General features: G+C 41.6%; 35 protein-coding genes, 1 tRNA gene and 2 pseudogenes. 29 read left to right on the plus strand and 9 right to left on the minus strand.

Going from position 1 to position 44090, the window contains the following annotated elements; translation table 11 throughout:
- Positions 1-662: 662 nt before the first annotated feature.
- A complete protein-coding gene (locus tag H9625_RS09855) occupies positions 663-1418 on the plus strand; it encodes an EFR1 family ferrodoxin (protein ID WP_191764133.1) in 756 nt (251 codons plus the stop codon).
- On the opposite strand, the gene H9625_RS09860 is transcribed toward H9625_RS09855, so the two are convergent.
- Both H9625_RS09860 and H9625_RS09865 read right to left on the minus strand, forming a co-directional pair.
- Positions 1402-2670 (minus strand): sensor histidine kinase, encoded by a 1269-nt coding sequence (locus H9625_RS09860; protein ID WP_087251605.1) that lies wholly within the window; start codon positions 2668-2670, stop codon positions 1402-1404. The two genes, H9625_RS09855 and H9625_RS09860, sit on opposite strands and share 17 nt — an antisense overlap.
- Positions 2667-4034: a sigma-54-dependent transcriptional regulator gene (locus tag H9625_RS09865; RefSeq protein WP_191764135.1), complete on the minus strand. Its 1368-nt coding sequence runs from the start codon at positions 4032-4034 to the stop codon at positions 2667-2669. Before H9625_RS09865 ends, H9625_RS09860 begins: the two co-directional genes overlap by 4 nt.
- Positions 4035-4260: 226 nt before the next feature.
- Between H9625_RS09865 and H9625_RS09870 the strand changes: the two genes are divergently transcribed.
- The 8 genes from H9625_RS09870 (at position 4261) to H9625_RS09905 (ending at position 18732) form a co-directional block, all read left to right on the plus strand.
- The gene (locus H9625_RS09870; protein ID WP_225226397.1) at positions 4261-5679 is read left to right on the plus strand and encodes a TolC family protein; all 1419 of its coding nucleotides are present in this window, start codon (positions 4261-4263) and stop codon (positions 5677-5679) included.
- A gap of 53 nt (positions 5680-5732) precedes the next feature.
- Positions 5733-6983, plus strand: coding sequence for an efflux RND transporter periplasmic adaptor subunit (locus H9625_RS09875; protein ID WP_191764139.1), 1251 nt, complete (start codon positions 5733-5735; stop codon positions 6981-6983).
- A gap of 114 nt (positions 6984-7097) precedes the next feature.
- A complete protein-coding gene (locus H9625_RS09880) occupies positions 7098-9455 on the plus strand; it encodes an ABC transporter permease (protein WP_191764141.1) in 2358 nt (785 codons plus the stop codon).
- Between the two features lie 18 nt (positions 9456-9473).
- Positions 9474-11900, plus strand: a complete 2427-nt coding sequence (locus H9625_RS09885; RefSeq protein ID WP_191764143.1) for an ABC transporter permease — start codon at positions 9474-9476, stop codon at positions 11898-11900.
- A gap of 113 nt (positions 11901-12013) precedes the next feature.
- Positions 12014-13564, plus strand: coding sequence for a TlpA disulfide reductase family protein (locus tag H9625_RS09890; RefSeq protein ID WP_191764145.1), 1551 nt, complete (start codon positions 12014-12016; stop codon positions 13562-13564).
- A 116-nt stretch (positions 13565-13680) separates the two neighbouring features.
- On the plus strand, positions 13681-14355 hold the full coding sequence (locus H9625_RS09895) for an ABC transporter ATP-binding protein (RefSeq protein WP_087210077.1): 675 nt from the start codon (positions 13681-13683) through the stop codon (positions 14353-14355).
- Between the two features lie 113 nt (positions 14356-14468).
- Complete coding sequence (locus tag H9625_RS09900) at positions 14469-16808, plus strand: ABC transporter permease (protein WP_191764147.1); 2340 nt, start codon at positions 14469-14471, stop codon at positions 16806-16808.
- A 46-nt stretch (positions 16809-16854) separates the two neighbouring features.
- Positions 16855-18732 carry a TlpA family protein disulfide reductase gene (locus tag H9625_RS09905; protein ID WP_191764149.1) on the plus strand — a complete coding sequence of 626 codons (1878 nt, stop codon included), beginning with the start codon at positions 16855-16857 and terminating at the stop codon, positions 18730-18732.
- 243 nt (positions 18733-18975) lie between these two features.
- On the opposite strand, the gene H9625_RS09910 is transcribed toward H9625_RS09905, so the two are convergent.
- The 5 genes from H9625_RS09910 to H9625_RS09930 form a co-directional block, all read right to left on the minus strand.
- Positions 18976-19854, minus strand: coding sequence for a DNA/RNA non-specific endonuclease (locus H9625_RS09910; RefSeq protein WP_191764151.1), 879 nt, complete (start codon positions 19852-19854; stop codon positions 18976-18978).
- A 1-nt stretch (position 19855) separates the two neighbouring features.
- Entirely contained in the window at positions 19856-20314 is a 459-nt protein-coding gene (locus H9625_RS09915) for an alanyl-tRNA editing protein (RefSeq protein ID WP_191764153.1), read from the minus strand.
- Between the two features lie 120 nt (positions 20315-20434).
- Complete coding sequence (locus tag H9625_RS09920; protein WP_191764154.1) at positions 20435-21832, minus strand: cytochrome c peroxidase; 1398 nt, start codon at positions 21830-21832, stop codon at positions 20435-20437.
- Positions 21833-21935: 103 nt separating this feature from the next.
- Entirely contained in the window at positions 21936-22715 is a 780-nt protein-coding gene (gene ccsA, locus H9625_RS09925; protein ID WP_087210062.1) for a cytochrome c biogenesis protein CcsA, read from the minus strand.
- On the minus strand, positions 22709-23560 hold the full coding sequence (locus H9625_RS09930) for a cytochrome c biogenesis protein ResB (RefSeq protein ID WP_191764156.1): 852 nt from the start codon (positions 23558-23560) through the stop codon (positions 22709-22711). The genes ccsA and H9625_RS09930 overlap by 7 nt, the downstream gene beginning before the upstream one ends.
- Positions 23561-23885: 325 nt before the next feature.
- Between H9625_RS09930 and H9625_RS09935 the strand changes: the two genes are divergently transcribed.
- The 19 genes and pseudogenes from H9625_RS09935 (at position 23886) to H9625_RS10020 (ending at position 41567) form a co-directional block, all read left to right on the plus strand.
- Positions 23886-23958: transfer RNA gene (locus H9625_RS09935), tRNA-Phe, on the plus strand.
- Positions 23959-24403: 445 nt separating this feature from the next.
- Positions 24404-25639: a site-specific integrase gene (locus H9625_RS09940; protein ID WP_191764158.1), complete on the plus strand. Its 1236-nt coding sequence runs from the start codon at positions 24404-24406 to the stop codon at positions 25637-25639.
- Positions 25640-25939: 300 nt separating this feature from the next.
- The gene (locus H9625_RS09945) at positions 25940-26494 is read left to right on the plus strand and encodes a sigma-70 family RNA polymerase sigma factor (RefSeq protein WP_191764160.1); all 555 of its coding nucleotides are present in this window, start codon (positions 25940-25942) and stop codon (positions 26492-26494) included.
- Between the two features lie 38 nt (positions 26495-26532).
- Entirely contained in the window at positions 26533-26925 is a 393-nt protein-coding gene (locus tag H9625_RS09950; RefSeq protein WP_021929898.1) for a hypothetical protein, read from the plus strand.
- Positions 26926-28348: 1423 nt separating this feature from the next.
- A pseudogene (locus H9625_RS09955) lies at positions 28349-28777 on the plus strand (hypothetical protein); the annotation flags it as partial.
- A 49-nt stretch (positions 28778-28826) separates the two neighbouring features.
- A complete protein-coding gene (locus H9625_RS09960) occupies positions 28827-29144 on the plus strand; it encodes a hypothetical protein (RefSeq protein ID WP_191764164.1) in 318 nt (105 codons plus the stop codon).
- 19 nt (positions 29145-29163) lie between these two features.
- Positions 29164-29364 (plus strand): hypothetical protein, encoded by a 201-nt coding sequence (locus H9625_RS17725; RefSeq protein ID WP_225226394.1) that lies wholly within the window; start codon positions 29164-29166, stop codon positions 29362-29364.
- Entirely contained in the window at positions 29361-29531 is a 171-nt protein-coding gene (locus H9625_RS17730) for a hypothetical protein (RefSeq protein WP_225226395.1), read from the plus strand. Before H9625_RS17725 ends, H9625_RS17730 begins: the two co-directional genes overlap by 4 nt.
- Positions 29532-29681: 150 nt before the next feature.
- A complete protein-coding gene (locus H9625_RS09970; RefSeq protein WP_191764166.1) occupies positions 29682-29819 on the plus strand; it encodes a hypothetical protein in 138 nt (45 codons plus the stop codon).
- Between the two features lie 688 nt (positions 29820-30507).
- On the plus strand, positions 30508-31806 hold the full coding sequence (locus H9625_RS09975; RefSeq protein ID WP_191764168.1) for a protein kinase domain-containing protein: 1299 nt from the start codon (positions 30508-30510) through the stop codon (positions 31804-31806).
- Between the two features lie 255 nt (positions 31807-32061).
- Positions 32062-32433: a hypothetical protein gene (locus H9625_RS09980; protein WP_191764170.1), complete on the plus strand. Its 372-nt coding sequence runs from the start codon at positions 32062-32064 to the stop codon at positions 32431-32433.
- 12 nt (positions 32434-32445) lie between these two features.
- Entirely contained in the window at positions 32446-33741 is a 1296-nt protein-coding gene (locus H9625_RS09985; protein WP_191764171.1) for a serine/threonine protein kinase, read from the plus strand.
- A gap of 9 nt (positions 33742-33750) precedes the next feature.
- Entirely contained in the window at positions 33751-34689 is a 939-nt protein-coding gene (locus tag H9625_RS09990; protein WP_191764173.1) for a hypothetical protein, read from the plus strand.
- 16 nt (positions 34690-34705) lie between these two features.
- Positions 34706-35500 carry a vWA domain-containing protein gene (locus H9625_RS09995; RefSeq protein ID WP_191764175.1) on the plus strand — a complete coding sequence of 265 codons (795 nt, stop codon included), beginning with the start codon at positions 34706-34708 and terminating at the stop codon, positions 35498-35500.
- A gap of 14 nt (positions 35501-35514) precedes the next feature.
- Positions 35515-36114 carry a hypothetical protein gene (locus H9625_RS10000; RefSeq protein ID WP_191764177.1) on the plus strand — a complete coding sequence of 200 codons (600 nt, stop codon included), beginning with the start codon at positions 35515-35517 and terminating at the stop codon, positions 36112-36114.
- Positions 36114-37445 carry a protein phosphatase 2C domain-containing protein gene (locus H9625_RS10005; protein ID WP_191764179.1) on the plus strand — a complete coding sequence of 444 codons (1332 nt, stop codon included), beginning with the start codon at positions 36114-36116 and terminating at the stop codon, positions 37443-37445. The genes H9625_RS10000 and H9625_RS10005 overlap by 1 nt, the downstream gene beginning before the upstream one ends.
- 4 nt (positions 37446-37449) lie before the next feature.
- Positions 37450-38664 (plus strand): hypothetical protein, encoded by a 1215-nt coding sequence (locus tag H9625_RS10010; protein ID WP_191764181.1) that lies wholly within the window; start codon positions 37450-37452, stop codon positions 38662-38664.
- A 12-nt stretch (positions 38665-38676) separates the two neighbouring features.
- Complete coding sequence (locus H9625_RS10015) at positions 38677-39396, plus strand: hypothetical protein (protein WP_191764183.1); 720 nt, start codon at positions 38677-38679, stop codon at positions 39394-39396.
- Positions 39397-40070: 674 nt separating this feature from the next.
- Complete coding sequence (locus H9625_RS10020; protein ID WP_191764185.1) at positions 40071-41567, plus strand: DUF4407 domain-containing protein; 1497 nt, start codon at positions 40071-40073, stop codon at positions 41565-41567.
- A 443-nt stretch (positions 41568-42010) separates the two neighbouring features.
- Here H9625_RS10020 and H9625_RS10025 read toward each other — a convergent pair whose 3' ends face one another.
- Entirely contained in the window at positions 42011-42214 is a 204-nt protein-coding gene (locus tag H9625_RS10025) for a hypothetical protein (RefSeq protein ID WP_191764187.1), read from the minus strand.
- 266 nt (positions 42215-42480) lie between these two features.
- Here H9625_RS10025 and istA point away from each other — a divergent pair, with 266 nt between their 5' ends.
- Positions 42481-43626: an IS21 family transposase gene (istA, locus tag H9625_RS10030; protein ID WP_225226396.1), complete on the plus strand. Its 1146-nt coding sequence runs from the start codon at positions 42481-42483 to the stop codon at positions 43624-43626.
- A gap of 163 nt (positions 43627-43789) precedes the next feature.
- Here istA and H9625_RS10035 read toward each other — a convergent pair.
- Positions 43790-44002: pseudogene (locus H9625_RS10035) on the minus strand (IS66 family transposase); the annotation flags it as partial.
- Positions 44003-44090 lie beyond the last annotated feature (88 nt).

Consider the following 44090-nt stretch of genomic DNA (forward strand, 5'->3'; position numbering starts at 1 on the left):
GATATCCTACCTTAATGGGCTCGTATCTCGAATGGTACCCAAAATAGGAACCGCCGTATGCCGAACGGCACGTACGGGGGTGTGAGAGGTCGGTAAACATGAAAATAGGAGATAAACACCTATGATTAGTGTTTACCTCCTACTCGATTGGACATAGAGGCACAGAGACGCTGAGAAATAAATAGAGACGAAGTTCAGGATGTATTAATATGTAGTAGAGGTGTCATAATGTGACGTTTTTACTGGAATAGATTAAATCGTACCTCGTAAATCGAATAATAGTAAATAAATAATGGATTTATTTGGCAGACTCAGATAAAAGCATTATATTTGTCATACAAAAATGGAGCCGTACTTGCAGAATCGGGAAACTCATCAAATAATATGAAATACCGAGACTACGCTTCATCCTCCAATGGCGGGCCACGCCTTCGGGTAGCATTTATGCCGGTGGATTACAAAGGAGGTGGGCACTCAAATCCTGTCTATCGGAGTTTCGTCACGCCTCGGGTACGGCTCTTCTTTTTTAGGAAAACGAAGAATCTTGTTAGTCACTGTAAACAAACAGGCAAGGTTCTTCGTTTTTTTGTTTATATCATGCCGCTCGCTGTATGGATTGTGTGGCATTTCGCAAGAAGTATAATTGTCAATTATTAATTGTTATGTTGCTTTATTTTTCAGGAACGGGCAATTCCCGTTGGGTTGCAAACTTATTAGGAAAGTTATTGGATGAACGTGTTTATGCTCTGTTGGATATATGGGGTGACGAACTGTTATTGGATTTAGAGGAAGAGGAGGCATTAGGATTTGTTTTTCCTGTGTATGCATGGGGACCTCCCGCACTGGTAAGTGGTTTCCTTTCGAAGGTGCGCGCCAATAAAATTCCTTCTTATGTGTATTTTGTCTGTACTTGTGGCGATGATACGGGTAAGACTGCCGATATTTTCGCACGTGCCGTGCAGGAGAAAGGTTGGATCAGCCCTGCTGGTTTTTCGGTGATTATGCCTGAAACGTATGTCTGTTTGCCGGGATTTGACGTAGACCCTAAAGATAAAGAACAGAAGAAACTTCGTGAGGCAGTGGGCAGGATAGAAGATATAGCCCGCTATGTTGCCGCGCGTACGGATAAGGTAGATTGTAAGGAAGGCAGGTTTCCATGGATCAAGTCTTATTTGATTCGTCCTTTGTTCAATCGGTTCATGACTTCTGCCAAAAGTTTTCATGTGACAGATGCTTGCATATCATGTGGAAAATGTGTTACAGCCTGCCCCTTACACAATGTTCGGTTAGAAAAAAAACATCCGGTGTGGGGACAGAATTGTGCGATGTGTCTTTCCTGTTATCACCATTGTCCCAAGCATGCCATCGAGTACGGCCGTATGACAAAACATAAAGGGCAGTTTACATTGGAAAGGTAAGTGTAAATTCACTGCCTTTGTCAGGTTCCGAAGTAACGGCTATCTGGCCCCGATGTAATACGATGATTTGTTTGCACAATGCCAGCCCGATGCCAGAACCTCCCGGTTTGGTGGTAAAGAAAGGGACGAAGATGCGTTCTGTTACTTCGGGAAGCATACCTTCTCCATTGTCGGAAATGATGAACTTCCATTTTTCATCGTCTATGTGTGCATATATGTTGATGTGTGCTGACGGGTTGTCGCAGCAAGCCTCCTGCGCATTTTTGATAAGGTTGATGAATACTTGTTCCATTTGTCCGCGGTCGGCTTTCCAAGGTGTTTCGCAATCAGGGCAATGGAATGTGATGCGCGTGTCGGCAAACAGTTGTTTCAAGTCTTCAAAGAAATCATTTACCCGGATATTGTTTTTTACCGGCGGAGCGATTTTTGTCAGTTTCCGGTAGTTTTCTACAAATTCCAGTAAGCCTTTACTTCTTCGTTGGATAATTTGCAGTCCTTGTTGCATCAGGGTGTCTGTCGAGGTGGGTGAGTATGTCTGGCAGCGTTCGTTCAAGGTGTCAGCCAGTGAGATTATGGGAGTGATGGAGTTCATGATTTCATGGGTCAATACCCGGATAAGTTTTTGCCAGGCTTCCATTTCGGTATGTTCCAGTGCTGTATGTATATTCTTCAGGCTTACCAGCCAGTAGGCTTTTCCTTTCAGTTGGATGTGAGTGGCAGATACCGAAAGCTCTGTCGGTACAACAGAATGGGGCAGTTGGACCACGGCTTGTCTGCTACGGATAGCCGAAAGTATTTCTTGGGGTAGTTTGTTACGGTTGCCCAACAGTTGCTGTGCCGGTTTATTCATCCATTCAATTCTTCCGTCCGAATGGCAGACGATGACCGCTGTATCTACCTGGTTCAACAGATTTTCGTAGTACAGATGTTTGGTCTCTTCTTCGTTCAGGTGTGTGCGGATATTCTTAAGGGCGGTCGACATATCGGTTGCCAGTTGTTGCATCGTAGGATTGTTGAACGGTGCACACATCAGTTGAGACAAGTCATTGTTTTTCATACATTCTACAATCCGTTGCATCATGCGGATTTGTCGGTTTTGTGTTCGGTAGAGACTGATGCATATACCGGTGAGCAGAACTATACAGGCTGTGGCGCAGAACCACAGGTGCTGTGTTACAGCAAATGCGCCAGCTATGGCAAATAGGGTAATGCTGCCTACGTGTACGGCTAAAGAATAAGTATAGTTTTTCATAATCCGAGTTTTTCCAGTTTCCGGTAAAGGGTGAAGCGGGTAATGCCCAACAGTTCTGCCGCACGGCTCATATTTCCGCAGCTGGTTTTCAATGCTTGTTCGATGGCTTTGCGCTCCAGCTTTTCCAGATTCAGTTCCTGTATGTTTTCGTTATCGTTTCCTGCCGTAGTATGTGGAAAGAAGAAGTCATTGGGGCGTAACAGGTTGTTTTCGCTGAGGATGACAGCCCGTTCCAGTGTATGTTGCAGTTCGCGTACATTGCCGGGCCAATTGTATTTCAATAACTTGTTCTTGGCTTCCCGGGTCAGTCCTTTGGCTTCTTTGTGATATTTCCGGTTGAATTTGGTCAGGAAGTGTTCTGCCAGCAGCAAGATGTCTTCGCCTCTTTCCCGCAGTGGGGGAATGCGCAGCTCGATGGTATTGATGCGATACAACAGGTCTTGGCGGAAACTGCCTTCTGTTACCCTTTTGTGCAGATCGGCATTGGTGGCGCAAATCAACCGTACATCTATCTGAATGGGTTCGATGGCACCCAGCCGTGTGATGCGTTTCTTTTCGATGGCGGTCAACAGCCGTGCCTGCATGGGGAGTGACAGATTACCGATTTCGTCCAAAAAGAGTGTGCCTCCCGAAGCTATCTCCATCCGCCCGGGTTTAGATTTCCGTGCATCGGTAAATGCACCTTTTTCGTAACCGAAGAGTTCGCTTTCGAACAGTTGTTCGGGGATGCTTCCTAAGTCAATAGTGACGAATGCTGCCTCTTGCCGGGGGGAAAAGTGTTTCAGCATTCGTGCTACCAGGTCTTTGCCCGTACCGTTTTCACCCAATATCAGGATGTTGGCATCGGTATCCGAGAGCTTGAAAATGGTTTCTTTTACCTTTTGCATGGCTGGTGAATTTCCGATTAGTTCCGGCAAATCATCATTTCCTTTCAGGGCAAGCACCTGTTCTTGCAACCTGCCTACTTCTTTGCGTGACTGGCTGAGCTTGAGAGCGGAAGAAAGCGTGGCAAGCAGCTTTTCCTTTTCCCATGGCTTTGAAATGAAATCGGTGGCTCCTGCCTTGATGGCTCTTACTGCTTTGTCGGTATCGGCATAGGCTGTCATAAAGACTACCACCGCTTGCGGGTCTATGCGCAAAATCTGTTCCAGGCAGTCGAATCCTTCTTGTCCGCTGATGGCATCGCGGCGGAAGTTCATATCCAGCAAGATAACATCCGGTTGGAAAGTGGTCATGAAATGCCCGATGCGTGCTGGCTGGGTGGTTACCTTTATTTTTTCTGTATAAGGTTCCAGGAGCAGGTTCAGTGCGAACAGCACGTCTTCGTTGTCATCGATAATCAGTATTTTACCTTTGGGTTCCATAGTCTTTAGTTTGCTTCTCTGCAAAGATACGCATTTTCAGCTTGTGCTGTATGTGCGCTTTCGCACAAAATATGTGTGCTTCCGCACAGGGTTTGCCGAGGTGATGATTGGTAAAATTGTTGATAGATAGATGCTTATGTTTGTGGCATGGATTTTGATTGTTATTTTCAGAATCATTTTGTGCAGTAATATGAAACGATTGATAGGAATATTTTGCTTATTGGTTATGGGATGGACAGGAGCAGAAGCCGAGCGTTTAAGTCTGGACGATGCTATCCGGATGGCGCAGGCACATTCGCCGGAAGCGCAGGCGGCGCAGCATACTTATCGTGCTGCCTATTGGAGCTACCGTTCTTTCCGTGCCAATTATTTGCCGGAAGTCAGTCTTACTTCTACACCTTACCTCAACCGGCAAATCAACCGTGTGACCCAACCTGATGGTACGGAACAGTTTCTTCGGCAAAATCAGTTGAGCACAGATGTAAGCCTGTCGGTCAGTCAGAATATATGGTTTACGGGAGGTAATTTGTTTTTGCAGACGTCGGCACAGCGTATGGATGAATTCAGTGACCATACCGAAGCATACAATACTCAGCCGGTCACGATTGGTTATCAGCAGTCGCTTTTCGGATACAATTCACTGAAGTGGGACCGTCGTATCGAACCGGTACGTTTCCGTGAAGCCAGAAAGTCGTACGCCGAAACGCTGGAGCTGATAGCTTCGAGGGCTTGCGAATTGTTTTTCGACCTTGCCACGGCACAGGCCAATCTGGATATCGCCCGTGCCAATTATGCTTCGGCAGACACACTTTACCGTTATGCACGCGGACGGTATAATATAGGTAATATTACCGAAAACGAGATGTTACAGCTGGAAGTGAACAAGTTGACCGAAGAGACTAATATGATGCAGGCTAGTATTGAAGTGGAAGATGCGATGTTGACTTTTCGCTCTTTTTTAGGTATCCGGGAAGACGAGCCGATAGAAGTATTCCCGGCAGATAGCGTGACGGCTTTCGAAGTACCACTTGACCAAGCCTTGGAAAAAGCTTTTGCCCATAGTCCCGACATCGAAATGTATCAGCGGCTGAAGTTGGAAAGCCGTAGCCGGTTGGCTTCTGCCCGTGCCAACCGCGGATTGAAAGCCGACCTGTATGTGCAATTCGGGCTTTCGCAGACAGCAGATAATTTGCGGGCGTCTTATCGTAATCCACTTGACCAGCAATACGTCAGTCTGTCGGTAGTGATTCCTATTCTTGACTGGGGACGTGGCAAAGGTCAGGTACGGGTAGCGAAATCGAATATCGAGCTGGTTGATACGCAAGTAGAGCAGGGATTGACCGATTTTGAACTGAACGTGCGGAAAATGGTGAGGCAGTTCAACCTGCAGGCGCGGCAGGTACAAGTGGCGGCACGTACCGATGAAACGGCACGCAGGCGTTACGAAGTGGCTCTTCGCTTGTATCTGATGGGAAAGTCTACCATCCTCGACCTGAATGCAGCGACCACCGAAAAAGATACGGCACGCCGCAATCACATTGAGGCATTGAAAACCTATTGGACGCTTTATTATGGTTTGCGCAGCATGACGCAATACGATTTCGAACACAATTGTCCGCTTGCGGATAATTTGCCTGAAATATAGAAAATCTGTGGTAAGACCCCGACTATCTTAACTGTTAATTATTAACTAAAGAAATGGATATAAAACTGGAAAAGAAACCTTGGTACGTGCGCTACCGTTACCGCATAGCGGCTGGTATCGCTTTGACGGCAGGATTGGTTTATGTAGCGGTGCTTGCCTCCGGTCCGCGCAAGTTGCGGATAGATACCGAATCGGTGCAACTGGCGGAAGTGAAAGATGATGAGTTCTTGGAGTACGTTGATGTGGAAGGTGTGGTGCATCCCATCCTTACCCTGATGGTCAATACCCGCGAGGCGGGTAATGTAGACCGTATCGTAGCGGAAGAAGGAAGTCTGCTGAGGCGCGGAGATACCATCCTGACACTGGTCAACCCCGATCTGATACGTGATATCGAAGACCAACGGGATGAATGGGAAAAGCAACGCATCTCTTACGAAGAGAAGGCGTTGGAGATGGAGCAGAAGACCTTGACACTGAAGCAACAGGCATTGGAGGCAAGTTATGAGTTGAACAAAATCAGTAAAAGCTATGCCTTGGAAGAAGAAGAGTACAAGATGGGTATCCGCAGCAAGGCGCAACTGGAGGTGTCGGCAGATGAATACCGGTATAAGACCGAGTCGACCCGCTTGAAGCTGCAAAGTCTGCAAAGCGATTCGGCGATGACGGTTATCCGCAAGGAACTGCTCCGCAACGACCGTGAGCGGGAGCGGAAGGAATGGGAGCGTTCGTTACAGCGGAGGGATAACCTTGTAGTATGTGCGCCTGCCGATGGGCAGTTGAGTTTTGTGAAGGTCACACCCGGACAGCAGGTGAGTTCGGGTGAGAATATCGCCGAAGTGAAGGTAATGGATCAGTTCAAGATACGCACGGCATTAAGCGAGTATTACATCGACCGTGTCACCACCGGTTTGCCCGCTTCGGTCACTTATCAAGGTAAACGTTATCCGCTCCGGGTAACCAAGGTGGTGCCCGAGGTGAAAGAGCGTACCTTCGATGTGGATTTGGTATTTACCGGGGAGATGCCCGACAATGTGCGCCTTGGGAAGAGTTACCGGGTGCAAATCGAGCTGGGGCAACCCGAAAAGGCAATCGTGATTCCGCGTGGCAATTTCTACCAGCAGACGGGAGGCAACTGGATATTCAAGCTGAACGCCGACCGCACCAAGGCGGTGAAGGTGCCCATCACTATCAGTAGGCAGAATCCTCGCCAATATGAAATAACTGAAGGTTTGCAGCCCGGAGATTGGGTTATTACCACAGGATATGATAACTTTGGCGATGCGGAAGAATTAATACTGAGATGATGGTTTCACCACAGATAACACAGATTAAAAAATTAATTATTCATCATGAACTATACAGATAATAATTTATCTAATCTGTGTAATCTGTGGTGAAAAAACCAAACGAAATAGCTTATGATAACACTTTATTATTTGAAAATGTCGGTACGCTTTTTGACGCGTGCCCGTTCGTACACGATAATTAACTTGCTGGGGCTGGCATTCAGCCTGGCTTGCAGCATCATCCTGATTCGTTACATCCACCGCGAACTGACGGTGGACGCTAATTGTATTCATCCCGAGACGGTGGTGCTGCCGATGAGAGAGATTTATGGGAAATGTATCCCGAGCAGTATGATGTATATGGATTCGGTTTATATAGCTGACGGACATATAACGGAACGGTGCCGGATAGTTCCAGAAGAAAATGCGAGCATCGATTACGGAAATCGGACCTATACCGTTGATATGCTGGCTGTGGATTCGGCATTTTTCCGGTTCTTTAGCTATCCGGTAACGGCGGGAATGGTTGAGATGCCCGGAGATGACACGGCTATTCTTACCCGTGACTTTGCGGAACGTTTGTTTGGGAAAGAGAATCCTATCGGGAAGGTATTGGTTTATGGTGAGAAGACAGTGGTTGTGCGAGGGGTGATTGATGTTCCTTCTTGTAAGACGACTTGGCGTTTCGGTTTGCTGGTTTCTCATGGCTTGCAAAGGTGGAGCCGGATGGGTATTGAATTGTTGCGTGTATTGCCGGGCATCGATCTGGATGCTATCAATCAAGTGAGCAACGTGTATCGTGAAACGGAGTATTCGGGATTGACGCGGTATAAGTTCATTCCTTGGAAACAGTTTTATTGGGATTCTTCAGCCTTTGTGGAAAAATCATTGATGAATCACGGCAACAGTTCTTATTTGTTTATTTTGTCTGGAGTTGTAGCTTTACTGTTGGCAGTAGGCATTCTGAACTTTGTCAATCTTTATATGGTGATGTTGATGAAGCGTTCACGCGAGTATGGCATTAAGAAGGTATTGGGACTAAGCCGTTTGTCGCTTTTAGGAGAGATTTGGTTGGAAAACTTTGTGTTGGTTTTGGCTTCGCTTTTCGTGGCATGGCTGCTGATAGAAATAACCGTTGTTCCGGTTGAGTGTCTGTTAGGAGAACAGATTAGTTATACGGTTTTTGATGTTTGGTTATCATTGGGCATTTTGTTGTTATTGCCGTTGCTTACCTCTGTTTATCCATACGTAAAATACGGTTATCGTTTGCCCATTCAGTCGATGCGGAATATCGGTATGCGTTATTCGATAACTTCGCGTGTGCTTTTCTTGGGCATTCAGTATGTCTTTACGGTGTTGTTATTGATATTATCTGTTTATTTCGATTGTCATTTCCGTTTTCTGACGGATACCCCTCCCGGATTCCGGACTGCGGGAATCTTGGAAGCCAATTTGTATAAAGATAACTGGTATTCCGATAGAAATAAGCGCAATGAACGCCTCAAAGAACTTAAAAAGTCGTTGGACGAGTGCCCTTATATAAATTTGTGGTTGAGTTGTTCGTATGGTGAAATCAATAGTGGAGTCCAAGTGAAGATTATTAATGATAAAGATACGGTACTATCTATGCGGACAATATTTGTTCCGCCGAAATTCTTCAGTTTTTATGGATTGAAAACGGTTGACGGGAAACTTCCCAGCGAAATAGATGATATTACTCGTTCTGAGATTGTATTAAATCAGAAAGCAATGAAAGCGTTCGGTTACATTCGTTGTGATGAAGCTTTTGTTAGGGCTGAAGCTCCTTTATGGACATTTCTTGACGCGGACGGGAATATTGTAAGCGGTGGTATGGAGTTGATGCCGGTAAGTGCGGTGGTCGGAGATTGTTATTTCGGCAAACTGACTGATGGGATAGAACCTATAGTTTTTGTAGTTAGTCGGGAATTTGTTAATGATAAGCTTTCCATCGCCGTGCAGCCGGGCAAGGAAAAGGAATTGTTGGACTACCTCCGTAAGACGGTGAAAGAAATTTACGGCACCGAAGAGTTCGAATACGATTGGCTCTCGGATGTGGTGAAAGCCCAATACGCCCACGACCGCAAGATAGCTACGGTCTATTCGGTATTCGCCTTTATCGCCATCGTGGTGTCGTGCATGGGGCTGTTCGGTATTTCGCTTTTTGATATCCGCAGGCGATATCGAGAAATTGCCATCCGCAAGGTGAACGGTGCAACGCTGCGCGACCTTTATTGGCTGCTGGGTGGCAGATACTTGAAAGTTTTGCTGGTATCGTTTGTTGTGGCTGTTCCATTAGCTTGGGTGATACTTTACAAATATACCGAAGATTTTGTATTGAAGGCTCCGCTAAGTCCGTGGATATTCATCGTTGCCTTGCTGTTGGTTGCAGTGATTTCTTTGGGCACCCTTTGGTGGCAGGTGAACAAGGCAGCCCGCATCAATCCGGCGGATGTGATGAAGGCGGAGTGATTAAATTAAGAATTAAGAATGATGATTATACATTACTTGAAAATTGCTTGGCGTAACCTGTGGAAGTATAAGACGCAGAGCGCGATTGGCATCGTGGGGCTGGCGGTATGTTTGTTGTGCTTCAGCATTTGCCTGTATGTATGTCGGCTGATGTGGGCAACCGACCAATGCTTCCCTCAGAAAGAGCGTATTGGCGAGATTGCGATGAAGGAACCCCAAGGAGCGAAAGATTTGGCTGGAGTGCCTCCGGAACTGATAGATAAGTTGCGTATCCTGAACGGGATGGAAGCAGAAGCCTTTACATACCTGGGGAATCCAGGCTATCGTTCGTTTGAGATAGAAGTGAAGCCCGACGAGATGTTGCCGTTCGACCCGATGCTATGTATGGAAGTAGATACGTGTTTCCGTCAAGTATTCGGTGTGGATGTGCTGGCGGGTTCGTGGCAAGCTGCCGTGCATACGCCCAATGCGGTCATCTTGTCGGAAACCTTGGCGCGGCGTATCTATGGAAACCGCTTGCAGGATGCCATCGGAAAGCGTTTGTGCACCACGTCGAGGTTCGCCTTTGCGGGTGCGAACAGTGGCATCGGCTATACCGTGCAGGCGGTGATGGCAGACATTCCTTCCAATAATAGTTTTACGTATATGCAGCCTCTCGCCATGCTGGTGTTGAATGATAGCGATGGGAGGCTGCAATGGAAGGGAAAGGACGTGACGGGAGGTATGGGTTATGTATTGCTGAAAGGAGGGAAAGATAGCCGGAAGAAACTGGAAGCAGACCTTCGCACCAAGGGATTGGGTTTGCAGATGTTCGGCAGGGAGTTCGATGTGCATGTCCGTCCTTTAGGTTATGCCTATTGGAAGTACGGTGGTACGATGTATATCGTGTGGATTGCCGGCATTATCGGGAGTCTGGTGCTTTTGGTGGGGTTGCTCAATTTCTTTTATTTCCAAGTGGGGACTTTTCTGGCGCGTAGCGGCGAGTACAGTCTCCGGCGCGTATTCGGGGGAGGCAGTGCACATCTGTTGGGGCAATTATTTGTTCAGGCGGCACTGACGGTGCTGATAGCTTTCCTGTTGGTCTTTGTCTTGATAGAGTTGTTGGCACCCGTATTGCACATCGACATGATGGAGTTCGAACTTAGCATTGATGGTCCGGTATTGCAATACCAGTGTGCCCAATATCTGTTGTTGGTGCTGGCAGGCAGCTTGGGCGTATGCCTGTTTACTGTGGCACGTACACGTCGGATAAATATCCAGACAGGCATCCGCGGCATAAGTATCGGACGGGGCAAGCATCGGGTGCGCAACATCATGCTTGCCATCCAGTATTTCATTTGCTGGATATTTGTCACCTTGTCTTTCGCACTCTATCTGCAGGCAGATAAAACCACATCGGCACTCTTCGGTACGTTGACCCGTCAGGAGAAAAGCAGGATATTGAGCATCCCCTTGGATTACCCGTTTATGAAGCAGGCGGAAAAGCTTGCCTTGATAGAGCGCATGAAACAATGTGCGGGGGTGGAAGATTGCCTGTTGTCAGACGTTGATTATACACAGGGTGCCTCCGGCAATGTGTTCTATATCCAGCCGGATTCCCGGCGCGATAAGGAGGAAACTCCGGTCAATATTCTTAGTGTGCCTCATAACTTTTTCCGGTTCATGCACATTCCTGTCTTGCAAGGCAAGGTTCCCAATACAGAGAATGAACTGGTAATCGATCAGGTTTTCGGGCAGGAATTGCGCACGAAGCACCGGATGGAGCCTTTGGGTGCTACACTTTATGGATATTACGACGAGGGATATAAAGTAGCAGGGATAAGCAGTCCTTTTGTGACCAATGCCTACGGAGGAACGTTTGCTGAGAAAGGGTATGTTTTCCAGCTGGTGGATTTCCGTCAGTATGTGGGGCATTGTTACCTGAAGTGCTATGCCGGAAAGGCAGATGAAGTGCGCACGCAGGTTGACGGATTGTTGCATCAAGCCTTACCCTATACGGTAGAGCCGCGTATCTCTACTTTTCAGGATGACATCGAGGCGAAACAGGGGATAGAAAATGCACTGAAAGGCATCATCTTCTTTCTCGCAGTGGTATGCGTGACCCTTACGCTTTTAGGTGTTTACGCAGCTATTACCATTGATACGGAAAGCCGCAGTAAAGAGGTCGCCATCCGCAAGGTGCATGGGGCAAGCGTGGGGCAGATTATGTGGCTTTTTGCCCGTATTTACATCGGGATAGGTGGGGCGACGGCTTTGTTGGCTTTTCCGCTGCTTTATGGATTTATGGAGTATTGGGAACAGATGTATCGCATTTTTTTCCGCTACGGAGTTTGGTTTTGGGTAACTGTGTTTCTGTTTGTGGCTGCGGTCACAGCCTTTACGGTTGTGTCTCGCATTGTGCGCATTGCCCGCATTAATCCGGCAGAAATGATAAAGAAGGAATGAAACTAGGTGACAAGGAAACTAGGTTTAGAGTACCAAAGCTATCTAAAAACCTTGTCACCTTGTCAACTCGTCACCTTGTCAACTGAAAATATTTAATTAAAAAAATAACGAACATGAGAAAACTGTTTTTAGCCTGTATGCTTGCCGGAACATTGGCGGCACAGGCGCAAGGAAGATTTACAATTGAAGGTACTTTGTCGGGGGTAGACGAAGGAACTGTGTTGGGCTTGTATAAAGACGAAGGAGGAGTAGGTACGGAAGTAGCGGTAGATACATTGCGGAACGGTCGCTTTTTCTTCGAAGGCATGACTGCAAGCAATGAAGTGGAAGAGTACGACGTGATGGCAAAAGACTATGGGAAACTGCCTCCTGTCTGGCTTAGCTTGTGGATAGGGCCGGATACGCATTTGAAAGTGAAAGGCGAGAATAAGTTGCTTAAGACATGGCGTGTGGAAGGCGGGTCGGAATGCCAGCGGTTCCAACAGCAATTGGTTGATGCTTCCCGAAAGGAACTGGATGCTTTTCAGCAATTGACAATGGAGGGTATGGCTTTGGGTCAGGCTTTGCAAAGCGCTTCGGGAGAGCAACGGGAGTCGATAATCGCTAAGTTAAAACAGATGCAAGATGAGCAAGACAGCTTGCAACGGTGTGTCATGGCGAACAATATCCGTCTGATGAAGCAGACGGTGGTAAATAAGGTATGGATGAACAGCTTGAACGGATTAGGGATGTCGCTGAAGTATGATAAAAAGTTCTTGCATCGGGATGAGGTGAAAGCACTTTACGAAAGTTTGCCGGATGAATGGAAGAATACCGATGAAGGAAAGTCTGTCTATACGGCACTCTATCCGCCGGTAGTGGTGAAAGACGGGGAAATGGCGGTTGATGGAGATTTGTATGACCTGCAAGGCAAGGTGCATCATTTGAGTGAGTTCCGTGGGAAATATATCCTGCTCGATTTCTGGAGCAGGGGATGCGGTCCCTGCATCCAGTCGCAACCGGAATTGAAAGAAATCAGCGAGCTGCATAAAGATAGCTTGGAAGTGGTCAGCTTGAGTATAGAGACTGAAAAAGGATGGAGAGCTTCGGTAAAAGACCATCCGTTGGCATGGAATAACTGGAACGACCTGCAAGGGCGGAACGGTATTTCTGCCCGTTATGGAGTGAACGGTATTCCGCATTTCGTGCTGATAGCTCCCGACGGACACATCTTGAAGAGTTGGACAGGATATGGTCCGGGTTTGTTGAAGGTGCAGCTCCGCCGGTGGATGCATCCGCGGCCTCAAACGGTCTACGGCACACACGAAGGCAATCCGACGGTAGACTACCCTGTGTATGGAAGTTCGAATACCGATGCCTTGCAGATAACGCAAGTGGAACGGACTGATACCGCAACCATTGTCCGCATACATGCTTATTATATCCCCAAGTATTGGATTCGGTTGAGCAAGGAAACCCATTTGGTGGCAGATGACGGGACATCGTGTCCGGTACTCCGTTCGGAAGGTTTTCCCTTGGGTGAGCGGTTCTTTATGCCCGAAAGCGGAGAGGTAACGTTTACGCTATATTTCGCCCCACTTCCGGCAGGCACCCGTACCTTCGATTTTACGGAAGGCGATGGGGCCGATTCGTGGCAAATCAAAGGGATCAGGTTGAGAAAATAATTATAGGTAATAAGGGAAAAAGTTGACAAGGTAACAAGGAAACAAGTTGACAAGGTTTAGAATACCAAAGCTATCTAAAAACCTTGTCACTTTGTCAACAAAAAAATAGAAAGAATATGATAAAGACAAACAATTTACAAAAGGTTTTCCGCACCGACGAGGTGGAGACCTGGGCATTGAACAATGTGAGTATTGAAGTGAAAGAAGGCGAGTTTGTAGCCATTATGGGTCCTTCGGGATGCGGCAAGTCTACGTTGCTGAACATCTTGGGGTTGCTCGACAATCCTACGGGAGGTGAGTATTACTTGAACGGGAAGGAAGTGTCGAAGTACACCGAAGCGCAGCGCACGTCCATTCGCAAGGGAATCATCGGTTTTGTATTTCAGAGTTTCAACTTGATAGATGAACTGAATGTGTACGAGAACATCGAATTGCCTTTGCTTTACATGGGTGTTCCGGCTTCCGAACGTAAGCGGAAGGTGGAGGAAGCTATGGAAAGGATGGCGATAGCCCACCGTTCGAAACATTTCCCGCAACAGCTTTCAGGAGGGCAGCAGCAGCGTGTGGCGATAGCCCGTGCGGTAGTTTCCAATCCGAAGATGATACTTGCCGACGAACCGACCGGTAACCTAGATTCGAAGAACGGAAAGGAAGTGATGAGCCTGTTGACCGACTTGAACAAGGAAGGCACCACCATCGTGATGGTGACCCACTCGCAACACGATGCCGGTTATGCCGGACGTATTATCCGTCTGTTCGACGGTCAGGTGGTGACGGAAGTGGCGTTATGATGGTATATGTTGGTTAAAAACGCAGATTAACGCAGATTTTCGCAGAATTTGAATATGGGTGAAAGTTTGTGTTAATCTGCAGGAATTTGAGTTCAATTGATTAGTTGATTCTTATGTCTTATTATCAGTTATTACGGTTGATTATACGAGGCTGGTGGCGCAACAAGTTGTTTACTGTGGTAGCATGGGGCAGTTTGGTCATTGGCATCTTGTGCGTTTCTTTGTTGGGAGCTTTTGTATTGCATGAGTATCGTGCCGATAAAGTGATTCCTGACGGAGAACGTATCTTACGCCTGACTCAACAGGTGTCAATGGGAGAGCAGGCAGCGACTACTTTTATATATGGACCGGATGTGCCGCAAATCGTGTCTGCTTTTCCCGAAATAGAAACTTCTACCCGTGTGTCGAAACGTAGTAAAGTTTCGGTTGTATATCGGGATGAGACGTTTTCAATAGAACGGTTTATGCTGGCAGATTCAACGTTTCTTGACTTCTTTCCTTTGGAGGCGGTGCAAGGCAGTTGGCAAGAAGTACAAGTACAACCGGATGCGATTGCTTTGGAAGAAAAGACGGCGTTGCGGATATTTGGCTCATCGGATTGCTTGGGAGAATCCCTTGCCATGACTGTTGACGGAGATGTTCGTCCGATGGTTGTGAAGGTGGTGTTCCGCAATCCGGCGCAGGCTTTATTGTCTGTAGGTGCTTTGAGTCTGTCGGCAGGTTCTGATGACGGAGAAGCTTGTTTCATCAAGTTGCGTGAAGGGACGGACTTGGATAAATTCCGGCAGAAGTTTGCGGAAACTCTTCTTCCTACGGTATTGGGTAAAGGTCATTTGGATACACAAACTTTACACGAGTCTTATTTTGATACCAGTGTGCAGGACCTTGTTTTGCGGCATCGTTCGCTTGTCATTCTGGTTATTGGAGGAGTCGTGGCATTGCTTGTATTGTTAGTCGCTTGTTTCAATTACCTCAATTTAGGGCTTACCCGTTTGTTGGACCGGATGCGTATGTTGCATATTGAGGTTTTTGCCGGTGCGTCGCGGAAAGACATTTATCGCCAGTTGTTTTTAGATACGTGCCTGATGATTGGGCTGGCGTTCATTTGTTCTTTTTTGCTGATGAATGACCTGTTGCCTTTGTTCAACCGGTTGATGGATGTCGAGTTGACGATGGGGTACATACTGTCTTATCAAGTATTGCCTTGGTTGTTGTTGGGAGGTATTGTCCTTGCGGGGATTCCTGCCTTTTTCATCAGCCGGAAGTTGCAGTCGCTTACCGAAAGCGAGTATCGTTGGTTCTATCAGGGTAAGATAAGACGTTTGCTGGTGTCTTGCTTTCAGGGAGGACAGTTTGTCGTGACCTTGGTTTTATTCAGTGTGTTTTTGATTATCCATAGCCAGTTGGAACTGATAAAGAAAGACAACCTGCGGTTTGAGGGAGTAATTGATGTGTATGTAGAAAAGGATTGGGGACCTCCTGTTTCTGCGTGGATGGAAGAAGCAAGGCATTGGCAAGGAGTAAAGGAGGTGACCTTGTCCGAAACAGGGCTTTTTGAAGAATCAATGGCCATTATCGGAAAATCGGGAAATCCGGAAGACATTGTTTGGATAGATATGGTTTCGTGCCGGAAAGACTTTTTGGACTTTTATCGGCTGGAACTGATAGACTCGGAACAGACCGCTCGTTTGCTTCCTGCTACCGCCTATCCCGTTGTGGTGAACGAAACATTTGTGAAGAAGTTTGTTCCTGATGGCATCAATCCGATTGGTGAACAGGTGTCCAAATACCTTCCCGATGAACCGTTGTTCGATAACCGGACTATCGTAGGGGTAGTGCGTGATTTCAGGAAAAGGTCGTTATCCGAATCGGTTTGGCCGTTGTTTATCAGCCTGAACGATGTATCGTCTGCCGATGTGCAAACACTTTCGGTAAGGGTAGAGGAGGGCAGGAAAGCGGAAGTCTTGAAACAGTTGAGACGGAAATGGGAAGAGGTTTATCCCGACCGGACGTTTGTATATCAGGATATAGGAGGTATATTGGAAGAAGCCAATCGGGATGTCGTGATGTTGACGGATATCCTGTCTTTGTATGCGGCAATCAGTTTGTTGCTGACTTTTTCTGGTTTGTTCAGTTTGGTGCGTTATACCGTCCGTCTGCGTCAACGTGAAATTGCCTTGCGGAAGATACATGGAGCTTCTTTGGGACAAATACAATGGATATTATCTTGCTCGTATGTAGCGGGGGTGGCAATTGCCTTCCTGATAGCCGTGCCTTTGGTGTATGCTTGCATGCTACCGTGGCTGGAGCATTTCCGTTATTATGCTCCCATCTCCGTTTCACATTTCATGATACCGTTGGTGATTACGGCTGGAGTCATTTTCCTTACCGTGTGGCTAATCGGTTATAAGGTTGCGAAAATGAATCCTGCTGAAGTCATCAAGCGGGAATAACCGATTTTATGCGTATATTTGTTACATTATTCAATAAAAACAGCTTATGAAAAACAGTACATTTGTTGCATCGGCTTTATTAGCCTTGATGCTGGCGGCTTGCCAGACAGGACCTAAAGTCGTAGAGAACCCACTGATTGAGAGTGCCAACAGCATGACACTTGATATCGCGAAAGTAGAATTGACCGACACCGCTACGGTGTTGCATGTGGATGCGTATTTCCGGCCGCATTATTGGATTCGCATCGATTCGAAAACTTATCTGCGGGCAGAAGGTAAAAACTATGCTTTGACTGATGCACAAGGTATTACACCCGATTCGCTCTTCTGGATGCCTGAGTCGGGAGAGGCTTCGTTTGTGCTTTCTTTCCAGCCGTTGCCCAAACGGACAAAGTCTTTCGACTTCATCGAGTCGGATTGTGCCGACTGCTTTAAGCTGTTCGGCATAGACCTGACCGGGAAGAAGAGTTATGATACTCCTGAAGGCATTCCTGCCGAAGCTTTGCAGATAGACGGGAATGCAACCATGCCTGCACCTGTCTTTAAGAGTGGGGAAACGACGGTTGAAGTCCATTTGCTTCATCACCGGAAAGAACTGGGAAAGGAACAGGCTATGTATGTCAACACTTTGACAGGCGGGCAAGAGGAATATACGGCAGCCATTGATTCGGTAACCGGAGTAGTGACATTCAAATTTAGCCAATATGGTCTGGCTGAGGCTTTGTTCCCGATGGCTGGTTCGGTATTGCTTGCTCCCGGCGAACATGTCACGGTGTATATAGACCAGCGGTTCAGTGGCCAACGTATCGTTGCCAGTCGAAAAGGTTCGGAAATACAGTCGTTCCGGACATTGTATGCAGATGGCACGTATGCCAATCTTAATAACCTGGTTAATAGCCGGACGGATTGGCCCGCATGGTCAATGAATCTGTATAGCGGCAAGTTTGGGGATTACAAGATGAGTGCGGAAGCGTATGAAACGTATGTGGTAAATCGGTATAAGGAGTTGTCGGATAGCATTGCGTCGGATAGCCTGCCATCTTTGATGAAAGAATGGATGCTGTTGTCCTTGAAAGGCGAAGCAGTTGTGGCTATGATGGATGGAGACCGGGGACGTGAGTTCAATTACCGCTACTTGCATAACGACTGGGACAGGCGGAATCCCGTGAAAGGAATCGACCCGATGAAGCCTGAAAGCATCTTAGGGCTTACCAAGTTATTCGATATAAACGACCCGCAACTGTTAATGGGGGCACGAAGCTCTGATTATATCGGTAGTGTGGCGTATGCGGATGAAGCTTGGATAAAAGCTGCCGGCATTCAGACCGGACTGGTACCTTCGTTACGGAAGTTTATTCCGCTTGTCGGGAAAGCACAGGCCGGGACGTTGACCGAAGCCGATATGAAAGTATTCGGTGCGGAAGACAATCCGTTTTATGCGGATGCATTGAGAGCGATGCAGCAAGAGACGTTAGCCCAATTAGAAGCTGTAAAGGATAAGGCGGTTGTTGAGCGGACTCCCGATGTACCGGTTGAGAAGTTGTTCGATGCCATTGTATCTCCCTATAAGGGCAAGGTGGTGTTGGTGGATTTTTGGAATACGTGGTGCGGTCCCTGCCGTGCGGCTATCAAGGCTACCGAGCCGCTGAAAGATACGGAGCTGAAGAGCGATGACTTGGTATGGATTTACATTGCCAACGAGACATCGCCCATTGTTAAATACAAGACCATGATTCCTGATATCAAAGGCAAGCATTTCCGCCTGAACGATAAGCAGTGGGAGTATCTCGCCAAAAAGTTCAAGATAGACGGCATTCCTTCTTACGTATTGGTGGATAAAGACGGATCGTACCGTTTACGTAACGATTTGCGCGACCACGATTTGTTGTGCAAGACATTGGCAGAGAAAAGCCAGTCTGAATAATAAATCGGTGTAAAGAGTTGTATCTGGCGGAAAATGATGTAAAGGGAGTTCCGCAAAGTACCGGTAGATACTTGTTAAGAAACGAATATATACTTCATTTGCCGATGAAGTATATATTCGTTTGCAGTTTCAGTATATATGAAACTGCTTTCGGAGATATCTTCGTTTTTCAACCCTGCTTACTGGCAGCATGCAGCATTGTCACTTATTTTCTGTGCAATCTGTGGTGAAAGCAAAATGCCGTTAGAAGGCAATGCCTTCGGGCACGATGCTTTCAATGCGGTTCTCCACTTCGTCGGGCACTTTGGAAAAGAAATCCAGTCCGGTTTCTTCTTCTACCTGGTCTACCTTGACCATGTAGTTCTTCAGATTCTGGTGATGTGCTTTGTTTTCGAACAGGAAGCCCATGGCAATGGGTTTTTTTCGGTTGTAGATGAGCACGACTTTAAAGAAACGGTCGGGTACAGCCACCTGGTGCTTTCCGATTCGTTTGGGTGAAGAAGTGTCGTAGATGGGACCGCAGGCGATGTATACGGTGCCGTATTTCTTTGCCCATTTGCGGCAACTCTCTTCCAGGTCGCCCCAGTCATCGCGGTTCAGTTTGCGGTTTTGCGGGCAGATGTTGCTCATGTAGAACGATTCTTTCATGGCCTGTTTGCTCCATTTCATGTCGGCTGCCGGGGCCATGTGTCCGCGGTCGTAGCCCGAATGGGTGTAGTCGGAGGTCTCCACGCGAGGTTCAGGCAGACTGGGGTCGGGCAGGAACTGATTGGTGCGTCCTTCTTCTCCCGTCGTTTCCTGGCGCGTAAGTTCCCATGCCACCCAGTTGGGGGTTTTATAATGATGGTTGTAAGACACGGTATATCCGGTATGGGTGATGATGGTTTCGTCTCGCTGGCGGATGGTTTTCGGTATCTCCAGTTGTAAGGAGTATCTGCCATCTGGCGCTTTGGCATTTGTGTTTTCAGTGACACTTGCTTTATCCGTCAGTGTTCTGATTGTTTCGGAGCTGAATATTTTTCCATCGTTCTGGTAGAGGTAAAGAGCTCCGATAATGATTGCTGCCAGCAGGATAAAGCCTTTCAGTCCTCCTCCTGCTTGTTTTTTACGTTTTTTTGCCATATTACAGAAGTTTGAAACGCATCCGGAAGATGCCGTCTTTATAGTCGTGGCTGATGATTTTGAACATACCTATTTCGGATGTGTTGGCTACGTGCAGTCCGATGCAAAGGCATTCATCGTAATCGCCCACTTTCACAATGCGTACGGTGTCCGAAGCTCCTTCGGGCAGGCGTTTCAGGTCGAATCGTTCCTTGGCTTCTTGCTGGGTGATGAATTCGGTCGTGATGGGCAGGTGCCGGGCTATGACTTCGTTTACGGTTGTTTCGATGTGGGTTATTTCTTCATCGGTCGGGGCTTGTGGCAGGGCAAAGTCGAGTTTGCTTTTCTTGCGTTCAATGTGCGCCGATACGGCCCGGCCGCATCCGAAGAGGTTGACCATGGTGCGGTTTACGATGTGTTCGCACGTGTGCATGGGCGGATATTCCGTCTTGTTATGTCCGTTGAGTTGAGGTTGTTCCATAATTCTTTTTTTGCGTGGTGTATTTTTTTTGATGTATCATGACACACAGATTACCCGGATAGCATAAAAATGTCTGTCTGCGTTATCTGTGTGTCATTAAAATGCACAAATAAATTATAATTACTTGTTCATGTTGCTGTTGGTCAATGTCTTGCCTTCGTATTCACCGGTCAGTGCATTGAGGAAAGCTTCTATTTTTTGTGCTTCTTCGGGCGATAGTTCTTGTCCTACCTGGTATTTTGCCATCATGGTAATTGCCTGGTTAAGTGTTTCTACACTTCCGTCGTGGTAATACGGATAGGTCAGTGCCACGTTGCGCAAGGTTGGTGTCTTGAAGCGGTATCGGTCTCGTTCTACCTTGGTTTGTGCCCATCGTCCGTTGTCTCCATCTGTCAGTCCCGACTTTTGGGTCAGTTCCCGGTCTTCAAAGTAGTTGGCGCGTTGTCCCATCAGTTCATAACTCAGCCCACCCATGCTGGCACCGGCATGGCATGTGGCGCAGCTATATTGCTTGAACAGGTTATAGCCTGCTATCTGTTCGTCGGTCATGGCAGACTTTTCACCTTTCAGATAGCGGTCGAAAGCCGAATTGGGTGTTACCAGCGTTTTTTCGAATTCGCTGATAGCGTCAGTGATGGTGGCTTGGCTCAGTCCTTCGGGATAAACCTTTATGAAGTCTTTTACGAACGCTTTGTCTTCGGAAAGTCGTGCTACGATTTCATCGAATGACTGGCATCCCATTTCTACGGGGTTCAAGGGAGGTCCTCCGGCTTGTTCTGCCAATGTCTCAGCACGTCCGTCCCAGAACTGTGCGAAATTGAAGCAGGCATTATATACCGTCGGGGCATTTACTCCGCCCAACTGTCCTTTGATACCTTCCGAGTAACGTTTGTTGTCTACTCCGGCGGTGTTCAGGCCGTGACAGGTAGCACACGAAACGGTTCCATCGGCAGAGAGCCGTGTGTCGTGATAGAGCTGTTTGCCTAAAGCTGCCTTTTGCGGATGATAAGCGATGCTGTCGGGCAGAGGGCGTACGGGTTCGTTGACAAATTCGGGTGCTGCCAGCGGGTTGTGGAAATACCTGGCACGGATGCTTTTGATAGCTGCCAGCATCCGGTCGCGCTTTTCAGGGGTGATGGACGAGCCCCAATGTACGAGGTAATACTCTTTCATCGGCATGGAACCGTCGATGATGCATTGCTCTACTTTGTTGAGGTCTACTTCATTGGGTACCGATTCGTCTTTCATGGTGCGCATGAAAGGCAGGATGTCGAATGTGGCATAACCTTCTTGCACATGCTTGTTTATCATTCCTTTGATGACAGGGAAGTGGGCATAGAAAGGCAAATCCGGTGCCATTGAATGGCAGGAGGCGCATCCGCCGTCTGTCAACACTTGGACCACTTGCTCGTTTGCCGTTAAACTGGCAGACGGAGCATTGTTTACAGCTCGGTAGATGACGGCGAGCAGGGCTATTACCGCCACCACGGTTAAAACAATGATTGAACTTTTTTTCATGTCGTTTTTTTATGTTATTGAGTTTTTATATTTATGGGTTGTTTCCTATAGGCTAACTATTTTGTTATTCACGGGACACAGCTGGCAATCTGTTATGCTTTTGTCAAGTATATACGTGCATACTGTTTTGTGCCGAGGGCAGGTAGTTGACACCATACCAACACATCTGCATGCACAGGAAGCCGGTTGCCAATAACAGGACGTTCCACTTCTGGTGCCGGGGCTTGCCATAGAGACGGAGGTGAAGGTAAAGCAGATAGATGCTCCATGTGACGGCGGCCCATGTTTCTTTCGGGTCCCAACTCCAGAAATATCCCCATGCTTCTTTTGCCCATAGGGCACCGCTTAGCATGCCGAAGGTCAGGAAGGCCAGCCCGATACATGTCAGGCGGTCGATGGTGGGTTGATAGCGGCCGGTATGTTTTATCACACCTGCCAGGGCAAGCAGGAAGGCACAGCCGAACACGGCATAGGCAAAGATGTAGACTGTTACATGGGGCACGAACCAGTAACTTTGCAAGGCAGGCATCAGTGAGCGGTCGTGCTGTTCGGGGTTCATCAGATTCATGATGACGAATACAAGGGTGAGTAGGGTGGAAAGGGGAAGTATCCACCTGTAGTGCCAACGTCGGTAGGTAAGCAAGCCGCATAGCATCAGGAAGAAAGAATACCACAATCGGGTTTCTCCTTGGGTACGGAGCGGCGGACGTTGCAACGAAATCCAAAAGCAAATAATGAAGGCTGCATAGATACACAGTCCGGTACAGGTCAAGGCGAAAGCTTTCTTGCTGAATTCCGTGCTACGGAATGCCGCGAAGGCACCTCCCACCCATAGCAGTGTTGCACTAAGGGCAAATCCGATAAATTCGTCCCATGTCAGCATGTTTCATCACCTCCTTTCTTTGGCAGGGCAGGTATCCCTTGTGTAAATAAGAGTACGCAACCAGCTATCAGCATCCAGATTCCTGTCCATAAAGCATACTTCCAAGGCTCTTTCACCAGTTGCAACACGCAATAATGTGGTTGTTCGTTTGCCGGTACGTGTTCGTAATCTGTCAGGTAAAGATTGTCCGTCCACGAAAGTGTGCAAGGGTGATTTACTTTCAAGGTAGCACTTTTGTCTCCTATGATTACTTGGGCGTTGTAGCTTTGTGGGGTTCCATCGGGATGATAGGCTATATCGAATGTCTGCAACTGCATGGAATCTTTCAGCAAGATGCTTTTTCCGTGTCTGTCGAATGCTTGCCGGGTCGGTTGGTCTTTGGTGACCAGTATCCTCCATTCATGTGTGTCGGCACTTCCCGCCATTCCACCTCCTAATGCAAGTAGCAGTCCGATGTGGGTCAAGGCAAAGCGCAGCTTGTGTGCCCGTTTTCTGCACATGCCCCGGTAAATGACGATGAGCAGGTGGGCAAGTAAGGCAATGAGGGTGAATACCGTCCACCATGAATCGGGGGTCAGTAACGTACCGAGGCCCATCAGCAGGCATGAAACAAAGGTTATCCCCAATAACAAGAATGTGGTGGCAGGTGCTGATAAAACCAGATAGCCAGCCGACTGAGGTTTTTCTTTGTGAAGAATCCACAGGCTTGTCACCCCCAATAGCAGGAGGGCGGCATTTACAGGGAAGGCGAAGAATGCTATCTGGCATTTACCGAATGTCAGCTGGCAACCGAGTGCCACGGCGAAGTATGTACCCCAATATCGATATAACGTCGCTTTTTTCATAAATCCGTCTGGCTTTATTTGTTCCGATGCAAAAGTACATATTAATGTAATAGGTTCTTTCTTTGCCGATGATTTATTTTAACGGATATCTGCCAATATCCCATGTAGGGGCGGATGCGATATGCCCTCTACCATGTGTCATATACAAAATGCTCAATTAGTACCGCGGGAAGCATAGACAGTTTCTTAGAATCTGTCGTTTAAGGTATATTTTGAAGTATTTTTCTAGTTGAAGAAAAAATTTTTTGCCGAAAATTTGTTGTGAAAGAAAAAAAGACTTACCTTTGCACCGCAATCAGGAAAATAACGGTTGCAAGACCAAGTTGGTGCCATAGCTCAGTTGGTAGAGCAAAGGACTGAAAATCCTTGTGTCCCCGGTTCGATTCCTGGTGGCACCACTTTTACAAAACGAAAAATCATGAAAACCGCTGAAATAACTGTATTTCAGCGGTTTTTTCTTTATGTACTATCCGCAAAAATATGCAATCTGGTGCAATAAAAAATTGCTGATTCGGTGGCTTTTTTTGAGTCCCATGAAAAAACCACCGATATGTACCATACTTCACTTATTCTCAACGATTTGCGTGAATCATTTTCAGGGATGAAATTCTACATTTGCATACCCTACTGAATGACGGATGAAACACAACGTCTGCTAAAGGCATTCATATCAGACGATAATAATTGTACCTACAGACGGATAATAGTAAGAGAAACAAAAATCGGTGTTTTTTTAGAACCGGCAATAATAAAAGCCACCGAATTTAACATTTCTCTCCAGCCATCCGCTCAATTCAGGATTGACGAAATAACCGAATGTGCAACTTCAAAAAGAAAATGATCATGAAACAAGGAACAATGAACATTCTATTTTTCGTTCTGAAAACAAAACTGCTGAAAAATGGCGAGGCTCCAATCCTAATGAGGATTACCATCAACGGGCAATATGAAGAAATAAGAATACAGAGAAGTGTTCCATTAAAGAACTGGAATCCGGCCAAGGGATGCAGTAAAGGAAAAGACAGGGCTTCCATCGAATTGAACAACTATATTTCCGCCCTCACTACACGCGCATACGAAAAACACAAGGAACTAACCTTTGAATCGGCACTGATAACTCCAAAGACGATATTAAAGCGTGTGTTCGGAAAGGATGAGACTGTCCGGACGTTGCTTGGAACAGTCAAAGAAGAAATTTCCTCTATGGAAAAGGTTGTTGACATAGACTATTCTCCCGTCACCATCAACCGTTATAAGAATGTGCTCAGAAAACTTGAAATGTTTGTGCCACGTTTTTATGAGAAGGATGATATTACATTCCATGAACTTTCTCCTGATTTCATCAAGGCTTTTGATGTTTTCCTGAAGACAGAAGCCGGACTGTGCCGCAACACAATAGTCCGCTACATGAAATGCCTGAAGAAAATCACCAATATGGCAATAGCCAAAGAATGGATGCGAAAAGACCCGTTTTACGGATATAAGATGGAACAGGACGAGACAGATCCGATATTCCTAACAAACAACGAGCTTCAGGCTATAATGAACAGGAATTTCGATATTCCGAGGCTGGAGCTTGTCAAGGACATCTTTTTGTTTGCGTGCTTCACCGGTCTGGCGTTCGCTGATGTATCCACATTAAGACCGGAACATCTGGAGCAGGACAATAACGGTGACTGGTGGATAAGAAAAGGACGTGTAAAACTGGAGAGAAGAAGAAAGTCAAGTTCCATAGCCAATGTTCCGCTTCTTCCTGTTCCATTGGCAATCCTGAAGAAATACGAATCACACCCGATATGTCTTAAACAAGGGACTTGCCTTCCTGTTGTCTGCAATCAGAAGGCAAACAGCTACCTGAAGGAAATTGCGGACTTCTGCGGCATTAAAAAGAATCTGACCACACATGCAGCCAGACATACGTTTGCTACGACCGTCACGCTGGCCAACAACGTGCCATTACAGGAGGTGTCTGCCATGCTCGGACATGCCTCCACAAGAATGACACAACATTATGCAAGAGTCATGGACAGGAACCTGAAGGACAACATGAATATAGTAAGGAGCAAGATGGGGTTATAGAGATAAACCTATCTTATACCTCGCATAACCGTCTGTAATAATATACAGAGACCAGGCGCTTTCAAGATGAAGTCATCCTCATTTCTTGCAGCAAAGATAGTTGTTTTTCCGAATGATCGCGCAAGGCGGCCCCTGAAGGGGCTTGGTTGCCTGTGAAAAAATCTTCCTCTTGCTGGCGCAAGAGCGTATTTTTTCACGGCAAGCCTTGCAGCAATCATCGGAAAACGAACTGGGGAACGCACAAGAAATAAGAATGCCTACCCACGGGCAGGCCATGTATAACTCAATAAATGGAAGATTATGGAAGCGAACAATGTGGAAAAAAGGTTCAATGACTGGTTTACGGTGTCTTATGACAGGTTAAGAAATCTCGTTGGCAGATACGGGGCACTGGATGAGGACAATTTTCATGACACTTATCTGTTTGTAAGAAAGCAGGTGCTGAATCCGGAAAGGGAAATAACGGATTATGAAGCATACTTTATCGGGTGTTACAGGAAAGCGTTCATGGCCAAGTTCAGGCTGGAAAGCAAATATGCCCATCCGGATGAATATTTCTTTCTTCGATGTGGGGAAGATGAGGATTTCCTTTCTCCGGATGACCTGAACAGCTGTGAAAAACTGGTGAAGGACATTCTTAACTTTATCAGAAGAAAGTTCTCCTATCAGGAATACAGGATGTTTACGTTGCGTTTTTATGAATCAGACTTTTCATTCAAGGCGTTGGGTGAATGTATGGGTATATCGGCAAGTACCATTTCAGGAAAAGTAAACACGATCATGGATACAGTACGGTCAAACCGGGGATTTTCATGGAGAAGCCAGATGCTGGCAGTAGAAGGATTCATATCCTAATCCGTTAGTTTATTTTATCATCTTTAAAATAGAAACTTATGGCACTGATAGTATACAACAAGGAGAACTCACGTCCGCAGCAGGTAGTTTATCAGGGGAAGCGGACAATTAATATGGACAGCAAGGGAACGGTTTACCTGTCAAAGACAATGTCTATTGAACTGGGGATTCTCGGTGGAGGACGGGTTAATTTCGCACACGATGAGGATACGGGAGAATGGTATATCTGCCATACGACAGACAAGGACGGGTTCACTGTATGGAAAGATAAAAGGTGTGCCAGATTCTCTGCCGGATTCATCGTCAGAAGAATCATGCTTCAGGCAAAAGTGGAAAGGAAGACCGTACAGTTTATGATTGCCAAAGCTCCCATAGAGGTGGGAGGTACAGTATATTACAAGATTCTGCTTTCCAATCCGATTTTCAAATAGGCAGAAGAAGGTGGCTCAGAAAGATCCATTATCAGATAATGGTGATGGATTTTTCCAGGCTATGTTGTTCAGATTTTTACATCATACTATTTGGAGCATTAGGATATTGTTTGGTCAGGGCATTATGTTGTTGTGTTATCATGTTATTGTAATGTTATGTTATTAGGGTGGTATGTTGTTGTGTTATTATGTTATCAGGGTATTACACTATTGCAATATCACAACAGAGTTTATTTTATACACACGCTGATTATCAATATATTACAATTTTCATTAAGCAGCGCATACAACTTTACTATAACAATCTACATACTATTATATGATACAGATTGATATGTAATATCTGTAAATCAGGATGCCATAGTACAATACAGCATAAAAACTTTCAATATTGAATATTTAAATTTCGGCAAATAACTAAATATCAGGCACTCCATTCACACAATATTCAACTCTGCATACAGGTTTGTCACAAACAAACTGATATTTACATTTTTCATCAGGTAAATACGACTCTATTTTATAGCTATAAATGGGCATAGAGCCACAATCCACTTTAAGTGGATTTTCTGTTCAAACGAACAGAGCAAGTTGTGTTTTTGTCCGACAGAAAGTATTCTGTCAGACAAAAACCAACTTGCCCTCCCTCACGTTCGGGGGATTTTCCTCCAAAGTCGGAAATTTCAAACTGTTATCTATATACCCGTAAGCTATTAATATAAAATTATAGGAACAATAAAAAGGAATGATTTCAGAAAATATGAGACCAAAAACTACAAACTATTGTACAAGAAATGTTAGTTGTAGCGACTTTAAGGAAGTAACAATTTGTATTTTTACACAACACTGCCGAGGAAGAAGAAAACAAACGCCAGTTCAAACTCTTCGGTGAAGAGAATCAATGATATTCATTATAGTTTTTGAATCTGTAACACAATCAATTTAAGATTGGTGTATACTTGGATATTTCCTTGTATACCTTTTTTTATGTCCTTTGCTTTCTTTTCCCTTCTATTCCATATAAACATGATTCTTCCTGATACCTCCAACATTTACTACAAATGTTGGTGATACCCCTAATTGTTATTGCTTCCTCTGCAGGATTGTATGTACTAATTGAAAATAGGGCCACTTTAGATTTTTTAAGATTACAATAAAATTGGACAACTATCCATTTTTCTGAATAATTTTTTGTATTTCTTTGAGCCTGTATAACTGTCTGTTCATATTTACAAAAAAGCCTTATGTATAAGCCAGTTTACCATTGTAGCAATCAATACCTTAGTGTATCCTTTAACCATGTACATACTTATTATCTTTTTGTTTTTATACAATAGTTTTCATTGTTGCCTCTTCTTTTTATGCAATGGTCTGTTTTTTTTATTCTATGGTGGCTCACTTTTCAGTTATTATATACACCGTCAGAAAAGAGGTCTTGAAATATAAGAAGCTGGCGATCCGGACTTCACATACCAATGCCTGGCTAAGACAGATTGCAGACGCAGATCCAGAGAAGTCACTGTATAAAAACCATATCACGACAGGAACCACCATTGACGGAAAATGTATCAGACTGAGCACCATCGAAAAGTATTGCGGCTACATGGTGATGGAGTGTTTCAGGGAAGCCTTCAAGAAGAAGGAGAAGTATTCAAGCTGCAGATTTGACTTTTGCGGCTATGACGGTACACTATGGTGTGAACCTCGTGAGGACGGTGACATGGCAGCAGGCTTTATGAAGGAATACCGAAATACCGGGAACGGCTATTATTACCTGCTTATCAATGACAATACCATGATAGGCTATGACATTGACAGACTCATTTTCCCTATCCTTTGTATCAAGGTATAAAGGATAGGGTATGATAAACCCAATTATACAACACTAAAATTTCTATCTTATGAAACCGGAAATAATTATCCAGCAAGGCTTGAAAAGCGCCAATATATTGCTTAAGAATGCACAGCAGAGAGCTGCAGAACTTGACCACCTGAAGGGAGAGCTTGTATTAATCACAGATGCAAACGGCAAGGCCTTCAAAGGCTTTTTCAGGAATGTTGAGTTCATCATCTTGGGCAACAGGATTACCGCCAGATATACAGTCAGCCATATTCTTGAATGTAACGGCTTTATAATGCCATCTGAACATACTGACGAAGTATATGATGCGGTGGATATACGCAAGACATCCTACAAGAACTACAGATATAAAGTTTAACCCTATAAATCACATTGACATGAAAACAAAACTCTCACCTTATACAATCGCTTCAAACTGTACTGACCTTACTGACATCCGCGATGGTATCAATGAAATCCAGGATGAAATGAAAAGGCTTGTTTCAGAAGGAAAGAATGTTCCGTCTTTCTTCTACTCCAGGTTGTCAAAACTCCAGACCAAGAGAAAAAAATATGAACAGAAAACCAGGTTCACATGAATGTGACCATCCGTTTCTTCATAGACGAGGAAACTCTTACAATGGCTGTACGCCATTGCCTGCACTTCCAGATAGAGCCATCTTTTCCGAACGTAAAAAAAGGCCATCAGGAATGCAGTCCTGAACAACGGCAAATCCATCATAGATTTTCCGGAATCCTGGAGTGATGACCTCATGGATGTTGAGAATGAGAAGGTAAATGAGGTATTGAAGAAGATACGGACACAGTTTGGTCTCTAGCAATTTTATTTCCCTTTGGTGAATCTGTAAACTATTATTCAATAGTTGTTGATTTTGACTACATCTGTGAAATCAGCATGGTATCTGTACATGCCACAGAATCGACAAACGAGGAGTGTATCAGCTTTATCGATGTCCTTAAAGATTCAAACCGTCATAATCTTAAGGAAGCCGGCAGCTACTACAATGCCAAGAAAATCGTAGCTACTTCTTGAATATGCTTCAGGTCATAAGGGATAAAATAAAACAACTTTAATATTGAATAGCATGGCAAGAGACGCACAGAAATATGCAGGTTGCTGGTATTGTGACAATATAATTGCCCCTCCTGAACAGGTAAGTCTGCTGCATCTTGGTTACCCCAGATGTTTTGTTCTCGTTTCTAACAGTGAGGATTTCTACTTCTCCACCTTTGAATAATTTCTTCACTACTCAAAGGTCAACTGGCTGAATCCCTCAGGCAAAGGGACTCCTGAAGAACAGCGTGAGGTTCTGGAACTACTCTGGGACTTTTCCATAGAACAGGAAGAAGAGGAAGATAGACTTTCTAAAGAACGTGGTTATGACCTATAGAGCGCATAGTTCTAAAAAAACTACTTCTGTTTTTATTTGAATATTAATTATAGAATCCATTGGTTAGCCTAATTACTTTTACCCATGGCATTCTATGTTATTCCTTGTTTTTAGCTATTATCCTTTGTAATATTCTCATGTCACCCTATTGGTTTTCATCTATAATGTTATAATTGAATGCTTTTGTTCTTAGATAATGTTAAAGCCTATTTATAAGGTCAGTTTAGATTAAACATGGTGTGTTAAAACTTCATATATAGTATATGGTTTTAAATATATTTATTATATCTTTAGATTATGATATACAATGATAGCTTTTAAATTTCTATTATGTTAGATCTTAAAATAGGACAAAAGATAGAGCTGTCAGATGGCTCTTATGTAAATGTAGTGAAGAAACTTGGTGAAGGTAGCCAGGGTGCTGTGTATTCTGTAAAGAGTATTTCAGGAGAAATGTATGCTCTGAAATGGTATATTTCTCAGGATATTATTAATAATCAGGATTTCTATAGAAATCTCGAAAATAATATCAGACTGGGTTCTCCAGCACCTAGTTTTATATGGCCGCTTAAATTGGCTATTAGGCAATTGGGAAGTTATGGATATATAATGGATTTGTGTCCTTCTACTTATATTGAGTTTAGTAAGTTTTTCAAGAACTCATTTTTCAAGGATGCTAAGTTCTCATCTCGTCAGGCTCAGATTCATGCAGCTTTGTGTATTGTTGATGGATTTCGTCATTTACACATTAGGGGATTCTTTTTCTCTAATATTAGTGCTGATATTTTCTTAGTTAATCCAAAAACGGGTAATGTTCGTATTTTTGCTGATGACAATGTTACTGCAAATAATATTGAGGGTTTTATAAGTGGTACGGTAAAATATATGGCTGCAGAAGTTGTAAATGGTTCGAGGCCAAATATCAATAGTGACTTCTTTTCTTTAGCGATAATATTATATCGTATTTTTATGATAGATCATCCTATGGAAGGTAAGCGAACCTTGCAGCCTTGTCTTACAGATGAAATACAGAAGAAAGTTTATGGGAATGATATGGTCTTTTGTTGGGATGTAGATTTGGATGTCAATCGCCCGGACAAAATCAATCATAAAAATTCTATCTATAACTGGTCCCATTCTCCTCTTTCTTTGAGGCAGATTTTTTCTAAAGCTCTTTCTCAAAGAGCTGTTCTTTATCCGGAACAAAGGGTAAGTGATATTGAATGGAAAAACTATCTTCTAAAGCTCAGAGCAAATAGCATCTGTTGTCCGTCGGGATTGCATGATATTTTAGCGGATGAATCAATAGATAAATGTCCACGCTGTAATCATATCATAGATATGCATAAAATTCCTAGAATTGAATTTAGGGATTTTAGTTATGCTATTACTGATAAGAAGATTTTTTATCTGAATGATTCTCTTATACCATATGGCTTAGGTGTTGTTTATAAAGGGAAAAACGGTCCTGAAATAGGATTGAAAAATTTATCAGGTGTAACCTGGAGTTTGGAAACTGCATCTGGTAATATATTGCAAATTAAAGAAGGTGAATGTTTCCCATTACGAAATGGAATGCAAATAGTTTTTAATGGTGTAACTCGTTGTAGGATTGTTTTGGGTAATTAATGTTTTGATATATTCACTTATTATAATTACAACTGATAATATTTTTCTTTTATTTGTTTCACTTTGTATATTTATGCTTTTAAAAAGTTGAATGTATGTAAATTATGCAGAAAAAACTTTGTTTTTGTAGTTGTTATAGTTAACTATATATAAAAGAGTAAAATAGAATGAATTCTTTTTGTTATTTATATTTTATTACATATCTTTATATGGTATTAAATCTTCAAATATTAGTTAATATAAAAATAGTATGTTATGCCTTTCCCTAAATTAGATAAAATAGCCGTTATTTTGCCTGCTTATTGTCAAAAAACTGGTAAAATGTTTGGTATACGTACCGAACAAATTTCTACAAATAATTGGTTACAAACATGGGCTTTTAAAATGGATGAAAATGTCATTCAAAATGAAAAGCTAATTGCAAAAAAGATAAATGGTCATATTGTTTTTGAACAAAATTATAATGGATGTCCATATTGTGGATCAAAAGGATGGTTTGAATGCAATAATTGCCATAATATTATTTGTTGTGACGATTCTCCTACGGGGTCTTGTCCAAAATGTGGTATTAAAATAAATTCCTTTGTTGAAGGTTCTACATGGAATTTAGAAGGTGGAGAACATTAAAAGTTTGAAATTATGTCGGATCTTAAAATAGGACAAAAGATAGAGCTGTCAGATGGCTCTTATGTAAATGTAGTGAAGAAACTCGGTGAAGGTGGCCAGGGTGCTGTGTATTCTGTAAAGAGTAATTCAGGAGAAGCGTATGCTTTGAAATGGTATATTTCTCAGGATATTATTAATAATCAGGATTTCTATAGAAATCTCGAAAATAATATCAGGCTGGGTTCTCCAGCACCTAGTTTTATATGGCCGCTTAAATTGGCTATTAGGCAATTGGGAAGTTATGGATATATAATGGATTTGCGTCCTTCAAATTATATTGAGTTTGGTAAGTTTTTCAAGAGCTCATTCTTCAAGGATGCTAAGTTCTCATCTCGTCAGGCTCAGATTCATGCAGCTCTGTGTATTGTCGATGGATTTCGCCATTTACATATTAAGGGATTTAGCTATAAAGATATAAATGATGGTAATTTCTTTATAAATCCCAAAACGGGTAATGTTCTTATTTGTGATAATGACAATGTTACTGCAAATAATATTGAAGGTCTTATAGGTGGAAAGGCAAGATATATGGCTGCAGAAGTTGTGAATGGTGCTAAGCCAAATATCAATAGCGACTTCTTTTCTTTAGCGATAATATTGTATCGTATTTTTATGATAGATCATCCTATGGAGGGTAAGAGAACCTTGCAGCCTTGTCTTACAGATGAAATACAGAAGAAAGTTTATGGGAATGATATGGTTTTCTGTTGGGATGTAGATTTGGATGTCAATCGCCCGGATAAGGTTAATCATACAAATTCTATCTATAACTGGTCTCATTCCCCTCTGTCTTTAAGGCAGATTTTTTCTAAAGCTCTTTCTCGAAGAGCCGTTCTTTACCCGAACCAAAGGGTAAGGGATATTGAATGGAAAAACTATCTTCTAAAGCTAAGAGCAAATAGTATCTGTTGTCCGTCTGGGTTACATGATATTTTGGCGGATGAATCAATAGATAAATGCCCACGTTGTAATTGCACCATAGATATGCATAAAGTTCCTAGAATTGAATTTAAGGATTTTAGTTATGCTATTACTGATAAGAAGATTTTTTATCTGAATGATTCTCTCATACCATATGGCTTAGGTGTTGTTTATAAAGGGAAAAACGGTCCTGAAATAGGATTGAAAAATTTATCTGGCGTAGCCTGGAGCTTGGAAACGGCATCTGGTAATATATTGCAAATTAAAGATGGTGAATGTTTCCCATTACGAAATGGAATGCAAATCGTTTTTAATGGTGTAACTCGTTGTAGGATTGTAATGAAATAATTTTATAAAATGAAAACAGATGATATTGTTTTATCTGGTTCTGATGAGCATACATTAGAATTTTTGCATACACAAGGTTTTATCCATTTAATAAAAGGTGCAGAAGAAGGAAAATTGTTGCTACCTTGCAGTCTGCGTGCTCTAGCATGTATGAGATTAATTAAAGTTGTTAATGAAATCTCAGATAAAAATTATGATGTGTTTATTAAACCGGAGAATGGAGATATTAAAGTTGTAATAAGGAATTTGGAAAATGATACCATCCCTTTTAAAAGCCCGAATGGAACAAATTGGTCTAAAGTTGGATATGTCCTTGCTATTAATATGGCATATATCTTAATAGGTTCTCACCCTTATAAGGGTCGAAAATGGTTCGAAGCTCCTCTTATTACAAGAAATATAGAGGAGAACTTATTTATAAATAATCCGGAGTTCATATTAGCCACTGATAGTAAAGCTCCTAATGCTCCTCATGAAGTAGTACAATCTCATGTTAAATTGTTATATAATTCACTTACTCCATGGTTGCGTGAACGGTTTAAGAGCGCATTTAATATAAGTATCGGTGAAGTGTGGTTCTCTGCTGATGGTAAGAATGATGAATTAATAAATATGTATAATCATCTTTGGGAAATTGTTTGTACTTCTGTAGCTAAAGATAGGAAATCTATTTCTATCAAGATAAATGGTTACCCATATTTTATTTCATCAGGAAAGAAGATTGTTACTCCTGACATTTTGAATGTAATAGCTCATTGTGAAGAGTATAAAAATAAACTTATAATAGTAAATGACACATCTATGAAATGGAGGATTGAATGTGTCAATAAAAGGCTTTCTTATCATGGCAAGCAGTATTTAGAACCTAATAAAAAAATTTATGCTGAAATAGTAGATGAAATTTTATCTGAAGAGAATAATATAAAATTAAAATATAATAACATTTAATTTAAAAGTAATCGTTATGGATATAAAAAATGATCAAAATTTCGGTCCTGAATTTGAAGATAAAGTACCGTCAAAAGATTCTGTTAGAAGAGTTATGAATCTATATTATCTTGTTGATACTTCTGGTTCAATGGTAAGCAATGGAAAAATGGAAAGTGTAAATCAGGTTATGCCTGAGGTAATTGAGCTGGTCGCTGATATTAGCAATAGTAATGTAGATACTGCTGAAATTAAGGTTGCTTGTCTGACATTTAGTACAGGTGCACATTGGATGTATTCTGCACCTATAAGTGCCAATGATTTTAAGTGGACAAATTGTACTCCTGCAGGTCTTACGGATTTGGGGCAAGCTTATGAAGAATTGGAAAAGCATCTTCATAGAGATAATGATTTAGGTAACAACCAAGGACACTTTGCTCCTGCTATTATTCTTCTTACAGACGGTATGCCTAATGATGATCATAAAGGTGGTCTGGAGATCTTAAAGAAGAATAACTGGTTTAAACATGCTACTAAAGTTGCTATAGCTATAGGTACGGATACAAAAAGTCAAGTTCTTCGCGATTTTGTAGGTGAAAATGCAGCTGATGAAGCTATTATTAGGGTCCATGATGTTCAGACTTTAAAAGATATAATAAGACTTGTTTCATGCTCTGTTAGTAAAGTAGGTTCAAGTAATGTCTCTACAGAGAATAAAGCAAAAGAAGAGATTTTAGGAGAGGAAATTAAAGGTGGCCTCTCTACTCAGGATATAAAACAAGTCGATGGTGCAATAGATGTTGCTCCTGTTGGCGATGACTTATTTAACTAACTCTATTTCTAAAGATGGAGAAAACAATTCTTTTCCTTTGTGAATGCTCTCAGGCTCTAAATCATTACCCTGAGGCATTAGATGCTATGAGAGTGTTCATAGAGGAAGGTGTTGGAGCTGTTGAGCATGATATTAGAATCGGTATCTTGAATTATGGGAATAATGCATCTGGTATAGACTGGTTTACTTCTGATACATTTAGTATTAATACAGCCTTTGGTGAGTCTTGTCTAGGCGCATCTAATTTATATTCAACATTAAATAAAGTTTCTGAGTATATTAGAAATGATGAACATCAAAATTGGACTATAATTATCTGTACATATTGCGGCCCATCTGATAATGAGCTCATTCTGTCCAGTGAATCTAAAGATATTCTATTAGGTTGCAAATTCGCTGTTATTTATGGTAATGAGTTAATTAAGGTTCCAGTTCTAGGTGTACCTATTATGCTAGATGCAGTTTTTAAAACTGGCTCTGAAACTGAGTTGTCACGTTTTAATGAATTTTTAATAAGTTCATGGTCTAATCGAGTATATAAGTCTCATGATGTTGAAGATTCTAATCATCAATCTGAGATAAAAGATATTTCTAATATTGATATTTATTCATAATGAGTATATTAACAACCGCACTATATAGAAAAGGAGCAAGTCATGTGAAGAAAAATGTTGTGTGTCAAGATTATGCACAGCTTTTCATTTCAAATGATGATGTATTTATATTGGCTCTTTCTGATGGACATGGGAGTCCTAAGTATTTTAGAAGTGATGTAGGTTCAAAGTTCGCAGTTGAGATTGCTATTGAGGTCCTTACAGAATTTGTAAAGGAATTTGAACCTAATAAATATCTGCCTAATATTATTAATATAAAACAAGGTCCAATTAAAGATGGAATAGAATTAAATTCTATAGAATGTGATAATATATTTAGACATTTAGGTTCCTCTATCATTTATAGGTGGTATGATAAGATAATGTCTCATTGGGACAATTATCCACCAACTGAAGTTGAATTACAAAAATTGTCGGTTGAAGATAAACAGTATTTTCAAACAAATGAGCTAAGTAAGAGAATTCCTAAGGCTTATGGTTGTACTTTACAGTTAGCTGTAAGGGCAAATGATTATTGGTTTGCTATTCATATAGGTGATGGTAAAATTGTGGCGATTAAGGATAATGGAGATATTTATGAGCCGGTTCCATGGGATGAAGACTGCTTTGGTACTAAAACTACATCTATGTGTGAATTAGATTCAAATTTGATAAGATATTGTTTCAGTAGAGATTTATCTGATTCAGCTGCTATATTTCTTGCTTCAGATGGAATGGATGATTCATTTGCTAACTTTGAAGAATTGGCATCTATGTATGGCGTAAATATTATTAATGAGATATATAATAAGGGCTGGAGTAATTTTAGTTCAAATTTACCTGATTTGCTTGATTTTGTGTCAAAAACTCGTAGTGGTGATGACATGTCGCTAGCTTGTTGGATTGATGAAGATAAAATAAAATATATGTTGCCCAATATTCTAACTAGTGATTTTAATCGAATAGAAAAAGGAATTCTTTTATATAATAATAAAATAGAGGTTGTAAAGAAAGAGTTATCTCAATACGAACATAGATTATCTGAAATCTCCACACAAAATGAAGAATTTGAAGCTGCAGTAGGTGTATTAGAGCAATGTAAAACAAAATTATCAGAAAGTATAGGTAAGGTTTTATCGTATCTAAAAGAAGAATCAATCTTTTCTGCATTTATTAAAACAGAAAGTCACATAAATAGAGTTCTTTCTGTAAATGATAGTGAAAAAACAAGATTGGAGGTTGAAATTAAAATAAGAAAAAATGAAATGAAACAATGTTCTAATCTTTTACAGAATCTTAAAAGAGAAAAGAATACAATTGTAGAGAATATTAATAGAATAAACAATAATTAATGAGATGAATAAAGAATTTTCTGGGCATATATGTGGGGATAATATGATAAAAAGTAAAAAATTACCTATATCATATTGTCCTTTATGTTCATCCTTTATTATTGATAGTAAAGGACAGAGTATAAATGAACATTTATATTCTGTCCTAAGAATTATTCATGATATATCAGGTGATGATGCGATATTGCGGGCATCTATAATACCATTATTAGTTGGCCTGTGTAAAAATCAATATAGTCCTATTTTACACATTCTTTTTAAGTTAAGTAATTCAGATTTATCTAATAGACTTTTAATGGAAATCAAATCTTCTTCAGGTTTATGGAATGAATCGGATATTGAGCGATGGGCAGACCATATTTGTGTAACTTTGGGTACAGAATATGCAGATGCTTATTATTTAATTAAAACTATAGCTTTTGCATGTTATAAATGTAATGATATAGAAGATTATGACAATTCTCAAGATAATTCTATTAGTAATAAAGATGAGAAAACAGATAAACTTTATATAAATGTAGAGCCCTCGATTGTTCAACGAGGGGGACAAATTAAAGTAGAATGGTCAAGCGATTTCTCGAAAAAGAGGAAGCAAAAGAAATATAATAAATATTCTTACACTTTATTGGCATTAAACCAGGAAACTGGTGAGAAAAAATCCATTTCTATAAAATCATATGGAAATTTAATTCTTTATCCTACTAATAATACATTATATACAATTATATGTAAGAATAGAGCTGGTTCAACATATAAAGTTAGTAGTTTAGTTACTGTTTTAGATGAGTTGGCTATAAATAAGTTTTTTGCTTTTCCTAAAACAATTATTGAAGGTGATAGTTCGACTTTGGTTTGGAACGTTGATGGTTTTACTTCTCTAAAACTAAAAATAGATGAATTTATGGGTGTATCTAAAACAATTGATGTGTCAAACCAACCAGATAGCAGATATGTTATATCTCCTCAAAGAAAGGTTCAATTAACATTAATCGCTGAAGGTGTAGGAACATCAAGAATTCAGGCTATGACTGAAGTCGGTGTTCGTCGTTTACCAAGATTTCCTGTAAGTCAATTGCCCAAACTTTCACCTATTTCTATAGTTGTGAATACTCCGGATCTTTCAAAAATATATTCTTTCAGTGGTGATTTTCATATTCCTTCAAAGAGGTCAAGGTTATCGTCTTTCTTTAATATAATCTTTAATCTGTTTAAAATTTAACTTTGCTATTCTATGGCTGGAGATGTCTCTAAATGGCTTCATGATTTATTACATGGTATGAAAGAAAAAAAATGTTTCATTTGTGGGGAATACATTAGAACAAGTTATTATTCTGATCATAATGGACATTATGCTTGTGGTAATCACGATGTTGGTACTTGTTTTGTGTGTTTGTCTATTTGCGATAAAAAGAATTCTATCAATGTTCCTAATTATGGATTGATTTGTCCTGAATGTACAAAAAAAAATATTGATGAGAACTTAGCATTGCGATTAATTCAATATGTCAATAATTTTTACATAAAGCTTGGTATGAGTTTCCCTGGTCATAAGTTATACTTAGTTAGTATCGATGAGATGAATAAGAGAATTGATGAAGGGGATTCTGCATTGGGGCTGGCTTATAATAATTATGATGGTATATATAGAATCTGTGTTTTGAAGCATTTGTCTAAAATTGCTTTTGCAGGAGTATTTGCTCATGAAATACTTCATTTATGGCAATACGGAAAACAAATTAATGCACCTAAGCATATTTGTGAGGGATTTTGTAATTTAGGAAAGTATCTTGTTCTTAGTACAATCAATAAAGAAGAAGCAAAGCTAAGAATTTCTGGTATGTTATCTGATCCTGATCCTATATATGGTGAAGGATTTAGAATAGTGAAGGAAGTATATGATAAAACGGGATGGAATGGAGTGATAAATATGATGAAACAATATAAAGTATAATGATAAACAAATTTATATTTCGCAAGATATTATTAAACAGTGAAAGGCAAAAGAAAGCTTTTTATAAAGTTTTCAAGGTTTGCTTTGACTATAATAAACTTAGGCATACTAACAAAAGTTATTCTATTGCAGAAGATTTGGTATTACCGATAAGATATATAAATTGTGTCGTTCTGAGAAGAATTTATTTAATTGCGTTAAACAAGTATATAGATTAAATTCAGATATTATTTTTAATGTACCTGTTGATATTATAAGAGAAATAGAACTTACATTTTCATTTTTTAATGTGGTTCTTTTCATTTTAATATCATGTTCTATTTCCTACTCAGGTATAGTATTAAAGCAAATAGAATCAATTTTATATTTTATGTCCTTATTGAGTTATTGTTTTTTCTTAAAAAAAACAATAATCTATTCGCGTAAGAATAATATTTTTTTATTTCTTAAAAATAGTGTGATATCATATTTGTTTTTGATAATAAGTCTTATTCCTTCTCTTTTGTTCTTTGCAGGAGTATCAGATATTATATTTTTGATATCATCTATATATAAACAAGTTATATCATATCATGATTTGATTTTATCATTTTGTTTTTTTATTTTTATTTCTATGTGTTATACTATAGAATTGGTAGAATTGTTTAAACTATATAAAAAATATAATTATCTTTATGACAACAAGATTTGAAAGGATTCTTTGGGCAATAGCTGGCGCAGAAAGACATATACTAGAGAAATGTAGAACTGATCATAAAAAGTTTTCTGCAATAGGAGCCACAATATTAATGACAAGTATTATTGCTTTTGTTGCTGGTTCTTCAGCAGCCTGGTATTTTACAAAAAATGGAGTTGATGCATCTGGGGATTTTTTAGGTGCCGTAATATTTGGTATTATTTGGAGTCTTTTGATTTTCTGTATAGATAGAAGTTTGGTAATAACTTTAAAGAAAAATCCTACTGCTATAGCATATAATTTTAAAGAAAAAATTACTCTTTTCATTAAATTATATTTTACTCCATTATTTACACGCTCATTGTTGGCTGGTATAATTGCTTTTATGGTATCTGTCCCTCTGGAATTATTTATTTTTGAAGATTATATTTTATCTAATAAAGAGGATTTTGAAGCTAATGAGCAAAGGATTCTTGGTGAACGACTAAAAGAAAATAGTGGCGAAGAACTCTTTAATGATAGAATAAAAAGTGCAGATGTAACATTAAACAGATTAGGGCAGGAAAAAGATCAGCTTAAAAGTGAAGTAGAACAATTCGAGGCTAAAATTGATAAACTGAAGAGAGAAAAGCAAACCCCTAATAGTAAAGAATATATTGCCGCACAGAACAAATACAATATTGCTAGAAAGAAATATAATGAATTACAATTAAACTATAGAGCAGAAAATAAGAAAAAGGAACCATCTATTAGTCTGCTTAGTAGCTATGAGCGTCAAATTAAGATTGCAATGAATGATATGCAAAATGCTCAAAAACAATTAAATACAGCGAAATTGGCATGGGAGAACAGAATACAAAAGGAAATAGATAGTAATCAACTCGTTTTAAACGAAAAAAAATCTGCGAAGGAAAAAACTGAAGAATCATATAATAATACATTACAGAGTCAGCTAAATGACAAAAATCATGTACAAGAACTTGTAGACGAAAGAAGAACAAGAGAAGAGACAAAAGGTAATGCATTATCGAATGGTAATCAATTTATTACAAATTTTCAGATTTTAGAGTATTCAGTATGGCAAAGAGATAAAAATGGTAACCTTACTGATATTACTCAATTATTATTCCTTTGGTTAGTAAGAACTTTATTTTTTATTATTGAGATTTTGCCTACGATTGTAAAGATTGTATCTCCTATTGGCTCTTATGAGAGAATGGTCTATGCTGAAGAACAAGCAATAAAAGAGTATGTTAACTCTGGAGAATTTAAGGATAGTATCTTTAGAATTCAGCAATTAAAGCAAAACGAAAGAGAGAATGCCATTAAATGTCAGACAGAGGCAGAATTAAATATACGAAATGAAATAGCAAAACAAATAGAGTTAGCCCAAGTGGATGTTTCTAAAACTTACATTGATCGTTGGAAACAGAAAGAGTTAAAGAAAATAGAATCTATGCATAACGAAAATAGTGGTAATTTAAATGAAGTGTAATTGACCACATTTTTAAGATATGTACTCTTATGGGTAACGTAAATACAACTGTGTCAACCCTTTAGTCTATCATCTCTTTAGTTTAATATTACTTTGGATGTATTTGATTTTCAAATATTTATCCGAAAGTAAAATTAGAGATAATTTGGCTTGTTAGGGATTGACACAGTTTGAATTAAAGTATCATTTTCCAAATAACTTCTTTAAAATGAAATTCCCTAATTTTCTTTCAATACCTGATTGTGTTGTAGGTATTCCTGTTTTGCGAGCTATATTTTGCTTTAGCTTGGAGATACCTAAGGCCCTCTTTAGCGAGAATGTTAGTCCTGGTATAGGTGTGGAGTGTTTTCTATTCTGGAAAAATCGGAGTATGCTGTTACATCAAACGAGCTGAAGAATCAGTTCGATATACCCATTCAGTTGTTTTTATCCTGCATTGGATATCAATAAATTACGGAATGCCCTATATCGGCTTTCGCTTCAAAATCGGAGCATGCTTGCCGAAAACGGAGCATACCCACCCACTCAGAACGGCTTAATCCACCCACAATTATTGCTAAATTGGCCTTGAAAAGTGCCTGAAAAAACGGAGTATATCCGTTCATTTCAGCTAAAAACGCCACAAAACGCCATAAAAAACGGAGCATATCCGTTCAGTGGTTTGGATATTACGATAGAATCTCCGTTTTCTCTACAGAAATCGGAGTATATCCGTTCACTAATGAGAATGTAATAATACTATAATCAGTTGTTTACATACGGAAAACGGAGTATATCCGTTCACCTTCTCACAGAAACGACAATGCCTGCATAAAAAACGGAGCATGTCCGTTCACTTGTTACTCTTTTCCCGTATCTTGTATGCAGAAAACAATCTTCATACGATACGACTATGGCAGGAAAAAGTAAGAATATGAGCCAGATCAAACAACTTCTTCTACTAAAGAAGAGCGGAATCTCCAACCGCAAGGCTGCTGATATAATCGGCATGAACAAGGAGACAGTGAACAACTACATGAACAAGGTCAACGCTGACAGTCTGAGCCTTGATGAACTTATCAGGTTGGATGATCCCATTCTTGAGCACCGTCTCAAGGGCGGCAATCCTGCATATAGCGACAAGCGTTTTGAAACATTCAAGGCCCTTCTTCCATATCTTCAGGAGGAGATGAAGCGCAAGCATGTCACGCTGAAGCTGCTTTGGGAGGAATACCGTAATGAGCATCCGGATGACCACTACAGCCTGACACAGTTCCGTTTTCATTACAATCAGAACACAAAGGCCGGAAAGGAATCGCCATCCACCATACTTGCCGACATGCGTACTGGCGGTGAAAAGCTTTTCCTCGATTTTGCCGGTGATACCATGGGGTACGTTGATATGGAAACCGGTGAGGTAGTCCAGTGCCAGGCTTTTGTAGCCACTCTGCCTGCAAGCGACTACGGTTATATCCTCTTCGTACGTTCACAGCGCACGGAAGACTTTGTATATGCCATAATGCAGTGCCTGAAACATCTTGGCGGCGTACCAAAGATGCTTGTCCCTGACAACCTTAAAGCTGCCGTTGTCAAGACAGACAGATATGAGCCTTCGCTAAACCGTGTAATGGAGGATATGGCCAATCATTACGGCACGGTCATCATACCGGCACGTCCCGCACACCCAAAAGATAAAAGCAACGTGGAAGGGACCGTGAGGCTTGTCTATATGCGTGTGTTTGCCGAACTCCGCAATGAAACCTTCCATTCACTGGAAGAGCTTAACCGGGCAGCCTCGCTCAAAATGAAAGCGCACAACCAGAAACGCATGCAGAAGCATCCTTACACGCGTGAGGAACGGTTCCTTGCCGTAGACAGGCCTAATCTTATGCCGCTGCCTGACAGGGATTTTGAGATTGTGTCATATACCGATTTGAAGGTGTCAACCAACTGCTGTATCTATCTCGGACGTGACCAGCACTATTATACAGTACCCTATCAGTATATATCCAAAACTGCACATGTTGCCTATACACGCACATTGGTAAAAGGTAAGCATTCAGCAAACCCCGTATTGTGAAAACTGCTAATGCCTGTATTTACATGTTTTTTAAAAATTTCAACTTGTCTTTGAAAATGTTGAAGATATTCGAAGATTTCTATCAAGGTCTATTAAAGGCTGGGAATTTTCTCTGAATAAGTCAGAGACATTAGTAGATGTCTGTGACTTTTTCAGAGATTTCTCAAAGAATCTTCCTGTCTTTTAAAGATGATGGCAGTAACTCTGCAAGATCCCTGGAGTAATCACTATCGTATTCATGTACGTGGTTAAGAAAATAGTTCATCCAGCCCTTGAAGTCCACATCGGCGGCCTTGCAGCAACCCATGAAGGAATAGATAACTGCAGCATCCTCAGCCGCGTTATGATTGCCACAGAACAAATAATTCTTTCTGCCTTATGTTGGCATTATATTTATGTTGGCATCATAATTAAAGTCCATAATTAACAGTACTTTTACCTTTTTTGATGCCAACATAAAATAT

This window comes from Phocaeicola intestinalis (genome assembly GCF_014837065.1).
GTDB classification, from domain to species: domain Bacteria; phylum Bacteroidota; class Bacteroidia; order Bacteroidales; family Bacteroidaceae; genus Phocaeicola; species Phocaeicola intestinalis.

Excerpts from the sequence above, each read along its gene's own strand:
- H9625_RS10005 (WP_191764179.1), top strand. The coding sequence starts at position 36,114 with ATGAGTATATTAACAACCGCACTATATAGAAAAGGAGCAAGTCATGTG.
- H9625_RS17725 (WP_225226394.1), top strand. The coding sequence starts at position 29,164 with ATGAAAACAAAACTCTCACCTTATACAATCGCTTCAAACTGTACTGAC.
- H9625_RS09855 (WP_191764133.1), top strand. The coding sequence starts at position 663 with ATGTTGCTTTATTTTTCAGGAACGGGCAATTCCCGTTGGGTTGCAAAC.
- H9625_RS09920 (WP_191764154.1), bottom strand. The coding sequence starts at position 21,832 with ATGAAAAAAAGTTCAATCATTGTTTTAACCGTGGTGGCGGTAATAGCC.
- H9625_RS09930 (WP_191764156.1), bottom strand. The coding sequence starts at position 23,560 with ATGAAAAAAGCGACGTTATATCGATATTGGGGTACATACTTCGCCGTG.
- H9625_RS09890 (WP_191764145.1), top strand. The coding sequence starts at position 12,014 with ATGAGAAAACTGTTTTTAGCCTGTATGCTTGCCGGAACATTGGCGGCA.
- H9625_RS09905 (WP_191764149.1), top strand. The coding sequence starts at position 16,855 with ATGAAAAACAGTACATTTGTTGCATCGGCTTTATTAGCCTTGATGCTG.
- H9625_RS09980 (WP_191764170.1), top strand. The coding sequence starts at position 32,062 with ATGCCTTTCCCTAAATTAGATAAAATAGCCGTTATTTTGCCTGCTTAT.
- H9625_RS09865 (WP_191764135.1), bottom strand. The coding sequence starts at position 4,034 with ATGGAACCCAAAGGTAAAATACTGATTATCGATGACAACGAAGACGTG.
- H9625_RS09975 (WP_191764168.1), top strand. The coding sequence starts at position 30,508 with ATGTTAGATCTTAAAATAGGACAAAAGATAGAGCTGTCAGATGGCTCT.
- H9625_RS09870 (WP_225226397.1), top strand. The coding sequence starts at position 4,261 with ATGGGATGGACAGGAGCAGAAGCCGAGCGTTTAAGTCTGGACGATGCT.
- H9625_RS09960 (WP_191764164.1), top strand. The coding sequence starts at position 28,827 with ATGAAACCGGAAATAATTATCCAGCAAGGCTTGAAAAGCGCCAATATA.
- H9625_RS10010 (WP_191764181.1), top strand. The coding sequence starts at position 37,450 with ATGAATAAAGAATTTTCTGGGCATATATGTGGGGATAATATGATAAAA.
- H9625_RS09895 (WP_087210077.1), top strand. The coding sequence starts at position 13,681 with ATGATAAAGACAAACAATTTACAAAAGGTTTTCCGCACCGACGAGGTG.
- istA (WP_225226396.1), top strand. The coding sequence starts at position 42,481 with ATGAGCCAGATCAAACAACTTCTTCTACTAAAGAAGAGCGGAATCTCC.
- H9625_RS09915 (WP_191764153.1), bottom strand. The coding sequence starts at position 20,314 with ATGGAACAACCTCAACTCAACGGACATAACAAGACGGAATATCCGCCC.
- H9625_RS09900 (WP_191764147.1), top strand. The coding sequence starts at position 14,469 with ATGTCTTATTATCAGTTATTACGGTTGATTATACGAGGCTGGTGGCGC.
- H9625_RS10025 (WP_191764187.1), bottom strand. The coding sequence starts at position 42,214 with ATGCTCCGTTTTTTATGGCGTTTTGTGGCGTTTTTAGCTGAAATGAAC.
- ccsA (WP_087210062.1), bottom strand. The coding sequence starts at position 22,715 with ATGCTGACATGGGACGAATTTATCGGATTTGCCCTTAGTGCAACACTG.
- H9625_RS09885 (WP_191764143.1), top strand. The coding sequence starts at position 9,474 with ATGATGATTATACATTACTTGAAAATTGCTTGGCGTAACCTGTGGAAG.
- H9625_RS17730 (WP_225226395.1), top strand. The coding sequence starts at position 29,361 with ATGAATGTGACCATCCGTTTCTTCATAGACGAGGAAACTCTTACAATG.
- H9625_RS09910 (WP_191764151.1), bottom strand. The coding sequence starts at position 19,854 with ATGGCAAAAAAACGTAAAAAACAAGCAGGAGGAGGACTGAAAGGCTTT.
- H9625_RS09970 (WP_191764166.1), top strand. The coding sequence starts at position 29,682 with ATGGTATCTGTACATGCCACAGAATCGACAAACGAGGAGTGTATCAGC.
- H9625_RS09940 (WP_191764158.1), top strand. The coding sequence starts at position 24,404 with ATGAAACAAGGAACAATGAACATTCTATTTTTCGTTCTGAAAACAAAA.
- H9625_RS09950 (WP_021929898.1), top strand. The coding sequence starts at position 26,533 with ATGGCACTGATAGTATACAACAAGGAGAACTCACGTCCGCAGCAGGTA.
- H9625_RS09945 (WP_191764160.1), top strand. The coding sequence starts at position 25,940 with ATGGAAGCGAACAATGTGGAAAAAAGGTTCAATGACTGGTTTACGGTG.
- H9625_RS10015 (WP_191764183.1), top strand. The coding sequence starts at position 38,677 with ATGGCTGGAGATGTCTCTAAATGGCTTCATGATTTATTACATGGTATG.
- H9625_RS10000 (WP_191764177.1), top strand. The coding sequence starts at position 35,515 with ATGGAGAAAACAATTCTTTTCCTTTGTGAATGCTCTCAGGCTCTAAAT.
- H9625_RS09875 (WP_191764139.1), top strand. The coding sequence starts at position 5,733 with ATGGATATAAAACTGGAAAAGAAACCTTGGTACGTGCGCTACCGTTAC.
- H9625_RS09880 (WP_191764141.1), top strand. The coding sequence starts at position 7,098 with ATGATAACACTTTATTATTTGAAAATGTCGGTACGCTTTTTGACGCGT.
- H9625_RS09985 (WP_191764171.1), top strand. The coding sequence starts at position 32,446 with ATGTCGGATCTTAAAATAGGACAAAAGATAGAGCTGTCAGATGGCTCT.
- H9625_RS09990 (WP_191764173.1), top strand. The coding sequence starts at position 33,751 with ATGAAAACAGATGATATTGTTTTATCTGGTTCTGATGAGCATACATTA.
- H9625_RS10020 (WP_191764185.1), top strand. The coding sequence starts at position 40,071 with ATGACAACAAGATTTGAAAGGATTCTTTGGGCAATAGCTGGCGCAGAA.
- H9625_RS09860 (WP_087251605.1), bottom strand. The coding sequence starts at position 2,670 with ATGAAAAACTATACTTATTCTTTAGCCGTACACGTAGGCAGCATTACC.
- H9625_RS09995 (WP_191764175.1), top strand. The coding sequence starts at position 34,706 with ATGGATATAAAAAATGATCAAAATTTCGGTCCTGAATTTGAAGATAAA.